This window comes from Streptomyces sp. NPDC003300 (assembly GCF_040610915.1).
Taxonomy (GTDB): Bacteria; Actinomycetota; Actinomycetes; order Streptomycetales; family Streptomycetaceae; genus Actinacidiphila.
In genome coordinates this window covers 1-56,748 of record NZ_JBEXNE010000014.1, presented here as the reverse complement: position 1 = coordinate 56,748, position 56,748 = coordinate 1, and the positions used below count along the sequence as shown (strand labels likewise).

Sequence of the window (56,748 nt, the reverse complement as noted above, 5' to 3'; positions counted from 1 at the left end):
GAAATTTGCCGACGCCTGCGTGACGTACGACACAACCGGAGGGCAGAGGTGCCACCGGTACGGGTGCGGTGCGGCTCCGGGACGGCTGCGCCTACGCTGGCCGGATGGCGAAGAAGCTCGTGATCAAGGTGACGGCGGGCGCCGACGCGCCCGAGCGGTGCTCGCAGGCGTTCACGGTGGCGGCGGTCGCGGTGGCCAGCGGAGTGGAGGTCTCGCTCTGGCTGACCGGTGAGTCCGCGTGGTTCGCGCTGCCCGGCCGCGCGGCGGAGTTCGAGCTGCCGCACGCGGCGCCGCTGCCGGATCTGATCGACGCGGTGCTCGCCGCCGGGCAGGTCACCTTGTGCTCGCAGTGCGCGGCCCGCCGTGACATCAAGGAACAGGACGTCATCGCGGGCGTACGGATCGCGGGCGCGCAGCTCTTCGTCAGCGAGATCATGCCGGACGGCGTGCAGGCGCTGGTCTACTGAAGGCGCGGGCGCTACGGCGGACCGCCGCGGTCCAGCTCGTCCCACCACCGGTCGGACTCCGGGTCGCCGGACGAACCGTAGCTCTGGCGCTCGGACCGCGCCGGGGTCATCCTCCGGTGCTCCTCCATCGAGGTCGCGCCCGGCGGGGGCGGGTCATCGCGCTCTTTCCCGGTCGGCTTGCGCTCCTCGGGCCGCAGCGGCTCCTCGTCCCACCACCGGTCCTCAGGGCCCTTCCGGTTCGCCACGATCGCCGCGACCGGCGGGATCACCATCGCCACCAGGCACATCGCGATGGCCGCCGGCACCGACCAGATGCGGACAACCGACCACGCCATGACGAACAGCACCACGCAGGTGCCCATCATGGCGAAATACCAGTGACGGCGACGCGCGTTCACCCTTCAACGGTACGTCCGCCACGCCGGATCAGCACCCGCCGCGCACCCCCGCCGGACGGAGTCCGGCACAGCAGAGCGGCGGCTTTGGGCGGGAACAGCGAAGGGCCGCGCCCCCTTGCGCGGGGTGCGGCCCTTCACGGCGGGGTCAGACCGCGATGGCGACCTCGGACGGGGCGCCCTGCTGGGCGACGACGGTGCGGTCGACGGTGGCGCCGGGGACGAGGGCGCGGAGCGTCCAGGTACCGGGGGCCGCGAAGAAACGGAACTGCCCGGTCGCGGAGACCGGCACCTCGGCGGTGAACTCGCCGCCGCCGTCGAGCAGCCGGACGTAACCGGTGACCGGCTCGCCGTCGCGGGTCACCGACCCCTGGATGATCGTCTCTTTCGCCACGTCAACTCCTGCCAGATCGGGCCCACCGGCCTTGGCTCCACACATAACGTTCAGTCCTCCGGGGTCAGTTGGAGCCGAGCTCGATCGGAACGCCGACCAGCGAGCCGTATTCGGTCCACGAGCCGTCGTAGTTCTTGACGTTGGCCTGGCCGAGCAGCTCGTGCAGCACGAACCAGGTGAGCGCGGAGCGCTCGCCGATGCGGCAGTACGCGATGGTGTCCTTGGCCAGATCGACCTGCTCCTCGGCGTACAGCGCCGTCAGCTCGTCGTCCGACTTGAAGGTGCCGTCGTCGTTGGCGTTCTTCGACCACGGGATGTTGCGGGCGCTCGGCACGTGGCCGGGGCGCTGCGACTGCTCCTGCGGGAGGTGCGCCGGGGCGAGCAGCTTGCCGGAGAACTCGTCGGGCGAGCGGACGTCGACCAGGTTCAGCGAACCGATCGCGGCCACGACGTCGTCGCGGTAGGCGCGGATCGAGGTGTCCTGCTCCTTGGCCTTGTACGTGGTCGCGGGGCGCTCGGGCACGTCAACGGCCAGGTCGCGGGAGTCCAGCTCCCACTTCTTGCGGCCGCCGTCGAGCAGCTTCACGGAGTCGTGGCCGTACAGCTTGAAGTACCAGTAGGCGTAGGAGGCGAACCAGTTGTTGTTGCCGCCGTAGAGCACCACGGTGTCGTCGTTGGCGATGCCCTTGGCGGACAGCAGCGCCTCGAAGCCGGCCTGGTCCACGAAGTCGCGGCGGACCGGGTCCTGGAGGTCGGTCTTCCAGTCGATGCGGACGGCGTTCTTGATGTGGTTCTTGTCGTAGGCCGAGGTGTCCTCGTCGACCTCGACAATGACCACCTTGGGGTCGTCGATGTGGGCCTCGACCCAGTCGGCGTCCACCAGGACGTCACTGCGGCTCATCTTGTTTCTCCTCCGGGGCAGTACGGATGTGCGGTGCGCGACGGGCGCGCGGGGCTTGCGAGGGATACGCGATGCGCGTGATGCGCGGGGATTCGCCTGGCAGGCAGGGGAGGCAGGCTGCGCCGGGGGCCGTTACGGCCGGCATCGGCACGGAGGAACCGCCACCCCTAGGGCATGCGACAGAGCATGGCGGCGACGCGGCACAGGTCGACTGCCCGCCGCTTCGTGAGATCCGCCTGTCGCTTCATGGTCCCGATCGTAGGGATATCAACCCGTAGGTGTCACCGTCGTGTCATATACCGAGACAAGATTGTCCGCATGGCGGAATCACCATGTCACGCAACCCGTGTCTCGGCCCGTCCGGCGGCCTGCCGACGGCGTACGAGCGGCTTAATACCCCATGCCGGACCGTTCCGAACCACCCGATCGGGCGATACGGTCACCCCGCCCACCTGCGGAGGACTGCGGTACGGACACCGCCGTCTCAGTTGGCGAGAACGACGTTCTTGCCGCCCGCCGCCACCGACAGCCCGTCCGGCGTGCTGGTCACGGACGTCAGCGCGATCCCGGAGGGCAGGTGGGTGAGCTGCCGGGTGAAGTCGATCTGCTGCCGCACCTGGTCCTCCAGGCCCAGCTCGGTGAACGCCTTCGGCAGCTCCGCCGCCTGGAGGCCGATCTCGTCGGCGCCGCGCACCGTCACCTCGCTGAGCACGCTCAGCCTCGCGCCCATGAACTCGCCGGTGATCTTGACCAGCGCGCCGCCGTCCTTGCTCTTGGCGTCGCCCGCCGACGAGACCGTGATCCCGGTGGGCGCGGCCTTCGTCAGGTCCTCGTAGGTGAGGAAGGCGATGCCGTCGGCGGTGTCCGCGACCGCCCGCCGGTAGCTGTCGGAGAGCCGTACGCCGTGCAGGTCGGCGTGGAAGGAGTCGATCCGCAGGGTCTGCTCGCCGTTGCCCGCCGCGATGTCCTTCGCGGAGATCTTGACCTCGTCCAGCTTGCCGCCGGCGGCCTGGGTGAGGAACGGGAAGCCCTCGATGGACACCTTGGGCTTGGTGGTCAGGCCCTCGGTGAGCGCGGCGCGGTCGGCGGCCTTGTTCTGCGCCACCGACACCGTGATCCGGTCGGCCGCGACGAAGAGGCCGCCGAGGATCACCAGGACGATCAGAACTGTCCGCGCCACTCGCATGTGCTGTCGCTCCCCGCTCGTTCCCCGCTGATCTCCCCTCAGCCCTGACGGCGGGGCAGACCCGACGGTTCCCCGCGCGGCCAACCGTTACCGCGGCTCAATCCGCCCTTCACACGGTGCGCACGTGACCTGTGCGCCGCCTGTGCGAACAATTCACCGCCCACGGGGACGGACCACCGCCCGGGCAGACGGATCACCGCCCGCGCGGACGGATCACCGCGCGGGCGGATCGAGCCGGTGGTCGCCGTCAGCCCGTGAGGACGCGGCCGAGGATGTAGACGGCCGGGGCCGCGGCGGTCAGCGGCAGCGCCACACCCGCGGTGAAGTGCACGAAGCGGGACGGGAAGTCGTAGCTGGCGACCCGCAGGCCGATCAGCGCGCAGACACCGCAGGCCGCGGCGAGCAGGACGGCGTCCCCGCCGCTCATCCCGGTGGCCGGTCCGGTGGCGAAGCCGGTGGCCGCGGCGGCCAGCAGCGCCACGACGACGGAGGCCGCGCCCGGCAGCGGGAGGGCGCGGACGAGGGCCGCCAGGGCCACCGCGACGGCGCCGACCACGACCGGATCGGACCCGGCGTCGGAGGCCGCGGTGGCGAGGTAGCCCGCCGCGACGACCGTGAGCAGCGTGGACGCGGAGGTCGCCGTCAGCGAGGACATGCGTTCGTCGGCCGAGCCGTGGTGCCGCAGTTGCAGGACGAGCACGAGGAGCAGCCATACGCCGAGGGTGCCGATCAGCACCGCGGGGCCGTGGTCGTCACCGGCGATCAGCAGGCCGATGTCGGCGGTCACGCCGGACAGGAACGCCAGCGCGATGCCCTGCCGGGCGGGCCACATGCCGTTGAGCCGGAACCATCCGGCCGCCGTCACCGCCTGGAGCACCACCAGCAGCACCGCGAGGCCCGGCTTGCCGAGCGCCGCGCCGCCCGCCATCAGCAGGCCGAGCGCCGCCGTCAGCGCCGCGGGCTCCAGCCCGGGGGCGATGATCGGTGAGCCGGTCCTGACCGGTGCCTGCGGCTGCCCCTGGGCCTGGGACTGGCCCTGGCCCTGGCCCTGGCCCTGGCCCTGGCCCTGGCCCTGGTCGCCGTGTCTGCCCGGCGTCTGCTGCGGCAGGCTCTCGACCACCGGCAGCACGGCGGTCTGCTCGACCCCGCCCGCCTGCGGGTGCGGGTGCGCCGCCCCCTGGGCCCAGTCCGCGCCTCCCGCGTGCCCGCCCCACGCGTCCCCGGGCGTCGGCGGCGCGTACGGCGCCCCCGGCTCCGAGTACGGCGGCATGGGCCCGGCCAGCGGCTCCGGCACGTACGTCCGGCCCCCGTCCGGGTGGTCCCCGTACTCGCGCGCGCCATACCCCTCGTCGTGGCCGCCGACCGGATAGACCCCGGCCCCCTGACCGGCGTGCCGGCCGCCGCCGTCCTGACCGTCACCGGCGTACGCGCCACCGGGCGCCGCGTACCCCTGACCCGCGTATCCCTGACCCGCGTATCCCTGACCCGCGGGCCCGCCGGGTGCCTGGCCGCCGTACGAACCGCCGCCGGTTCCGCCGTACCCGGCGTCCTGGCCCGCGCCGTGGCCGCCGCCCGGATACGCGGCCCCGCCGTTGTCCCCGGGCGCTCCGTACCCCGCGGCCGGGTAGCCCTCGGACGCCTGGCCGCCGTACGGGCCACCGTGGGTGCCGTACCCGGAGTCGTGTCCCTCGGGTGCGTAAGAACCGGGTCCGTAGGAACCGGGGGCCTGGGGGCCGGGCGCGTAGGAACCGGGGCCGTGGCCCTCGGCCGGGTACGTGCCGGGGAGCTGACCGCCGTAGCCGGGGTCGTAGCCACCGCCGGTACTCGCGTCACCCGGGGCTCGGTGCCTGGCGTGGTTCGGGTCGGACGGGGAGCGGCCGTCGTGGTCGCCCTGGGCGGTGTCCGGGTCCGCGGGCCGGCGGCCGGATTCGTCGCCGGGCTGGAAGCCGTGCCATTCGTTGGTCATGTCATCCTCCCGCGAACGGTGGGAGGACCTCCACCGTGCCGCCGTCGGCCAGTTTGACCGAAGTGTGGTCCCGGGTGCCGACGGGGTTGCCGTCGACGAGGTAGGAGCTGCGCAGCAGGACGCGGGCGAACTCCGGGCGCTGGGCGTGCCGTTCGCGTGCGGCGGCCAGGGCGTCGGCGAGGGTCGCCGCGCGGTACGGCTCCTCCGCCGTGCCCGCGGCGGCCTTGGCTGCGGCCCAGTAGCGGATCGTGCCCGCCGCCGGGCGCGCGGCCGTGTCGGGTGCGGCCATCGCGGCTCCGTCCTTCGTTCTGTCCTGTGCTCGCCGTACGTGTCTCTCGCCGTACGTGTCTCTCGCCGTGCGTGTCTCTCGCCGTGCGTGTCTGACGTGTGGTGCGGCGTCCATCATGGCCCGTCCACGTCACCTCGCGGGAACGCGGCCCGTCAGCCAGTCGCCGATCCGGCGCAGCAGCGCGTCGTCCGCGGCGTTCTCCGCGTGGCCGAAACCGGGTTCGATCCACAGCTCCGCCCGGTCCCGCCCGGCCGCGTCGGCCAGCGAGAGCGGGTGGTCCAGCGGGAAGTAGCCGTCCCGGTCGCCGTGCACGATGAGCAGCGGGATGTCCGGGGCGATCAGCGGGACGGCCTCGACCGGGGAGAGCGGCACCGGGTCCCAGTCCGCCGCGCGGATGCGGGTCTTCAGGCCGAGCCGCGAGACCAGGCGGCCCGCCGGGCGCGTGATCGCCCAGTGCACGCGGCGCATGGGCGCGGTGCCGCGGTAGTACCAGCGGGCGGGCGAGCTGACGGAGACGACCGCGTCCACACGCGCCGGTGAATGCGCCGTCGTGCGCCCGTCACGCGCCGGGCGCACGACCCCCCGCCCGTCCACCCGCGCGTTCCGTCGTACGTCGCCACGTACGCCGTCCCCGCCTGCGTCGTTGCCGCGTACGTCATGGGGCCCCGCCGCCGAGCACACCGCCGCGTGCACCGTCTGTCCCGCCGCGTGCCGCAGGACCACGGAGCCGCCCATGGAGAAGCCGACGGTGGCCACCCGCCGGTAGCCGAGGCGGCGGGCCCAGGAGACGGCCGCGTCGAGGTCGAGCACTTCGAGATCGCCGACCGTGGACAGGCCGCCGGACCGCCCGTGGCCGCGGAAGGAGAAGGTCACGACACCGGCCGAACCGCCGAGGACACGGGCCGCCCTGCGCACCGCGGGCCGCTCCAGCGCACCGGTGAATCCATGGGCCACGACGATCGCCAATTCGCGCTCTTCGGCCATGGATTCGCGCACTTCGGCCGCCGATTCACCCCTCGAATCGGCGGCCGATTCACGGGTCGTTTCGACGCGCCGGACATCACCTGTCCGGTCCGCCGTATCGACCGCCGATTCCGTGTCCGCGGGCCGGTGTTCCGCCTCGATCCGTACGCCGTCGGCCGTCAGGAGCGTTCTCCGCCCAGCGGCATTACCGTCGCCGGAAGTGATCGGTGCTACACGGAAACGCTGGTCATCGGTCTCGGCAGGGCTGTCCATGTGGGCTATTCTTCCGTGCAAGAGGACCTGGGCAATGTCGCCCCCGGGTCCTTTCGTGCTTTCCGGCACGAGGTACGTCCTCGCAGGGACCGAGGAGGGTTCGGAAATGAGCAAGCGCACCGCGTGCGGAAACCGCGCACAGCCACGAGCACACCGACGAAACGTCCGGACGACCGACGGGAGCTGCCGGTGAGTTCTCTCCTGCTTCTGACCAATGCCCTCCAGCCCTCCACCGAAGTGCTGCCCGCGCTCGGGCTGCTGCTGCACAGCGTCCGCGTGGCGCCCGCCGAGGGCCCGGCCCTGGTGGACACCCCGGGCGCCGACGTGATCCTGATCGACGGCCGCCGCGATCTGCCGCAGGTGCGCAGCCTGTGTCAGCTCCTGCGCTCGACCGGGCCCGGCTGCCCGCTGATGCTGGTCGTCACCGAGGGCGGACTCGCCGCGGTGACCGCGGACTGGGGGATCGACGACGTGCTGCTGGACACCGCGGGTCCCGCCGAGGTGGAGGCCCGGCTGCGGCTGGCCATGGGCCGCCAGCAGATCACCACGGACGACAGCCCGATGGAGATCCGCAACGGCGACCTGTCGGTCGACGAGGCCACGTACAGCGCGAAGCTCAAGGGCCGGGTCCTGGACCTGACCTTCAAGGAGTTCGAGCTGCTGAAGTACCTGGCGCAGCACCCGGGCCGGGTCTTCACCCGCGCCCAGCTCCTCCAGGAGGTGTGGGGCTACGACTACTTCGGCGGCACCCGCACGGTGGACGTGCACGTACGGCGGCTGCGCGCCAAGCTCGGCGTGGAGCACGAGTCGCTGATCGGCACCGTCCGCAATGTCGGCTACCGCTTCGTGACCCCGGAGAAGGTCGAGCGGGCCGCCGAGGAGGCCGCCAGGAGCGAGGCCGCGCAGGGCCGCGGGCCGCAGCGTTCCGACGAGCCCGCGGACGTCCCCGTCGAGCGGCTGAAATCCGCCGAACAGACCGTATGACGAGCCATGTGACGACTGGATAGACACGCGTAGACTGCGCGACGTGCCCAAGGTGACGCGTGACGACGTGGCAAGGCTGGCGGGGACGTCCACCGCGGTCGTCAGCTACGTCATCAACAACGGACCCCGGCCGGTAGCCCCGGCCACCCGCGAGCGCGTGCTCGCGGCCATCAAGCAGCTCGGCTACCGCCCGGACCGTGTGGCCCAGGCGATGGCGAGCCGCCGTACCGACCTCATCGGCCTGATCGTGCCCGACGCGCGCCAGCCGTTCTTCGCGGAGATGGCGCACGCGGTGGAACAGGCCGCGTCGGACCGCGGGAAGATGGTGCTGGTCGGGAACTCCGACTACCTCGACGAACGCGAGGTGCACTACCTGCGGGCCTTCCTCGGCATGCGGGTCTCCGGGCTGATCCTGATCAGCCAGGGCCCCAGCGAGAACGCGGCGACCGAGATCGACGCCTGGGACGCGCGTGTGGTGCTGCTGCACGAGCGGCCCGAGGCGATCGACGACATCGCCGTGGTCACCGACGACATCGGCGGCGCGCAGCTCGCCACCCGCCACCTGCTGGAGCACGGGCACGCGTACGTGGCCTGCCTCGGCGGCATGGAGAAGACGCCGGTGATCGGCGACCCCGTCACCGACCACGTGGTCGGCTGGCAGCGGGCCATGCAGGAGGCGGGGCGGTCCACGGAGGGCCGCCTTTTCCAGGCCCCGTACAACCGGTACGACGCCTACGAGGTCGCGCTGGGCCTGCTGGCCGGGCCCGACCGGCCGCCGGCCATCTTCTGCGCCACCGACGACCAGGCGATCGGCGTGCTGCGCGCCGCGCGTGAGCTGCGGATCGACGTGCCGGAACAGCTCGCGGTCGCCGGGTTCGACGACGTGAAGGAGGCCGCGCTCGCCGATCCGCCGCTGACCACGGTCGCCTCCGACCGGCAGGCGATGGCCAGGGCGGCGGTGGACGCGGTGCTCGACGACTCGCTGCGAGTACCGGGCGCCCGGCGCGAGCGGCTGCGGCAGTTCCCCTCCCGGCTCGTGGTGCGGGGGTCGTGCGGCTGCCACGGGTAGCCGCGGGAGCCGGGGCGCACGGCCGCCGCGCGTAGCCGTACGGGCGGCGGTGTACGGGCGGTCGCGGGCGGGCCGCGGTGTACGGGCGGTCGCGGGCGGTCGGGACCGGGTGTTCCCGATCTTGTTTATATGGGGCATACCCACTTCTGCCGGGCTTCTCAGCGAGTGCTCAGGAAGCTCTCATCTTCCGGGCACAGAGTCATTGTCATGACCGAGAGCAGCCGCACCGGCGGCGAACACCAGAACCCGGACGAACCGCAGCTTCCGCTCTACTTCGGCGATGAGGCCCCCCAGGTCTCCGAGCCGGAGGCCCCGCAGTACCGCCAGGCCCCCGACTACGACGCCCCCTCCGCGACCGGCTTCCCGCCGCCGCCCCCGTACGACCCCGCCACGCCCGCCGTCGCCGGGGCGTCGCCCGCTCCCCGCCGCAAGGCCCGCAAGCCCGTCGCGCTGTTCGCCGCCGTCGCGCTCGCGGCCGGTGTGATCGGCGGCGGCGCGGGAGCCCTGATCGGCAACGCGACGCACGACAACGGCACGACGACGACGGCCAGTTCGGCGGTCAACGCGAGCGTCGTGAACGGCAGCGTCAGCAGCGTGGCCAAGGCGGTCAGCCCCAGCGTCGTCGAGATCAACGCGACGTCCGGCGCGGGCAAGTCCACCGGCGCCGGTGTCATCATCACCAGCGGCGGCGAGATCATCACCAACAACCACGTGGTCGCCGGATCGACCTCGGTGTCCGTGACGTACAGCAACGGCAAGACGGCCACCGCGACGGTGGTCGGCACCGACTCCGCCAAGGACCTCGCGCTGATCAAGGTGCGGGGTGCCAGCGGACTGCCCGCGGCCACGCTCGGCGACTCCTCGAACATCGCCGTCGGCGACTCGGTGGTGGCCATCGGCTCCCCCGAGGGCCTGACCGGCACCGTCACCAGCGGCATCGTGTCCTCGCTCAACCGCGACGTGACCGTGTCCACCGACGAGAACCAGGGCCAAGGCCAGGGCGGCCAGGGCAACGGCCAGTGGCCGTTCTCCTTCGGCGGCAACCAGTACAACGGCGACACCGGCAACTCCACCACCACGTACAAGGCGATCCAGACCGACGCCTCGCTCAACCCCGGCAACTCCGGCGGCGCCCTGATCAACATGAGCGGCCAGATCATCGGCATCAACTCCGCGATGTACTCGGACGCGTCGTCCTCGGGCAGCAGCTCCGGCAGCGTCGGCCTCGGCTTCGCGATCCCGATCAACACCGTGAAGTCCGACCTCGCGAGCCTGCGCGCGGGCGGCACCAGCGGCAGCGGCAGCGGCACGACCGACAACAACGGCAGCAGCAGCGGGAGCGGCAACGGCAACGGGAGCAGCAGCGGCGGTAACAGCAGCGGCGGCTTCGGCGGCTTCTGAGCCGACGGGACCGCGGGCACGCGGAACCGCTGAGGGGCCGCCCTCGCCTCTCCGCCCCTCCGCCTCACCGACCCTCCGCCTCACCGACCCTCCGCCTACCCAACCGTCCGTCCCCCCGCCCCTCCGGAAAGAACGGCACCACCCCGAACCACCCTGGGAGAACGCCATGAGCAGCAGCACCCTCACCGTCAGCGCCAACCGGCTGCGCCGCGCCCTCAGTGCCGCCGTCTCCTGGAGTCCGCACAACGCGGCCGTCGCCACCGGGCCCGCCGATCTCGACCTGCCGCTCGCCCACATCGCCGCCGGCGCGGCCCGCGACGCGGCGGCGGACCGGGCCGTCCGGCGGGAGTCGGCACCGCGCCCCGCCGAGGTCTCCGCCTCCGCGAAACCCGTGAGCCGCGCGCACCGCGGGACCGCACGACGCGGGACGCGCGCCGTGCGACGCTGAGAGAGTTCCGGCACCATTCCGATGTCCATCAGTGAGGTACCCGACACCATGAGCCCCGGCGACAGCGGCGAGGCCCCCGCCCGCATCCTGATCGTGGACGACGAGCCCGCCGTACGGGAGGCCCTGCGCCGCAGCCTCGCCTTCGAGGGGTACGACACCGCCCTGGCCGCGGACGGGCTCGCCGCCCTCGACCAGGCGGAGGCGTACCGCCCCGACGCGATCGTGCTCGACGTCCTCATGCCGCGCATGGACGGCCTCACCACGGCGCGCCGCCTGCGCGCCACCGGAGTGACCACCCCGATCCTCATGCTCACCGCGCGGGACACCGTCGGCGACCGCGTCACCGGCCTCGACGCGGGCGCCGACGACTACCTCGTCAAGCCCTTCGAGCTGGACGAGCTGCTGGCCCGGCTCAGAGCCCTGCTGCGGCGCAGTTCCTACGCCACCGTCGGCCACGAAGGCGACGGTGGCGGCCACGCGCTCACCTTCGCCGATCTGCGGATGGACACCACCACCCGCGAGGTCACCAGGGGCGGGCGCCCGGTCGAGCTGACCCGGACCGAGTACACCCTGCTGGAGCTCTTCCTCACCCACCCGCGCCAGGTCCTCACCCGCGAGCAGATCCTCAAGTCCGTCTGGGGCTTCGACTTCGAGCCCTCGTCCAACTCCCTCGACGTCTACGTCATGTACCTGCGGCGCAAGACCGAGGCGGGCGGCATGCGACGGCTCGTCCACACGGTACGAGGAGTGGGGTACGTCCTGCGCGCCCCGGACGGCGGCCACGCGTGAAGCGGCTCCCCCTGAGGTCCCGGCTCACCATCCTCACCGCGGCGGCGGTGGCCGTGGCGGTGGCGGTGGTGTCGCTGGTCTGCTGGCTGCTGGTGCGCGACCAGCTCATGAGCGAGCTGGACAAGTCGCTGCGCCAGCCGGACATCGTGCCGGTGCAGCAGATCTCGCGCACGCTCAACACCCAGGGCTGCCAGTCGAGCGTTCCGGCGATGAACAGCACGCAGGGCGCCAACGGCGGCTCCGTCGGCTTCATCACCACCAACACCCTGGCCCAGGTGGTGCTCTCCGACGGCACGCCCTGCTGGGTGCAGGGCCGTACGACCATCCCCGTCGGCCCCGCTGACCACGCGGTCGCGGACGGCCAGCGGCGCGACGCCCTCCACACGGTGACCGCGCCCAACGGCCAGAAGCTGCGCGTCTACACCTCACAGGCACGGATCAATCTCCAGCCGGCGGCGATTTCCGTGGCCCGGCCACTGAGCGATGTCGACCGCCCGCTGACCACCCTGGCCTGGGTCCTGCTGGCCGTCGCCGGGATCGGCGTGGTCGGCGCGGCGAGCGCGGGGCTGTGGATCGCGCGGACGGGGCTGCGGCCGGTGGACCGGCTGACCGAGACCGTCGAGCACATCGCCCGCACCGAGGATCTGAACGTCAACATCCCGGTGGAGGGCGAGGACGAGATCGCCCGGCTCAGCGCGTCGTTCAACGCGATGACGGCCGCGCTGGCGTCGTCGCGCGACCGGCAGCAGCAGCTCATCGCGGACGCGGGGCACGAACTGCGCACGCCGCTCACGTCGTTGCGGACCAACATCGAGCTGTTGGAGCGCAGTGAGGCCACCGGCCGGGCGATCCCGCCGGAGGACCGGAAGGCGCTGATGGCGTCGGTGAAGGCGCAGATGACCGAACTGGCCTCGCTGATCGGCGACTTGCAGGAGCTGTCCCGGCCGGACGCCGTACCGACCCTTGAGGTGGTGGCGCTGCACGAGAGCGCGGAGACGGCGCTGGAACGGGCGCGGCTGCGCGGGCCCGACCTGAAGATCAGCGCGGAGCTGGCGCCCTGGTATGTGCGGGCGGAGCCCGCCGCGTTGGAGCGGGCGATCGTCAATCTGCTGGACAACGCGGTGAAGTTCAGCCCGCCCGGCGGCGGGATCGAGGTGCGGCTGGCCGACGGGCAGCTCACCGTACGCGATCACGGGCCGGGCATCCCGGAGGACGAACTGCCGCATGTCTTCGAGCGGTTCTGGCGGTCGCCGTCGGCGCGGTCGCTGCCGGGCAGCGGGCTCGGGCTGTCGATCGTGGCGCGCACGGTGCAGCAGTCGGGCGGCGAGGTCGCGCTGACCCGGGCGCCGGGGGGCGGCACGCTCGCCGCCCTCCGGCTGCCGGGAGCGCCGACCGCGCCGCCCGAGGGGCCCGCCGTGTCGTCCGGCGGCTCCACCGTATTCGCCGGTTTCGACGAATGACCTTTCTCTGAGCCCTACTTGATGACGGTGACCCGGTCGGCGGCGGGCGGGGCGAGGGGCGCCGCGGCCGTGGAGTGGGCGGTCAGGTAGGTGGCGAAGGCGGCCAGGTCGTCGCCGCCGATCAGCAGGGACGTGCCCTGGGCGAGGACGGGGAAGCCGTCGCCGCCGCCGGTCAGGAAGTTGTTCATCGCGACGCGGTAGCTGGCGGCCGGGTCGATCGGGGCGCCGTTGAGCTTGACGGAGTCGGCGACGACGCGCGCCGCGCCGGACTTGGTCAGGTCGAGCGTGTAGGTGAGCCCGGCCGAGATCTGGAGGATCTTCGTCGCCGCCTCGTTCGGCCCGCTGACCTGCTGCTGGAGCGCGGTCACGAGCTGCGCGCCGGTCAGCGTCTCCAGGTTCACGGTGTTGCTGAACGGCTGTACGGCGAAGCCCTCGGCGTAGGTGACGACGCCGTCGCCCTCGCTGCCGGAGGCCGCGTAGACCAGGTCGGTGCGGATGCCGCCGGGGTTCATGAACGCGATCTGCGTGGTCGGGTCGAGGGTCTTGGCGTATTCGAGCTGCGCGTCGGCGATGAGGTCGCCCAGCGGCGTCTCGTTGGTGCCGGTGCGGGCGATGTCGCCGCTGATCCAGCCGACGGTGCGGTTGGCGATCGGGGCGGCCAGCGCGTTCCAGCGGGTGATCAGCGAGGTCATGTCGGCGGCCTTGGGCTGGACGCGGTCCACGACGTGGTTGCTGCCCTTGACCGAGGTGCGCACGATGTCGCCGGTGCGCTTGTCGACCTTCATGTCCAGCTCGGTGTAGAGCCGCCCGAAGGACGAGGCGCTGGTGACCAGCCGGGGCTTGCCCGCCGGGTCGGGGATGGTGCAGACGTACGCGTTGTGGGTGTGACCGGTGACCAGCGCGTCGACGTCCGGCGAGATCTTCTTCGCGATGTCCACGATCGGGCCGGAGATGCCGGTGCCGGGACCGCCGCTGTCGCAGTCGTAGTTGTAGCTGCCGGAGACCGGGAAGCCGCCCTCGTGGATCAGCGCGACGACCGACTTGACGCCCCGCTTGCGCAGTTCGGCCGTGTACTTGTTGACCGTCTCGGCCTCGTCGAGGAACTTCAGGCCCTTCACACCGGACGCGGTGACGATGTTCGGGGTGCCCTTGAGCGTGACGCCGATGAAGCCGACGCGGACGCCCTTGACGTTCTTGATCGTGTACGGGGCGAGCAGCGGGCGGCCGGTCTTCTCGTTGACGACGTTCGCCGACAGGATCGGGTAGTCGGCGCCCTTGAACTTCTTGCCCTTCTCGTAACAGCCCTCGACCGGGTGGCAGCCGCCGTTCTGGAGACGGAGCAGTTCGTCCTTGCCCTCGTCGAACTCGTGGTTGCCGACGCCGGTGACGTCGAGGCCGATCTTGTTCATCGCCTCGACGGTGGGCTCGTCGTGGAAGAGGCCGGACAGCAGCGGGCTCGCGCCGACCAGGTCACCGGCGGCGACGGTCAGCGAACGGTCGTGGCCCTTGCGGGCGTTGCGCAGGCTGGTCGCCAGGTACTCGACGCCACCGGCGTCGATGGTCTTGACGGTGCCGTCGGCCTGCTGCTCGGTGACGCGGCCGGAGGAGCCGGCCGGGGGCTCCAGATTGCCGTGGAAGTCGTTGATCGTCAGCAACTGGAGGTCGACCGTGTTGCCGGACTGCCCGTGGCCCGGCTTTCCGGGGTGGCCGGGCCGGTCGTGGCCGCCACCGTGCTGGGCGGGCCCGGCCGCGACAAGCGCGCCGACGGCCACGAGCCCGACGGCCGCGACGGAGATTCTGCGCGTCAGAGACATGGATCCCCTCGGATCAAGGACTGGCGTCGGCTGGGGTCAGCCGCCGCCAGCTGAAGTCAACAACTGGTCAAATACGGGTCACGCGGAGGGCAGCATAGAGTCAACGCGCGTAGCGCGGCAGGGGGGCGGGGGTTAAGACCCGGTTACCGCCCGGTGGGCCGGGATCGTCCGGGTGAGGTCCGGTGGCGCGATGTCGCCCTAGCGAGTCTCACGATGCGAAACGAACTGTCTCAAACTGCGGAGCAGCCGCCATAGTTGGATGCACCACCCACTCACCGAGGAGGTGCTTCCGACGTGCGTCGTTGGATCATGCTGGCGCTGGGAACGGCCGCGCAGACCGCGGCCTGCGCCTTCGTGTACGGGGTCCCGTATCTGGCCGACGAGCTGCGCGGCCAGCAGGGGCTGAGCCTCACGCGGGTCGGTTTCCTGGTGGCGTGCCCGACCGCGGGGCTGGTGCTCGCGCTCTACCTGTGGGGCGCGGCGGCCGACCGGTGGGGCGAGCGGGTGGTGATCGCGCTCGGCCTCGGCATCGCGGCCGGCGCCCTCGGCGGGGCCGCCTGGGCCGCGCACGGCATGGTCGCGCTCGGCGCGCTGCTGGTGCTGGCGGGCGCGTCCGGCGCCTCGGTCTACTCGGCCAGCGGACGCCTGGTGATGGGCTGGTTCTCCGCCGAGGAGCGCGGGCTGGCCATGGGCATCCGGCAGACCTCCACCCCGCTCGGCATGGGCGTGGCCGCCCTCGCCATGCCGCCGCTGGCCGCCGCGCACGGGCTGCGCGGCGCCTTCGGCTTCCTCGCCGCGATCTGCGCCGTCATCGCCGTGCTGATCGCGGTCTTCGCCGCCGACCCGGCGCGCGCCGAGGCCGCCGCGGCGGGCCCCGCGCCGAACCCGTACCGCGGCTCGCGGCTGCTGCCCCGCATCCACGGGTCGGCCGCGCTGCTGGTGATCCCGCAGTTCACCGCGGGGGCCTTCGCGCTGGTGCTGCTGGTCGACGTACGCGGCTGGTCGCCGGTGCACGCCGGGCAGCTCATCGCCGTCGCCCAAGGTCTGGGCGCGGTGTCCCGCATCCTGGTCGGCCGCTGGTCGGACCGGGTCGGCGACCGGCTGCGGCCGATGCGGCAGCTCGCCGTCCTGACCGCCGCCGTGGTGGCCGCCACCGCCGTGAGCACCGCCTTCCCCTCCCCGCTGACCCCCGTGCTGCTGGTCGCCGCCATCGCGATCACCTCAAGCACCAACGGCCTGTCCTTCACCTCCACCGCCGAGCACGCGGGCCCCGCCTGGTCGGGACGCGCCCTCGGGGTCCACAACACCGGCCAGAATCTGACCGCCGCCGTCGTCCCGCCGGTCATGGCCGCCGTCATCTCGGCCACCGCCTACTGGCCCGGCTTCGCCCTCGCCGCCGCCACGACCTGCGTCTCCGCCGTCCTCATCCCGATCCCCCGCCGCGCCGCCCCCGCCGACGCCGAGGGCGCCCGCCGTACGGTCTCGGCCTGACCGACGCTTTCGGCTCCGCGGGCACCCGCCGCCGCCGATGCCGGGGGCACCCGCCGTACGATCTCCGCATGACCGACGCGCGGATCGAGGCCCTGACAGAACTGCCCGCTGACACCGCCGAAGCGGTGCTCGGCCTGATCGGGGCGGCGACCGCCGCGGACGGGCAGCCCGCCGTCTCCGAGAGCGGACGGCTCCATGTGCGCGGCGGCGCGCGCGAGGGCGTACGGCACCTGCTGCTGTGGACGCCTGGACAGGACGGGGCCGGGGGGGCCGACGGGGCCGGGGCCGACCTCACCGGATACGCGCAGATCGACGGCTCGGACCCGGTCGAGGCGCCCTCCGCCGAACTCGTCGTCCACCCCGCGCGGCGCTCCCGCGGCCACGGCCGCACCCTGGCCGCGGCCCTTCTGGACGCCACCGGCAGGCGCGTACGCGTCTGGGCCCACGGCGGGCACCCCGCCGCCCGGCACCTCGCCGTCCAGCTCGGCCTCAAGCTCTTCCGCGAGCTGCGGCAGATGCGGCGGCCCCTGACCCCGGACGCCGCCGACCTCCCCGAGCCGCGGCTGCCCGACGGCATCACCGTCCGCACCTTCGTCCCCGGGCGCGACGACGCGGCGTGGCTCGCCGTCAACGCCGCCGCCTTCGCCCACCACCCCGAGCAGGGCTCCCTCACCCAGCGCGACCTCTCCGACCGCCTCGCCGAGCCCTGGTTCGACCCCGCCGGCTTCTTCCTCGCCTTCCGCGGCGAGGACCTCGTCGGCTTCCACTGGACCAAAGTCCACCCCGAAGGGCTCGGCGAGGTCTACGTCGTCGGCGTCCTCCCCGCCGAGCAGGGTTCCGGCCTCGGCCGCGCCCTCACCGCCGTCGGGCTCCGCCACCTCGCCCGTGACCGCCGCCTTCCCACCGCCCTGCTCTACGTCGACGCCGACAATCCCGCCGCCCTCTCCGTCTACGAACGCCTCGGCTTCACCACCCACGAGGTCGACCTCATGTACCGCACCGAAACCTAAGCCGCCCCCCCCCGCAGGGCCTGCCCTTCCGGGGGCGCGCCCCCAGTGCCTCCACCCCGCGCACGGCCTGCCTTCAGGGCGCGCCCCCCGTGCCTCCGCCTTGCGCAGGGCGTGTTTTTCAGGGGCGCGGGGAACTGCGCGACCAGCCCCCACCGGGCTGTCAGCCCGAAAACAACCGCATCTGCCCCGCTGGGGCCGGTTTCTCACCCGCGCCACCGCTCGGGCTGAGCGCGCAGTTCCCCGCGCCCCTAACTACACGGCGTGCCGCCTCGGCAGAAGAACCGCCCCGGGGCCGCGCCCCTGGAAAGATCGGCGCCCGGCAGAAGAACCGCCCCAGGGCGCGCCCCTGAAAAGATCGGCCCACCCCCCCCGGCAGGGGACCCGCGGGGCCGCGCCCGTGGAAAGGGGCTCACCTGCGCGAGGTGGAGGTGGAGGGGGCGGACCGGAGGGTTCGGACGGGGCGCGGGCCGAGATTCGAAGGCACCCCCGCTGGAAGCGTCCCGCTTGCCTGACGGCAACGCTCTCGTTACCGGCGATTCAACCTCGCTTGCGAGCATCGCAGGATGCAGCCCGCTGCCCCCGCACCCCCTCCCCCGCCCGACCTGCCGAAACCCTCGGGTACACGGGACAATGGACCGACGGCCCACGGTCGCCCCGAGCCGGCCGCAGGCCGCCCCGTGCCGGACCAGGAGGAGGGCTCGCATCCCATGGCCCAGACGAATCACCCCAGTTTTCCCGCCCAGCCCCAGCAGTCGTTGGCGTCCGGGACGTTCCGCCCCCGCGTCGTACCGAATCCGGACCCGGGATCGTCGAGCCTGGGCGAGGCGAGCGAGGAATTCGGTGAGGAATTGCCGCAGGGCCGCTTCCTGGACCGCGAACGCAGCTGGCTGGCGTTCAACGAGCGGGTGCTCGAGCTGGCCGAGGACCCGGCGACCCCGCTCCTCGAACGGGCTAACTTCCTGGCGATATTCGCCAGCAACCTGGACGAGTTCTTCATGGTCAGGGTCGCGGGCCTGAAGCGGCGTATCGCGACCGGTGTCGCGACCCGCTCGGCGTCCGGCGCCCAGCCGCGCGAGGTGCTGGACCTGATCCTGACCAGGTCGCGGGAGCTGATGGCCAGGCATGCGGCCTGCTTCCAGAACGACGTGGCGCCGCAGCTCGCGGACGAGGGCATCCACGTCATCCGCTGGCACGAGCTGACCGAGAAGGAGCAGGCGCGGCTGTTCACGCTGTTCCGGCAGCAGATCTTCCCGGTGCTGACCCCGCTGGCCGTCGACCCGGCGCACCCGTTCCCGTACATCTCGGGTCTGTCGCTGAATCTGGCGGTGGTGGTACGGAATCCGGTCTCGGGCAACGAGCACTTCGCGCGGGTGAAGGTGCCGCCGATCCTGTCGCGCTTCCTGGAGGCGGGCCCGCAGCGGTACGTGCCGCTGGAGGACGTGATCGCCGCGCACCTGGAGGAGCTGTTCCCCGGCATGGAGGTGCTCGACCACCACATGTTCCGGGTCACGCGCAACGAGGACCTGGAAGTGGAGGAGGACGACGGCGAGAATCTGCTCCAGGCGCTGGAGAAGGAACTCATGCGCCGCCGCTTCGGCCCGCCGGTCCGCCTGGAGGTCGAGGAGTCCATCGCCCCGCGCGTGCTCGACCTGCTGGTGCACGAGCTGAAGATGAAGCACAACGAGGTGTATCCGCTGCCGGGTCCGCTGGACCTGACCGGGCTGTTCGCCATCGCGGGCCTGGACCGCCCCGAGCTGAAATACCAGAAGTTCGTGGCGGGCACCCACCGCGACCTGGCGGAGGTCGAGTCCGCGTCGGCGCCCGACATCTTCGCGGCGCTGCGCCGCCGGGACGTGCTGCTGCACCACCCGTACGACTCCTTCTCCACCTCCGTGCAGGCGTTCCTCGACCAGGCCGCCGCCGACCCCGACGTCCTGGCGATCAAGCAGACGCTGTACCGGACGTCGGGCGACTCGCCGATCGTGGACGCGCTGATCGACGCGGCCGAGGCGGGCAAGCAGGTGCTGGTGCTGGTCGAGCTGAAGGCGCGCTTCGACGAGCAGGCCAACATCAAGTGGGCGCGCAAGCTGGAGGAGGCGGGCTGCCATGTCGTGTACGGCCTGGTCGGCCTCAAGACGCACTGCAAGCTGTCGCTGGTGGTCCGCCAGGAGGACGACACCCTGCGCCGCTACAGCCACGTCGGCACCGGCAACTACCACCCGAAGACGGCCCGGCTGTACGAGGACCTCGGTCTGCTGACGGCCGACCCGCAGGTGGGCGCGGATCTGTCGCACCTGTTCAACCGGCTGTCCGGCTACTCGCGCCGCGAGGTCTACAACCGGCTGCTGGTCGCGCCGCGCAGTCTGCGCGACGGCCTGATCTCCCGGATCATGGAGGAGATCGCGCACCAGCGCGCCGGGCGTCCGGCGTATGTCCGGCTGAAGGTGAACTCGATCGTCGACGAGCAGATCATCGACGCGCTCTACCGCGCCTCGCAGGCCGGGGTCCCGGTGGACATCTGGGTGCGCGGGATCTGCGCGGTACGGCCGGGCGTCGCCGGTCTGTCCGAGAACATCAAGGTCCGCAGCGTGCTCGGACGCTTCCTCGAACACTCGCGGGTGTTCGCGTTCGGCAACGGCGGCGAGACCGAAGTCTGGTTCGGCAGCGCCGACATGATGCACCGTAACCTCGACCGCCGCATCGAGGCGCTGGTCAGGGTCGCCGACCCGACCCACCGCGCCACCCTCAACCGCCTGCTGGAGGACGGGATGTCGGACACGACCTCCTCCTGGCACCTGGCGGCGGACGGTAATTGGACCCGGCACAGCACCGACCCGGACGGGAAGCCGCTGCGCAATGTCCAGGAGATGCTCATCGACGCCCGGAGGCGCCGGCGTGGCCCAGCAGCAGCTACCTGACAGCCCCCCGCTGACCCCCGCGGGGAGCGGCGACCCGGGCCCACCGGCCGCCGCCCCCGCACCGGGCGGCACGACGGGGACACGTACGACGCAAGCGCGTACACCGCAGTCGCGGACGGCCGCGGCGCCCACGGCCGACGCGGGCCCGGCGCCCGCGGGCCCGCCCGGCGGTACGGCGGGCGGCACCCTCGCGCGCTATCTGCACGACCAGGCCACCGCCTTCCTGCGGGCCCTGAGCCTGCGGGGCGAGCACGAGGGCGACGCCGACGAACTGCTGCGGGCCAGCGCCCGGCGGATCGGCGGGGTCCTGCACATCTACGCGCCGCTGACCGACCCGGTGTGGGCCGAGTCGCTCCGCGCCGAACTGGGCTGGCTGGCCACCACCTTGGCCCGCGAGCCGCAGTACACCGCCCGGCTGGCGCGGCTGCTGGAGGCGCTGCGGCGGCTGTCGGCCGCCGCGGACCCGGACCCGGACGCCGGCGGCAAGGCCCCCGCGGACACCGGCGACGTCCAGGGGCCGCCCGCGCCCGCGGTCCCGCCGCCCCCGGCCGGGAGCGGTCCGCTGGCGCTGGGCGCCGCGCGCGCCGGGGCGCTCCTGGAGCGGCAGCTCACCCTGGCCCGTACCCGGGCGCACTCGGCGACGCTCCAGGCGATGGGCTCCTCGCGTTTCCACGCGCTCGCGGACAACATCGCCGTCCTGGCCTCCGAGGTGCCGCTGACCGCGGCGGCCGAGGGACCGGCCGCGACCGTACTGCCGCCGCTCGCCGCGCAGGCCGACCGGCGGCTGGCCGACGCGGCGGGCGCGCTGCCGCTGCTGCGCGCGGCGCACCCGTACAACGCGGAGGCCGTCCAGGCGGCGCTCGGCACCGAGCTGACGGCCGACCTCCAGGACTCCCCCTGGCACCAGGTGCGGGTGCTGCTGCGGCTGAGCCGTTACGCGGCCGAGGTCTGCCGGGGCATCGACCCGGACGGCGAGGCGGCGGCGCAGCGGCTGGCCGAGGCGGCCGTGCTGCTGGCCAGGCACCGCAAGGCGGCCGAGTGCGCGGCGGCCGTCGCGGCGGCGGCCCGCACCCCGCGCATAGCTCCGGCGACCGCGTACGCGCTGGGCGTGCTCCACGCCGACCAGCGGCACGAGGTGGAAGCCGCGCGCTTCGCCTTCTCGCGGCTGTGGCAGCCGGGCTCCGGCGCCTCTCGGCCCGGTCCGCCCGGTCCCGCAGCGAGTGCCGCGCCGGGGTCCGCACCGGGACCCGTACCGGGCCCTGGGCCGAATTCCGTACCGGGGGCGCGCACGGAATGAAACGCGCGGGCGACAAGAGCGGAACGACCGTACGGGCGGCGGGCGTCGTGCTGTGGCGCGTCTCGCCGTACCACGGCGGGATCGAACTGGCGCTGGTGCACCGGCCGCGTTACGACGACTGGAGCCTGCCGAAGGGCAAGCTGAAGCGCGGCGAGGAGTTCCCTGCCGCCGCGCTGCGCGAGACCCGTGAGGAGACCGGCCTGGGCTGCTCACTCGGCGCCCCGCTGCCGACGTCGCGCTATCTGGTGGACGGCCGCCCCAAGGAGGTCCGCTACTGGGCGGCCGAGGCGTGGGAGGGCTCCTTCGTCCCCAACGACGAGGTGGACCGGATGATCTGGCTGCCGCCCTCCGCTGCCCGCCGCAGGCTCACCCACGACCGCGACCGGCCCCTCGTGGACGCGCTGCTGCACGCGCTGGCGGGCTGACGGCGGTCGGCGGAGCGGTCCCACAGCGGGCTCACCGGGCCGCCCGTACCGGCTCGCGGGGCCCGAGCGGGGGCACGAGCGGACGCCCGAGCGGGTGGACGGCCGGTGAACCGGCGTACCACCGCGTGCCGATCGGCCCGCCCGGCGGCCGTAACCGGCCCGTGTCACCCCCGTGACCTGCCCGTGTTCCTTTGTGACACAACGACAGCCCCGGATACCACTTCGTCACCACGGCGCGCGTAACGCGCGTAGCGGCACCACCCTGATAGACGAGGTTCACCTGGCGTTCACTCCCTTCCGTCGGTCGCTTCACTTCATCTGCCTAATTTCGGGCTTACCGGTGAGCATCACGCGACGCCGGGTGGATGCAGAACCCATAACCCTCTGCTTCGCCGTCCACCGGCGGGCTTTTGGAAGGAACACACGAAGGTGAAGCTTCAGCGTAAGAACGGGCTGCGGGCCCTGACCGTCGGCGCGGTCGCGATTACCGGCGCGCTGGTCCTGAGCGCCTGTGGTTCGGACAACAACAACGACTCCACGTCCACGCCCAGCGGCAGCGCCTCGGCCAGCTCGTCCGACAGCAGCGCCAACGCGAGCGGCATCGCCTGTGAGAAGGGCCAGATCCTGGCCTCCGGCTCCAGTGCCCAGCAGAACGCGATCGAGTCGTGGGTCAAGGACTACCAGCAGGCCTGCTCGGGCGCGACGATCAACTACAAGACCTCGTCCTCCGGTGAGGGCATCGTCGACTTCAACCAGGGCACGGACGCCTTCGCGGGCTCCGACTCCCCGCTGAAGCCCGAAGAGGTCACCGCCTCGAAGAAGGTCTGCACCAACGGCCAGGGCATCAGCATCCCGATGGTCGGCGGCCCGATCGCCGTCGGTTACAACCTCTCCGGTGTGAGCAACCTGGTTCTGGACGCGCCCACCCTGGCGAAGATCTTCAACTCGAAGATCACCAACTGGAACGACGAAGCGATCAAGAAGCTCAACCCGGGTGTCACCCTGCCGAGCTCCAAGATCCAGACCGTGCACCGCCAGGACGAGTCCGGCACCACGGACAACCTGACCAAGTACCTGAAGGGCGCCGCTCCGGCCGACTGGCCGTACGAGCACGCGAAGGCGTGGATGGGCAAGGGCGGCCAGGCCGCCGCGAAGTCCGCCGGTGTCGCCGCGCTGGTCAAGCAGACCGAGGGCTCCATCGGTTACTTCGAGCTGTCCTACGCGACCGCCAGCACCATCCCGACGGTGAAGATCAACACCGGTGCCTCCGCGCCGGTCGAGGCCACCTCGCAGAACGCGTCGGCCGGTATCGCCTCCGCCAAGGTCGTCGGCACCGGTTCCGACCTGTCCCTGGACCTGGGCGCCGCGTACACCACCAAGGCGGACAACGCCTACCCGATCGTCCTGGTGACGTACGAGATCGCCTGCGACAAGGGCAACAAGGCCGACACCCTGCCGCTCACCAAGTCCTTCCTGACCTACATCGCCAGCGACGCCGGTCAGGCGAAGCTCTCGGCGGCCGGCTACGCCCCGCTGCCGACCGAGATCGCCACGAAGGTCCGCTCCACCATCACCGCCCTGTCCTAGTCGAGTCGGCGGGCCCCGCGGTCCTGGCGACCGCGGGGCCCGCCGTACATCCGGTGCACCGCCGCCGGGGGACCGAACGTCCCCCACCCAGACCGGAGAAATCCCTATGACCACCACCGCCCCTCCCCCTACCGCGCCACCGGTGGAGACGAAGACCGTCACCCGGCCCGGCGACCGGATCTTCGCGGGACTCTCCCGCGGGTCCGGCATCTTCCTCCTCGTCGTGATGGCGGCCATCGCCATCTTCCTGACGGTCCGCTCGGTGAGCGCGATCTCCAAGGACCACGGCAACTTCCTGACCACCTTCGAGTGGAACGCCAGCCTCAACCCGCCGGTGTTCGGCATCGCCGTACTGGCCTACGGCACGGTCGTCAGCTCGGTCATCGCGATGGTCATCGCGGTCCCGATCGCCGTCGGCATCGCCCTGTTCGTCACGCACTACGCACCGCGCCGCCTGGGCGGTCCGATCGCCTACGTGATCGACCTGCTCGCCGCGGTGCCCAGCATCATCTACGGCCTGTGGGGCGCGCTCTTCCTGGTGCCGCACCTCAAGGGCCTCAACCTCTGGCTGGACAAGTACTTCGGCTGGACCGTCATCTTCGAGAAGCAGGACCCGAACTCGGCCGCCCGGTCGCTGTTCACCGTCGGCATCCTGCTGGCGATCATGATCCTGCCGATCATCACCAACGTCAGCCGCGAAGTGATCCGCCAGGTGCCCAAGATGCACGAGGAGGCGGCGCTCGCGCTCGGCGCGACCCGCTGGGAAGTCATCCGCCTGTCGGTGCTGCCCTTCGCGCGCTCCGGCATCATCAGCGCCTCGATGCTGGGCCTGGGCCGCGCGCTCGGCGAGACCATGGCGGTGGCCACCGTGCTGTCCGCCTCGCCGCAACTGTCCGCGCACATCCTGGACCCGCTCGGCGGCACCTTCTCGCAGAACATCGTCGCCAAGTTCGGTGAGGCCGACGAGTTCGGCCGCGACGCGCTGATCGCCTCCGGCCTGGTGCTCTTCTTCATCACCCTGCTGGTCAACGGCGCGGCCCGACTGATCATCGCCCGCCGCAAGGAGTACTCGGGGGCCAACGCATGAGCGACCTGATCGTGGACGACAAGCCGCCGGCCCCGGCGGAGGCTCCCGCCACGCCGCCGCTGGCCTCCCGTCAGCTCCCCAAGTGGGCTCCGCTGGCCATCGCGGCCGGAGCCGTCGTCGTCGCCGGAGCGATCGGCGCGGGCTTCGGGCTCGACAGCAAGATCCAGTGGGGCCTGATCGCGCTGCTCCTCTTCGTCGCCGGTTCGTACGTCATCACCGCGCAGGTCGAGGGGCGCCGCCAGGCCAAGGACCGGGTGGCCACCAGCCTCGTCTGGTCCAGCTTCATCCTGGCCGTCATCCCGCTCTACTCGCTGGTCGAGACGACGATCAGCAAGGGCGTCAAGGTCCTCGACGTCAACTTCCTGACGCACTCGATGAACAACGTGCTGACCATCCAGCCCGGCGGCGGCGTCTACCACGCCATCATCGGCACCCTGGAGCAGGTCGGCATCGCCGCGGTCATCGCCGCGCCGCTGGGCATACTCACCGCGATCTACCTGGTCGAGTACGGCAAGGGCGCGCTCGCGAAGTGGGTCACCTTCTTCGTCGACGTCATGACCGGCATCCCGTCGATCGTGGCCGGTCTGTTCATCCTCTCGATGTGGTTCGTGCTGATCGGCAAGGCCCCCGCGACCGGTTTCGCCGGCTCGCTGGCCCTGGCCATCCTGATGATGCCGATCGTCGTCCGCTCCACCGAGGAAATGCTCAAGCTCATCCCGAACGAGCTGCGCGAGGCCTCCCTCGCCCTGGGCGTCCCGAAGTGGCGCACCATCGTCAAGGTCGTCATCCCCACCGCGATCGGCGGCATCACCACCGGCGTCATGCTCGCCATCGCCCGCATCGCGGGCGAGAGCGCGCCGATCGCCCTGCTGGTGTTCGGCAGCAACCTGATCAACACGGACCCCTTCAAGGACCCGCAGTCGTCGCTGCCGTTCTTCATCTACCAGCAGTACGGCAACGGCAACGAGCCGAGCTACGACCGCGCGTGGGCCGCGGCTCTGGTGCTCATCGCCTTCGTGATGATCCTCAACCTGGTGGCCCGCGGCATCGCCCGCTGGAAGGCCCCGAAGCATCGATGAGCGGCTCCGCCGCGTGGCAGGTCGCTGACGCGGCCGACATCAGACGACCTTGAGAAGAGAAGTGATCCCCATGGCCAAGCGAATCGACGTCAGCGGCCTCACCGCGTACTACAGCGCCTTCAAGGCCATCGAGGACATCTCGATGACCGTGGAGCCCCGCACCGTGACCGCCTTCATCGGCCCGTCCGGCTGCGGCAAGTCCACCTTCCTGCGCACCCTGAACCGCATGCACGAGGTCACCCCCGGCGGCCGCGTCGAGGGCAAGGTGCTGCTGGACGACGAGAACCTGTACGGGACGGGCGTCGACCCGGTGACCGTACGCCGCACGGTCGGCATGGTCTTCCAGCGGCCGAACCCGTTCCCCACCATGTCGATCTACGACAACGTGGCGGCCGGTCTCAAGCTCAACGGTGTCCGCAAGAAGGGCGAGCTGGACACCATCGTCGAGAAGTCCCTCAAGGGCGCCAACCTCTGGAACGAGGTCAAGGACCGGCTCAACAAGCCCGGCTCCGGCCTGTCCGGCGGCCAGCAGCAGCGGCTGTGCATCGCCCGCGCCATCGCGGTCGAGCCGCAGGTGCTGCTGATGGACGAGCCGTGCTCGGCGCTCGACCCGATCTCCACCCTGGCCATCGAGGACCTGATCGGTGAGCTGAAGACCCGCTTCACGATCGTGATCGTCACGCACAACATGCAGCAGGCCGCCCGTGTCTCCGACCGCACCGCGTTCTTCAACCTGGCCGCGGTCGGCCAGCCCGGCAAGCTCATAGAGATCGACGACACCGAGCGCATCTTCTCCAACCCGTCGGTCCAGGCCACCGAGGACTACATCTCGGGCCGCTTCGGGTGACAGGACCGCCGCGCGGTGCTGCATGGCGGTGCCACCGCAAGGCGCAGGCCCCGCTTCCCGGTGACGGGAAGCGGGGCCGAACCCATGTCAGGGGGCGTCGCCTTGATGCGCGCGACGGGTCAGCCGAAGATCAGCCGCACCAGGTAGAAGCCGATGGCGGCCACGAGACCGGCGGCGGGCATCGTGATGAACCATCCGGCCACGATGTTCTTGGCCACCCCCCAGCGCACCGCCTTGACCCGCTTGGTCGCGCCGACGCCCATGATCGCGGAGGTGATGACGTGGGTCGTGGAGACCGGCGCCTGGAAGATGTACGAGGTCGCGTAGAGGATGCCCGCGGACGTCGTCTCGGCGGCGAAGCCCTGCGGCGGGTCGAGGTCGATGATGCGACGCCCCAGCGTCCGCATGATCCGCCAGCCGCCCGCGTACGTACCGAGCGACATCATCGCGGCGCACACGAACTTGACCCAGATCGGGATGCCGTACCCGTTGCTCGGGTCGTGGATGACCAGGGCGAGGACGACCACGCCCATCGTCTTCTGCGCGTCCTGGAGACCGTGGCCGAGCGCCATCGCCGCCGCCGAGACGGTCTGCGCGATACGGAAGCCGCGCTTGGCCTTGTGCGGATTGGCGCGGCGGAAGAACCAGAGGATCGCCAGCATCACGAGATAGCCGACGACCAGGCCGACCACGGGCGAGACGAACATCGGGACGATGACCTTGTCGACCACGCCCGACCAGTGCACGGTGACGCCGCCGGCCAGCGCGGCGCCGACCAGACCGCCGAACAGCGCGTGGCTGGAACTCGACGGCAGACCGAAGTACCAGGTGACCAGATTCCAGATGATCGCACCGGCGAGCGCGGCGAAGAGGATGCCCATGCCGTTGCGGCCGGTGGGGGTCTCGATCAGCCCCTTGCTGACGGTCTTGGCGACGCCGCTGCCCAGGAACGCGCCCGCGAGGTTCATCACGGCGGCCATGGCCAGCGCGGCCTTGGGGGTCAGCGCGCGGGTCGACACCGAGGTGGCGATGGCGTTCGCCGAGTCGTGGAACCCGTTGGTGTACGTGAAGAAGAGCGCGACCCCGATGGTCGCGACCAGAGCGAAGGTGTCCACGTAGGTCAGGACTCCTTGACCGCGATGGTCTCCACCGTGTTCGCCACGTGCTCGAAAGCGTCCGCGGCCTCTTCCAGTACGTCCACGATCTGCTTGAGCTTGAGCACCTCTATGGCGTCGTACTTGCCGTTGAACAGGTGCGCGAGCAGCTTGCGGTGGATCTGGTCGGCCTGGTTCTCCAGCCGGTTGACCTCGATCCAGTACTCGGTGAGGTTGGACATGGTGCGCAGGTTCGGCATGGCTCCCGCGGTCAGCTCGGCCGCCCGTGCCAGCACCTCGACCTGCTGCTCCACGCCCTTCGGCAGCTCCTCGACCTTGTAGAGGACGACCAGGTCAACGGCCTCCTCCATGTAGTCCATGATGTCGTCGAGCGACCCGGCGAGGGTGTAGATGTCCTCGCGGTCGAAGGGGGTGATGAAGGAGGAGTTGAGCTGGTGGAAGATCGCGTGGGTCGCGTCGTCCCCCGCGTGCTCCGCCGCCCGCATTCTCTCGGCGATCTCGGTCCGGGTAGCCGAATCGGCCCCGAGCAGTTCCATGAGGAGCTTCGAACCGGTGACGATGTTGTCCGCGGACGCGGCGAACATGTCGTAGAAGCTCGTCTCCCTGGGGGTCAGACGAAAGCGCACGTGAGGTCCTCGGTGTGCATCGGATTCGGTCTCGTTGATGCTAGGCGCATCATCCGGCCACGGCTAATGGGCGTCACCCAGTGTCGCCCATCCAGAAGTGTCCCCCTCACCGGGGATGCGTCGCACAAGGTGTCGATTCGGTACGATATACCCGGCAGGGGTATAACGGGACAGGAAGGGCGGGGTTGACGATGACGACGGAGGCCAGGGAACCGGCCGGGGTTGAGGCGGAGATCACGCCGGAACAGTCACCTCGGGACGCGGGGGCGGACACGGCTTCCGGCCCATCTTCGCGCCCCCAGGGGCCGCATGGATACAGCCATGACAAGGAGTCCCACCTCAAGCGGCTGCGCCGGATCGAGGGGCAGATCCGCGGCTTGCAGCGGATGGTCGAGGAGGACGTCTACTGCATCGACATCCTCACCCAGGTGTCGGCGAGCACGAAGGGCCTCCAGTCCTTCGCCCTCCAGCTCCTGGAGGAGCACCTGCGGCACTGCGTGGCCGCGGCGGCGGTCGGCGGCGGGCCGGAGATCGACGAGAAGGTGGCGGAGGCGACGGCGGCCATAGCGCGGCTGCTGCGGACGTAGGCGGGGGCGGCTCTTCCGGGGGGTTCGGGGGTTCCAGGGGGTTCCAGGGGTTCCGGGAGCGGCTTTCCCGGTCGTTCCGGGGGGCGTACGGGCGGCGCGCCCCGGTGTCAGCCGGTTGCGCGGTCGGAGAGCGGGGCGCGCACCAGGAGCGCGGGCATCGACTCGCGGTCGCACGCGACCCCCAGTACCTCGTCGATCCGGGCGAAGCTCAGCCGCTCCTCGTCGGCGGTGGACGCGGCGATCATCAGCTCACCGCAGAGTTCGATCTCCGCGAGGGCCACCGGATCGTCCTGGACGACCAGCATTCCGGGCGACGGCGCCATACGCGCACCACCTCCTCGTCCACGAGTGCCTGGCTCTTGGCTGTCTGCCACTGCCTCAAGCCAGGGTAGGGACCGGCACCCGGTCCGCGCATGGCACGGATGGACCATTTCGACAACGCCCTTTCCGGTGAGGGCCGTTACCGCGAAGACCCCTTACCCCTGCTGGGAAGAAACGATCTTGCCCGTCCAGATGTCGGCAGCTCGGGGCATGGTGACGGGGACGGCGCGGCCGAAATCGTCGAAGCGAGTGGTAGAGACCACGGTGACGTCGGGCGCGGCGGCGGTCGTCGTACGGCCGCCGGCGCCGGTCGTCGTACGGGGGGTGTCGGGGCCGCCCTTGCCGTTCTCGCCGGTCTGCTTGTCGTTCTGTCCGGCCTGCTTGTCGTCCTTCTTGTCGATCTTCTTGTCCTTCTGGTCGTCCGAGCTGAAGGTGAACCGCTGGCTCACCTGGCGCAGCCGCCCCGCCTCGTCCAGCCACGCGTCGAAGGGCACCCGGGTGACCGTGAATCCCTTGGCCGCCGCCTGCAAGGGCCCGCGTACGCCGGGCGCGGCGGCCTTCGCCGCGCGCCCGATGTCGGCGGTCCCCCGGTAGTGCCACACCTTCGTACCGCGCAGGGTCTCGACGCCGACCAGCTCGACGTCCTGGGCGCCGCGCAGCAGTTCGGCGGCGGCCAGCGGCTCGGTGGCGCCGCCGGTCACCAGATTGCCGTCCGGCAGCCGGTCGGTGTCGACGCGTACCCACTTCCCCTCGGGCACGCCCTCGCCGCGGTCCTTCATATAGAGGGCGCCCGGCGTGAGCAGTTCGATGATCGGCTTGTGCTCCTCGGCGCCCGCCGCGTCCCTGGGCAGCAGCAGCCGCAGTTCGCCCTGCCGCTTCACGTAGTCGAAACCGCCGGTGCCGGTGATGGTCAGCCAGGTGCCGCCGCTGGCCATACGCATCGAGGTGTCCACGTGCGAGCTGCCCGCCCGTACGAGGACGTCCGCGGCGCCGCGTACCGCCTGCGCCGGGTCGTGCCCCTTGGCGTCTTTGCCGCTCTCGGCCGCCGCGCCCTGCCCGACGCAGCCGGTGAGCAGGGCGGCCCCGCAGGCGCAGCCGAGCGCCGCGGCCATGGCGGCCTTCGTACGTCCTCGGCGCCGCCGTACTGCCGTCGCGCGCCGTACCGTCGCTACCCCCGGGGCCATCGCCGCCACCATCCCTGAACCATTCCTGGAGCATTCCTGGACCGGCCTCGACCGGCCGGGGCCTTATGGCGTCTAACGACTGTCGGAAGTGCCCCGTCACGCCCGCTACGGTGGTCTCGTGCTCAACTTGCGTGCCGAGCAGGATTCCGCCAGGGCCTCCGTCACAGCTTCAGCCGGAACTCCATCGGGAACTCCGGCCGACGCTCCGGACGGTGGCCACCGGACGTCGATCGTCGAGCGCGGCTCCTTCGCCGTCGCCCGCTGCTCGTGTGGCTGGAAGGGTCCGGCCCGGCGGGCCAGGGACCGCGCGAGACGCGATGCGGAGGAGCACATCTCCGGCTGACGCGCGCCGCGTTCCCGCCCTTCGCGCCGGTCGCGCCCGGCTGTCCTGCGCTCACCCGGCCGTACCGTTCCCGCCCCGCCGTACTGTGCTCACCCCGCCGTACCGTTCCCGCCCCGCTGTAGTCTTCTCGCCCCGCGCCTCGCGCTCCGCAACCGGGCTCATGATTCGCACGTCTACGGATAGGCGAAGGCGGTGGGGCAAGTGAGTCGTGTGGAGCCTGCGGTCCTGACGGACCCGGAGGACCGAAGTGACCGGGGTGACCGTATGGACAAGGGCGACCGGGTCGAGCGCAGGACCGCGCTCAAGGCGGGCGGGGCCGTACTGGCCGCCGCCTGGCTGACCGGCTGCGGACCCGACAGCGGCGACGACGCCAAGGGCGGTACGTCCGCGCCCCCGTCGTCCTCCGGCGGTTCCGCCACGCCGACCGCGGCCACCACCGCGCCCCCTGTCAAACCCGACTGGCCGGCCCTCGCCACGTCCCTGGACGGCGGCCTCGTACGCCCGGACGACAGCGCGTACGCCGCCGACCGGATCCTGTACAACACCCGCTTCGACGGCCTGCGTCCGGCGGGCATCGCGTACGTCACCGGCACCTCCGACATCCGCGCCTGCCTGGACTTCGCCCGCCGCACCGCCACCCCGCTGGCCATCCGCAGCGGCGGCCACTCCTACGCGGGCTGGTCGAGCGGCGACGGCCGCCTGGTCATCGACGTCTCCCGGCTCAACTCGATCCGCCTCGACGGCACCACCGCCACGGTCGGCGCGGGCGCCAAGCTCATCGACGTCTACTCCGCGCTCGGCAAGCGGGGCCGGACGATCCCGGCCGGGTCCTGCCCGACCGTCGGCGTCTCAGGACTCGCGCTCGGCGGCGGCCACGGCGTCATGAGCCGCTCCATGGGCCTGACCTGCGACAGCCTCGTCGGCGCCACCATCGTGACCGCCGACGGCCGGGTCCTCGACTGCTCCACCGACTCCCAGCCCGAGCTGTTCTGGGCGCTGCGCGGCGCGGGCAACGGCCAGTTCGGCGTCGTCACGTCACTGCGCTTCGCCACCCACCCGATGCCCGACGGCGTCGTCACCGGCTACCTCACCTGGCCGTGGAGCCGGGCCGCCGCCGTGATCCGCGCCTGGCAGCGCTGGGGCCCCGACCAGCCGGACCACATCTGGTCCGCCCTGCACCTCGACTGCGACGCCGGCGGCTCCCCCACCGTGGCCGTCCCGATGCTCTCCACCGGCTCCCGCGACGACCTCGCCGCCGCCACCGACCGGCTCGCCGCCGGCATCGGCGCCGACGCCAGCACCGTCTCGCTGCGCCCGCACAGCTACCTCGACGCGACCTTCTCGTACGCGGGCTGCGCCGGTCTGTCCGCCGCCCAGTGCCGTCTGACCCCCGCCGGGCACCTGCACCGCGAGACCTACACCGCGCGCTCCGACTTCTACGACAAGGACCTGCCGGACGCGGGCATCTCCACGCTGCTCTCGGCCGTCGAGCGGCTCTCCGCCCAGTCCGGCGACGGCGCCGGCAGCATCGCCCTCACCGCCCTCGGCGGCGCGGTCAACCGCCCGTCCCCCACGGACACCGCCTTCTGCCACCGCACCTCACGCGTCCTCACCCAATACCTGGCCTCGGACGCCCTCTCCACCACCGGCTGGCTCGACACCACCCACAAGGCCATGTCCCCCTACGCCTCGGGCGCCGCGTACCAGAACTACGCCGACCCCACCCTCCCCACCTGGCGCACCGCCTACTACGGCCCCAACGCCCCCCGCCTCACCACCCTCAAATCCCACCTCGACCCCCACCGCCTCTTCACCTTCCCCCAGGCCCTCTAGCCCCCCGGGGGAAACCCGAGAAAAGGTGAAGCGACCCACCGCGATTCAGCGGTTGACAGCCTGAATCTCCTGCACGGTGACGTCCTGCTGGAACTCGGAGAATCCCGCGTCCATCGGCGTACCGTTGGGCTGCGAATTCGCGGTCGGTGTCCACCACACGCGCCACGTCATGTCCGCCGTGAACGGATACGTCCCCGCGCTCGCCTTCAGGTACGTGACGTTGCATCCGGCCCCCGCCGAGTTCAACGCCGCCGCCCCGCCGAGGTCGTACTCACAACTCCCCGGCCGCGCGTACTGCGTCCCCGCCTGCACCCTCAGGCTCTGCGGCACCGCCGTCACCGTCGCCGCGAGCACCTGCCCATTCGGCTCCGTGAGCTGCGCCGTCACCGACACCTGCGCGTTCGCCCGCTGGAACTTCACATACGTCGGCAGATTGACCTTCTGATTCTCCGGCGCCGGACTGAGGTCAACACCCTTGGACGGCAGCTTCATCTGCCCGTACGCGGCGTCGGCCAACATCTTCGGGGTGATCTGTCCGGCCGGCGGGTCGGCGGGCGGCCGCCAGAAGTACCCGTCGTCATAGGGGCAGAAGCCATGGTTCGGCTGGTTCAACTGTACTTCGTCCCAGGTAAGGACCCACCAATTACCGTCCTTGCCCTCGTTGTACTTGTACCCGTCCATTTCGTTGTTCTGATCGTTGTAGAAGTTGTAGGTCGTGCCCGACCCGTCGTGACCGGCCTTGTAGAACCGCGCCATGATCTCCGCCTTCATCTGCGCCGGAGTCATGGCCGTGTACCAGCACACCGGCGGCGAGAAGTTGGCATTGGACGACCTCACCGGCTGCGGATTGTCCCCGTCCCCCGTCCCGCGGTGGACGTAGTCCACATGCGCGGTATAGGTGGTCCCGTCCCCGGTGGTAGTGCTGTTACCGGTCGGCCCGTTCGCGTCGACATCGTCACCGGCGGAGGCCGAAGTGACCCCGGCCGTCAGGAAAGAGAGGCACATCAGTGTAGTGACGAGTCCACGACTGACTCGGTTACTCACGCGACCTGGCACTGCTTTGCCCCCTTGAGCCACTGGTGGTCGAAGACCGTCCACTCACCCGACGACGACTTCGTCATGAGCAGCGTCCATTGACGGAAGTCGGTCGCCGACGGGGTCGTCATCTTCGCCTGGCCAGTCGTCGAATCCTTCGAGTACGCCTTCCGCTGGTCCTCGCAGTACGCGACGGAGAGATTGCCGCCACCGTTCGCCAGCGTCTTCACCACGGGGTTGTAGTAGTGGTATGTCCCCGTGATCCCGCCCTTGCCCTTGATCTGCGCCAAGAGCGAGTCAGCGAAGGCCGCTCCGCGGTCACCCGTCCAGAACCGGCTGAAGTTCGGCGTCACCTTCGAGTGCGCCTTCACCTCGATCTCGAGCACCGCCTGCGCCGCGTACGTGGCATCCGTCAGCACGGCCTTCTTCGTCGGGTCGCTGTCGTCAAACCCCTTGAAGTCCACCTTGACGTCGGACGGCAAATCGAACTTCGGAGCGTTCGGCCCCGCCGCCTGCGTAGGCGAAGCCGTCGTCGCCGTAGGCGCCGCCGTCGTCACCGTCTCAGACGGCTGAATCTTGTCCGAGCTGTCCGACCCACCCCCACCGCAAGCGGTCAGCAGCAGGCCCGCCGACGCTGCGAGGGCGACGGCGATGGGCAGGGATGAGCGGGTCACGATGAGATCCCCCGTGAGTCGTCCAGTTACCGAGTCAGTTGCGCGTAGCCCTTGACATTACCGGCGCGCGTCGTGGGGCTGTAGGGCCCTCCCGTGATCGGTACCGGTTCGCAGCACACTTCACACACCCTTCACTCCCGGAATCGCGCCCACCCCAGGGGCCCCACTTGTCACGTCGATCACCGTACGTATAGCGTCGATCACTCGAACACCAGAGCTTCGGGCGGGGCGGGGAGGGTGGGTTCGATGGGGGACGCGCGGGCGGGGAAGTTCCCGCTGCTCGGGTTCGACCCGACGCCGGGGGACGTGGACAGGACGCGCGCCCTGGCGCGCCAACTGGGCGATCTGCACGGAGAGTTGACGGCGACCGTCACCGAGCTGGACCGGCTCGACTGCGGCTACTGGAAGGGCGAGGCCGCCACGGCCTTCGTCTCCCACATCGACAGCGACGTCGCGCCCCTGATCAAGAAGGCGCACGACTCCTTCGGCCGCGCCTCCAGCGCCCTGTCCCACTGGGCTGACCAACTCCACGGCTTCCAGGCCGAGGCCGACGCCCTCGAAAAGGAAGCCGCCACCAAACAGGGCTCCCTCGACCACGCGAAGTCCACCGCCGACCCACCCCACCCCCCAGGCGACCGGCCCACCTTCGCCACCCCCGCCCAACTCGGCAAGGACGCCAAAGCCCAACAAGCCGTCACCGACGCCACCAACGCCCTCGACGGCGTACGCCACCGCGCCGAAGAACTCCACCACCGCTTCACCACCGCCGCCACATCCATCAGCCACGACCTCGACAAGGCCGGCGACATCGCCCCGGACAAACCGGGCCTGTTCAGCCGCCTGGCGCACGGCGTCGAGGACGCCTGGAACGACACCGTCCAGTGGGTCAAGGACCACGCCGATCTCATCAAACTCATCGGCGACCTGCTCAGCGACCTCAGCGGCATCCTCGGAATGCTGGCGATCCTGACGCTGCCCTTCGAGCCCATCGGCGCGATCTTCGCCGGGCTGGCGGTGGCCACGAGCGCCTTGGCGCTGGCCACGCACTTGATCGCCAAATTGGCGGGCGCGGACGTGAGTTGGCTGAGTGTCGGCTTCGACGCGCTCGGCTCCGTTCCGGGACTCACCGCGTTCACCAAGGGCGCGTCGACGGCCGTGAAGGGGGTGACAGCCGCGGAACGGGCAGTTCAGCTCGGCAGGGCCTACAAGGTGGGTTCGGCGATCACGAAGGGCGCCACGGAGGGGATCAACTGGGTGGGGAAGGCGGACGAAGTCGTCTCCGGGGGCGTCAAGTTCAAGAACATCGCCCTGTGGGGGAAGAAGAGCGTGGAGGGGATCAGCGCGACCGGGATGAAGGGGCGCCTGGCCATGGTGGCGGAGAACAACATCGCCAAGGGCCAGCTCATCGGTACGAAGGGATGGAACCTCATCGCCAAGGAGAGCCGACTCGCCGTCGATCCGTTGACGGGCCTCGGCCGCAACATCGACGCCGGGCTCAAGCTCGCGCCGAAGGTGTGGTCCATACCGCAGCACATCGGCGAGGCTGTACACCTGGGGGACCGCTTTCATCAGTCCGCGAGCGATCACTGAGGTTGGGCACAGGGAATGACATGGCAGCCGGCGCCCGGTGAGGTGCTCCAGATCCGATGGCCGATCGAATTCGCGACGGGTGTGTCCCGCCTCGTGGAGGGGCGACGGTCGTTTCGCGGCACGGACAGGCGCGACATCGAAGCGGAGTTGCAGGCCGACGAGGCCTGGCCGGCGCGGCCGGAGTTCGCGGTGCTCGACGCCTCGGAGCAGCGCGAGCAGAGCGCGGTGAACGGAATGCTGCGGTGGGTTCCCGCGGTGGTCGGAGCGATCGTCAATCTGGGCGGGCCGTCAGGGGTGGGCGGTGGGCGCGAGCCGCGGGGGCCGCGCGAATCGCAGGACCCGGAGAACGAGGTCGAGGACTTCCCCGTCATGTGGGCCGAGCGTGGCGCGCTCGCACGGAACGTGCCATGGGAGCTGGACCCCGGCCGGGTGCCGCGCCGCGCGGGCGTGGCCCTCCTCGCCACGGACCTCGCGGTCACCGACCGGAGCGTGTACGTCGTCGGTTACGGGCCGAAGAGCCCGGACGAGGCCGAAGTCCTCTGGTCGACGCCGCGTTCCACGATCACGCACGCCGAGGTCATGTCGTACTCGGGCGCCCATCCCGATCTGCGTCTCACGTTCACCGACGGTTCGTGGATACGGCTGAACGCGAAGGCCACGAGCCAGGCCAAGCTCCTGGTGAACGCCGTCAACGGCGCCTCGCGTGTCATCACCGAGGCCGATCTCACCGACGGCCAGCGCGCACAGGTGTCCGAGACGGCCAAGCGCTTCAAGGTCGACGCCGGCCTTCCCCGGGTCTTCACCCGGCTGCCGAGCGGTCTCGTCCAGGCGGAGCTGTGGCGTTCTTCACACCGGACGGGGCAGTCCGTCTCGGTGTGCATGACCGACGACGGCTCCCCGGCCGCTCCTCACCCCGATGACATGTGACGACGTGCCATAGCCGCGTGAGGGAGCGTCAGGCGGCGAGGTCCTTGTCGTGGGCGCTTTGGTGGGGGTAGTGCTGGCCGCGGCGCGGGGGTGCGGGGGTGGTGGTGGCGAGGCGGTGGCGGGAGTGGATGAGGGAGGCCGCGCGGGAGTGGGAGACCGCGGTGGTGAGTGAGGTGAGGAGGGCCAGGGCGAGGGGGGCGAGGAGGAGGGCCGTGGCGGCGCCGAGGGCGAAGCCGCCGATGACGTCCGTGGGGTAATGGACACCCATGTAGACGCGGCAGAAGCCCTCGCCGAGGGCGAGCAGTATGGCGACGGTGCCGACCTTGCGGCTGACCATGAAGAGGGCGACGGCCATGGCGGCGGTCAGCGTGGCGTGGTCGCTCACGAAGGAGTAGTCGGTCTTGCCGTGGACCAGGACGTCGATGCCGTCGTGATCCACGAAAGGTCTTGGCCGCTGGACCAGGGCGCGGATCGGGATGTTGAGCAGCAGGGCGACGCCGGCGGCGAGGCCGGACCACAGCACACCGGCGACGGCGGCCGGGGCATCCGGGACCGGGGCGCGGCGGGCGACGCGCCACCAGCACAGGGCGGCCAGCAGTACGGTGAGGCCGATCAGCCCGTACTCGCCGATGAACTCCACGGCCCGGTCGACACCGCGCGGGGCGTGCTTCGCCAGGTCGTTGATGTCGCGGAGCAGGCTGATGTCGGGGTTCACGCTGTCATTGGCGACCGCTGCCATGGGTGGTGCCCCTTACCTAGCAACTCACTGACTGTGCCTGTACGGCTCGGCTCGTCTGCAACCCCCGTCGCTTGCGTCCCGCGCCATTCTCCCCCGTACAACGACCGACACGCTACGTAGCGTTCCGGTCTTCGCCAGAAGATCACCATGCCGTTATCCAAGGGTGACCGGAGAGGACGATCTGGCCCATTTGCGGCCCGGCGCACAGGCCAGAGCCTTACGCAGAGCTGACACGAAAGCCGCGTCGGGCGGCGTGGACTTACAGAGCCGTCGGCAGCGCCGCCGCACCGTCACGCGTGACGCGGGTCGCCCCGATGTAGTCCGCCGAGCCGATCGGGTCGAAGCGGATCTTGGCCCCGGTGTGCGGCGCGTCGATCATGTAGCCGCCGCCGACGTAGATCCCGACGTGGTGGATGGTGCGCGGGTCGGTCAGGTCGGTGGCGAAGAAGACGAGGTCGCCGGGGAGGAGTTCGGCCCGCGACGGGTGCGCCCCGGCGTTCCACTGGTCGTTGGCCACGCGCGGCAGTTCGATCCCCACCGAGTGATACGCGGCCTGCGTCAGCCCGGAGCAGTCGAACCGCCCGCCCTGCGCCGCCGTACCCTCACCGCCCCACAGATAGTCGGTACCCAGCCGCTGCTGCGCGTAGTAGATCGCCCCGGCCGCCTGCTGCGACGGCGCGACCCGGCCGACCGGCGCGGCGAAGCTCTTCGACAGGCTGGTGATGATCTTCACGTAGTTCTGGGTCTCCGCGTACGGCGGGACACCGCCCGCCGTTATCACCGCGTACGCGCCCGCGTTGTACGACGCCAGCATGTTCGCCGTCCGGTCGCCCGGCACGTTCTTCACGTACGACGCCAACTCGCAGTCGTACGAGGCGGCCGACGGGATCGCGTCCTCCGGGTCCCAGACGTCCGCCTTGCCGTCACCGTTGGCGTCGATGCCGTGGGTGGCCCAGGTGCCCGGAATGAACTGCGCGATGCCCTGCGCGGCGGCCGGACTCTGCGCCCGCGGGTTCCATCCGCTCTCCTGGTAGAGCTGCGCCGCCAGCAGCGCCGGGTTGAGCGCGGGGCAGAGATTGCCCCACTTCTGGACGAGCGACTGATATATGGCCGGAACCGATCCCTTGGCGAGCGTCACCGTCCCGCCGCCGCCACCGCCCGCGAGCCCGGCCGCGGCCGAGTACGTGCCCACCACGAGCAGCGCGAGGAACGAAAAGCACAGGCCACAGCCGATAATGACGGGGAGCCAGATCTTCCGCGCCACAGGGCGACCCTTCCTCTCGGTTCCCGAACACGCACTCGTACGGTCTCGTACGTTCCTATCGTTGCCCTACGGTGACGCTCGTGATACACAGAGTAGTCGTCTACGTCCTATCGAACACCGGTCCGCGCACTATTTTGACGGCTACGGGCCGGATCACACGGACGATCCGCCGAGAAAGTCGTTGAGTCGACATGCAACAGCGTCATCCTCGGCCAAGATAGACCCTGGACCCTTGCGCCCCGGCGAGGGAGCCAACTGATCGAGCGGGGTGGTGAGTTACATGTTCGTGGCAGCCGCTAAGGGCGACATCAACACCATCATCGGTGGCATCGCACCGGACTGGGGACCCTTCGGGTCCCTCGGCAATGAAGCACGCGTGATGATCGAAGTGGTCATGGCGGTGGCGATCCTGCTGTGCCTGGCCATCGCGATCTGGGGCGCGGCGAAACAGAGGATCGGCGCGACCGCGCTGCGCGACACCTTCAGCGCGGAGCAGGGCAAGGGATTGATCATCGCCGGGCTGACCGGCGTGTTCATCATCGGATCACTCGGCACGCTGTTCACCATCGTGTACGGGATGGCCGTCTAGACCCGAGACCCGCTGGAAACAGCCGCCCGTCCCACTTCGTATCCGCTTCTCCGTCGACGTCCCTGGAGCCCGTCCCAGGCTCCACCTTCCCACCTGAGGCTGCGTGCTGATGCCCACTCAACCAAGCAGCGGTGCCGTCCGTGCCACACGCCGCTCCGGCGTGCCCGCGGCGCGGGCGCCCCAGGGGGCGAAGGCACGATGAGCCTCGGCCAGGACGGACCCCCGACCAGGACCCGGATGCCGGAGGGCCACGGCGGCCACGGAGGCGGTGCCCGCCGCCCCCAGCCCCGGCGCGCCCTGGTCACCGTCGTCAGCATCATCGCCCTCCTCGTCGCGGCCCTGGCCTTCGCCAACCGCGGCTCCCACCCGTCCTCCTCCGGCTCCGCCAACAACGGCACGGCAGCCGGTTCCGGCGCCACCGCCGGCTCCAGCGGCGGTGGCGGGGGCGGTGGCAAGACCGGCACGGACGCCCCGACCGCCCCCTCCAGCCAGAAGCCGGTCACCGGCAAGAGCGGCGGCATCCCCTCCGGCTTCGCCCACAGCGGGGAGGGGGCGCAGTCGGCGGCGGCGAACTACGCCGTGGCGATGGGCGGGGTCGAGATGTTCACCGCCGACTCCCGTCAGCACATCGTGGACACCATCTACACGCCGACCGCCGCCGCCAAGCTCAAGGGCCCGCTGGACCAGGCCTACTCGGCGGACTTCCTCGCCAAGCTGGGCCTGGACGCGAGCGGCAAGGCGCCACAAGGCAAGACCTTCATCTCCCGCACCGTCCCCGTGGGCACCAAGACCGAGTCGTACACCGCGGACACCGCGCGGGTGTCGGTCTGGTACATGGCCCTGATCGGCATGGCGGGCACCGGCTCCACCGACCCGGTCCGCACCGACTGGATGACCTGGACCTTCACGCTCACGTGGTCCGGCAACGACTGGAAGATCGCATCCGATGCGCAGACGTCGGGTCCGGCCCCCGTACCTGGTGATGTGCCCGCCGCGAGTGCCCCGGACATCACCAAGGCGGTCGAGGAGTACGGAGGGTTCACCTATGCCCGCTAACCGAGGTCTGCGCGTTACCGCGCGCATGGCCGTCCTGACCGGTCTGCCAGCGGGCCTGGTCCTGTTGGCCGGCCGGGCCATGGCCGCGCCGCCGGCGCCCAGCACGACCGCTCCGACCCCCAGCAGGGACTCGTGCACCCTGCTGATCGGCCCGGCCAAGTCGTACTGCGAGAACGGCGCGCCCTCCACCTCCACCAAGGGCGGGACCGACTCCAGCACCACGCTCGACCCGCTCACGTCCCTCGGGCGGGGCTGCGCCGACGCCGCCGCGTGGACGATCGACAAGCTGTCCCAGGCGGTGACGAAGACGACGCAGGTCGACTTCACGAACACCGCGTTTCTGCGGCAGTACGCGGTGGTGTTCGCGGCGTCGACGATTCTGACGCTGGTGCTGTGGCTGCTGGCGGTGGCGAAGCGGGCGGTGCGCGGGGTGCCGTTGACGGAGGCGCTGACGGAGGCCGTCGGGTTTCTGTGGCTGACGGTGCTGGCGTCGGCGTTCACACCGCTCGTGCTGTACACGGTGGTGACGGCGACGGACGCGGTCACGGAGGTGATCTCGTCGGGGACGTCGTCGAACACGGATGTGTTCTTCGGGTCGTTCTCGGGGGCGCTAACGAAGGGCAAGGACATCGGCGGCGGCCCGATCATGCTGATCGTGGTGTCGATGGTGTCGATCCTGGCGGCCGGTGTGCTCTGGCTCGAACTGGTGATCAGGGCGGCCCTGCTGTACGTGGGGGCGCTGCTGGGCACCGCGGTGTACGCGGGTCTGGTGGACAAGAACATGTGGGGCCACGTGCGCCGCTGGGCCGGGATCATGATCGCGGTGATCCTGGTAAAGCCGGTGATCGTGATCGTGCTGGGTCTGGCCGGCGCGCTGTCGTCGTCCAAGGACGGACCTGACGCGTTCTCAGCGGTGGTGTCCGGCCTGTCGATCATCCTGCTGGCGATCTTCGCGAGCGCGATGATCTACCGATTCGTGCCCGGCTTCGGCGACGACGTGGTGAATCTGCGGAACAACCGCAAGGCCAGCGGCCAGAGCCAGGCCGCCGCGGTGATCTCGTCGCCCGCGGCGCTGGTGCGGCAGGGCATCAACACGCACAGCGCGCGCGGCGGCCCGCAGGAGCAGGCGCAGGGCGGCGGCTCGCAGCCGTCGAACCCGGTGGCGGGCGGGGTGGCCGCGCACAGCAGCCGTACCGGCAATCCGGGACCGTCCGGCGGGAGCGGCGGCTCCGGCGGTGGCTCACGTACTGGTGGCAACGGCTTCGGGGGCGGAAACTTCGGCTCGAACTTCGGCAGAGGCTCGGGCTCAGGATCGAACAACGGCAATTCGCAGGGAGGTGATCGCCGGTGACGACCCAGCCCTTCACCCAGCCGCGCCGTACGTATCTGATCGGCAAGGCCCGGCCCAACGCGATCGTGGGCAAGAACCGGGAGACCGGCGAGATCGCGCTGATCGTGGCCGGAGCGGGCCTCGGCATGCTGTGCGGCCTGCTGGTCCCGGTGCTGCTTCTGCGCATCGTCGGCCTGGTCGGCTGGCCGATGCTGGCCCTGGCCGCGGTGTACATGCCGTACCGGCGGCGCACGTTCTACCGCTGGTTCGAGATCAACCGCACCTTCCGCCGTACGCTGCGGGTCTCTCCCACCTACCGGTCGGGGATCGAGGAGGCCGGGATCGGGCTCGACGGGCGCGAGGTCGAGGTCGGGCCGCCGCCGGGGATCGGGCGGATCAGTTGGCTGGCGGCGCCATTCGGGCCCGACGAGATCGCGGTGCTGCTGCACGTCGACCGGCGTACGGTGACGGCCGCCATCGAGATCGAGGGACCCGGCGTCGGGCTGCGCGACAGCGAGGACCAGGAAGCCCTGGTCGAGCGGTTCGGCACCCTGCTGAAGCATGTGGCCAACGGCGACGGCTTCGTGACCCGGCTTCAGATGCTCGCCCGCACCCTGCCCGCCGACCCTGACGCCCACGCCAAGGACGTCGCCCAGCGCGGCGACCCGGCGGCAGAGAACTGGCTCAAGGACTCCTACGACCAGCTCCAGTCCATGGTGTCGACCTCCTCCGAGCAGCACCGCGCGTATCTGGTGGCGTGCATGCACTTCACGCGCGAACTGGCCGCCGAGGGCAACGCGATGGCACGCGCCACCTCGGGCCGCGGCGTGAAGGTCGACAAGGACGCGGGACTCGCCGCGGTGATGGCCCGTGAGCTCAACGACATCTGCGCCCGTCTCGCCGAAGCCGACATCCGCGTCAGGCAGCCGCTGGGCCAGGCCAGGCTGTCGTCACTGGTGCACTCGATGTACGACCCGGACCACCCCATCGACCACATCCAGGCGATGACCCGCCGCAACGCCTGGCCGGCCGAGCTGGACGCGACCGAGCCGACGTACTTGCAGGCCAAGACCCGTGAGTCGTCGACCCGCGCGCCCTGGAACCACTCCACCGCGTGGGTCAAGGAGTGGCCCATGACGCCGGTCGGGGTGAACTTCCTGGCGCCGCTGCTGGTGCACACCCCCGATGTGATCCGTACGGTCGCGGTCACCATGGACCTCGAACCCACCGATGTGGCCATCGAGCGGATGCTGACCGAGAAGACCAACGACGACGCCGACGCCAGCCGCGCCGCGAAGATGAACCGGGTCGTGGACCCGCGCGACGTCGCCCACCACGGGCGGATCGACCAGCGCGGCGAGGACCTGGCGAGCGGCGCCGCCGGCGTCAACCTCGTCGGCTACATCACGGTGTCCTCGCGCTCCCCGGAAGCGCTGGCGCGCGACAAGCGCACCATTCGCGCTTCCGCCGGTAAGTCGTATTTGAAGCTTGAGTGGTGCGATCGTGAGCACCACCGGGCATTCGTTAATACGTTGCCGTTCGCGACCGGCATCCGCCGCTAGTCCGCCCGTACGAGGAGGCCACCGCCATGCCCATGCTGGACCCTCTTGCGGCGCTCACGGACGCCTTCACGAGCTTCCTGTTCGGCCGGGTCGAGTCGACGCGGCTGCCGGTGCGCACCTCCACCGGCCAGGCCCAGGCGGTGTACCTGCCCACCGCCGCCCCCGGCCTCGGCGACTCCGGCGTCATCATCGGCCGCGAGGTGTACTCGGGCAAGGGCTACATCTACGACCCCTTCCAGCTCTACGGTCAGCAACTGCCCGCCCCGCACTGGCTGGTCCTCGGCGAGTCCGGCAACGGCAAGTCGGCGCTGGAGAAGACCTACGTGCTGCGCCAGCTCCGCTTCCGCGACCGGCAGGTCGTGGTGCTCGACGCGCAGGGCGAGGACGGCGTCGGCGAGTGGAACCTCATCGCGAAGTCGCTGGGATTAACTCCCATCCGGCTGGACCCTATGGCCGCGCTGGACGGCGGCATCAAGCTCAATCCCCTGGACCCGGCGATCACCCTCACCGGTCAGCTCGCGCTGCTCCGGACGATCATCGAGGTCGCGATGGGCCGTGGTCTCGACGAGCGGTCCGGCTTCGCGCTGAAGGTCGCGCACGCGTATGTGATCGAGACGATCACCGACCGGCAGCCGATCCTCACCGACATCGTGGAACGGCTGCGGCACCCGCTGGAGGAGTCGGCGGAGGCCATGAACGTCGACCTGGACGACGTCCGCGCCTGGGGCCTGGACGTGGCCCTGGTGCTCGACCGGCTGGTCGACGGTGACCTGCGGGGCATGTTCGACGGGCCCACGACCGTCGGCATCGACCTGGACGCGCCGCTGATCGTCTTCGACCTCTCCCACATCGACCGCAACTCGATCGCGATGCCGATCCTGATGGCGATCGTCGGTGTGTGGCTGGAGCACACCTGGATCAGGCCCGACCGGAAGAAACGCATCTTCCTGGTCGAGGAGGCCTGGCACATCATCAACTCGCCCTTCGTGGCCCAGCTCTTCCAGCGGCTGCTGAAGTTCGGCCGCCGGTTGGGCCTGTCCTTCGTCGCCGTCGTCCACCACCTCTCGGACGTCGTCGACGGGGCCGCGGCGAAGGAAGCCGCCGCCATCTTGAAGATGGCCTCCACCCGCACCATCTACGCCCAGAAGGCCGACGAGGCGCGCGCCACCGGGCGGGTGCTCGGCCTGCCGCGCTGGGCGGTGGAGATCATCCCGACGCTCACCCCCGGCATCGCCGTCTGGGACGTCAACGGCAATGTGCAGGTCGTCAAGCACCTGATCACCGAGGCGGAACGGCCCCTGGTCTTCACCGACCGCGCGATGACCGAGACCTCCCTGGAGCACGAAGCGGAGGTCGAGGCCGAAGCGGCGTCGGAGGCGGAGGCCGAGGCCCGTGCCGAGGCACACGCCGCCGCCGAGGTGGCGCTGGCCAAGCAGTTGGCCGACGACGCGGTGGCATGAGAGGTGGGGTGACATGGCCGGGAGGAAACGCGAGTCCTCTGGGGGCCTGCCGGACGGCCTGATCGTCGGCGTCCTCGGCTTCCTGCTGGGCGTGACGCTGCTGGTGTGGACGGCCACCGGCATCGCGGGGGTCCTCTCGCACGGCGGCTGGCCCGCCGAGGTGCACTTCACCCGCACCCCCCAGGCCATGCGGCACCTGATCGCGGAACCGCACGACGTCGCCGCGGCCTGGCCCGACTCGCCTCCCGGCCAACTGCCCGGCTCCGGGCTGTTCTGGGGCATCTTCATCAGCCAGTTCATGGTGCTGTTCGTCCTGACCGTCTTCGTGCTGAACGCGGTGGCCCGTACCCGCGCCCGCCTCAGGGCACCCCGCCAGGCCCCGCCCGCCCCGGCCCCTGAGGCGTCGCCCGCGCCGGTGGAGCGCGCCCCGCTGCCCTCGCCGCGCCGCCGCCGCGGCCAGCCGGTCGGGTCCAACGCCGCGGGCGACGACGGCCTGGACGCCTGGTTCCGCTCCGTGCCGGGCGCGGCGGGCCCGCGCGAGGACGCGCCCACCACGGCCTTCGAGCCGATCCCCGCCACGGCCACCGAAGCGACCGGGCCCACCGCCGCCGGAGCCACCGGCACCATGGCCGCGGCCCCGATCCCGCACCCCGTCGCCGACCCACTGCCCGGCGGTGAAGTCACCCGCACCTGTGCCCTGTTCGCCAGCCCGCGCGGCGACAAGTCCAAGCGCATCGTGCAGCCCGCCGTCCTGGCCGCCGCGGGACCCGCCGTGGTCACCACCGCGGACCCGGACACCTATCAGCAGACCGTCGGCAACCGCAGCAAGCTCGGTCCCGTCCACGTCTACGATCCGGCGCACCTCCTCGATGTGCCCGGGCGGCTGCGGTGGGCGCCGCACGGCGGCTGCGAGCGACCGGAGACCGCTGGGATACGCGCGGGCGCACTGCTGGCGCCACTGCGGCCCGCACGCGCCGACGAGGCCATCGTCCACGACACCGCCGTGACACTGCTGCGCTGCTGGCTGCACGCGGCGGCCTTGGACGGCGGGCCATTCCGCCAGGTGCAGCGCTGGGCGGCGAGCGGTTCAGCGGCCGGTGAGGCGGTGCGGATCCTGCGTACCGACACCGAGGCCGCCTCCGGCTGGAGCGGCGAACTGGAGTCGGTGCTGCACGCCCACCCCGAACGCCGGGACGCGGCGCAGGCGTTGATCCGCCAGACCCTCGAACCGCTGAACGCGGTACACATCCGCGACGCCTGCAATCCACCGCGCTCAGGTGGCCTCGACATGGAGTCATTCGTCGCGGAAAGGGGCACACTTTACGTAGTGGGTGAGCGCATCGAGGATCCGCGGACCCACTTGGGTGCGATGCCCCTGCTCACCGCACTCGTCTCCAGCGTGGTCGAGCACGGCCGGCGCATGGCCGCAACGTCATCCGCCGGTCGGCTCGACCCACCACTGACCTTCATCCTGGACGACGTCGCCGCGCTGGCCCCGCTCCCGGGCCTGTCGGACCTGCTGAGCACCGGTCACCACTCCGGTCTGCCCACCCTCGCCGTCCTGCGCTCCCCCGAACAGGCGCTCGCGCGCTGGCACGCGCCGCTGTGGCAGCACGCCGACATGCGCCTGGCCCTGGGCGATGAGACGGCCGACACGCTCCCGCCGTCGATCCCGGACGCGGTCCGCATCCGCTGATTCCGCGCGCGGGCGCCCGGCCGCACGCCCGCGCCCACGCGCCCGCCCGCGTGTGCGCACACGCGGGCGAGAACGCACGGGAGAGATGCCCCCGGCGGGAACGCGGGCGCGGCGCCCGCCCGCCCGGCCGGTTCGCGCCCCTGCTTCCTCTGCTCCCTGTTGAGTTGTCAATGTCCGCTTGTCACTGATCATCAGTATCCGCTCCACACCGTCCTCGTGGGGCAACTGATTTCCAGCCTGTGGATAACTCATTCGCCGAAAGTCGCCCTGTGGAAAACTCCGCGAGCGAATCCGCCGACCCTGTTACCGTTCGAGAGTCGACCGCGGGACTCCGTCGCGACTTCCGGAACCTGCCTCTGAAGCAATGATTCGCAGCTCGCGTCCTCATTCCCCGGTCGACGCCGAACACCTCGAACACACCAGCACTCGACGCCCCAACACATCTACGCGAGAACAGGAGTCACCTCATGCAGCCAGAAGGACTGATCGCCGCCGAGGACGTCCTCCTGTTCGCCAATGCCGCGACCACCTCCACCGCCCAACGCGAATTCCACTCCGACGCCGACACCCAGCACCTCTCGCTCGACTTCCTGCACGCGTACATGCTGGGCAACTACCGCGATCTGTACGCCGCCGCGCTCGCCCTCGACATCAACGACCACAACGCAGCGCTGATCATCCGCCGACTGCTGGAGAGCGCCACCGAAGCGACCCCCGAACAGCGCCGCACCGAAGGCCGGCTGATCGCCCGACGGCTGACCGCACTGCCCCCGCAGCGGGTCTACACCCTCTTCGCCGCGCTGCGCCGGGCCAAGGTCAACAACCGCCGCACCCGCGCGATCATGCGGGACTGGCTGGCCACCCGCCCCGACCCGGCGTTCGACGCCGTCAAGTACCGGACCGGGGTGAAGACGGCGCTGCGGCACGCCCACCTGCCCGCACGAGAAGCCGAGTTGGGCGACTTCCTGTTCGCCCCGCGCCGCCGCACGCGCTACGGGACGCCGCTGCTGGAGACCTGGCGACGCGCGCACTACGAGCAGGCGGCGGTCTACGAGCTGCCGTTCACCGTCGCGGAGGGCTTCGCGGCCCGGCACGGCATCGCACGCGCGGCATTCCTGGAGCGGATCGCGCCCCGGATGACCCGGCTCGAACGGCTCCGTTTCCAGGACTCGGCGCGCCGCCACGGCGCGACCGCCGTCCGGACCGACCTGACGCGGATGCCGCTGACCCGGCTTGCCTCGTACGTCCTCGGGCTGTCCCTGGACGAACGAGTCGGGCGGCGGACGGAGTTGACAGCGGCGCTGCGGGCCGCCGCGCGCCGGGCCGCGCGCGGCGAGCGCGGCTGGGGCCGGGTCGCGGCAGTCCTGGACGACAGCTTCTCCTCCTACGGCTCCGGCCAGAAGCGGCGCCGCCCGCTCGCGGTGGCGCTCGCAGCCCACCACCTGTTGGAGGCACTCGCCGACTCGTACACAGCCCTGTGGACATCGGGACGGAGCGATCCGCTGCTGGCGTTCCCGCACGGGGCGACCCCGCTCGGCGAGCGGATTCTGGACGCACTGGAGACCGGCCCGGACCGGCTGCTGATCATCTCCGACGGCTGGGACAACGCACCGCCGGGGCTGGCCGCCGAGGTGCTGCGCGTATGGCGGACGCGGCTCGACCCGGACGGGCGGGTCACCGTCGTACACCTCAACCCCGTGTACGACGCGGACGACTTCGACGTGCGCCGCCTGGCCCCGACCGTACCCACCGCGGGCATCCGCGACGCCGAGGACCTGCCGTCGCTGGTCGGCCTGGCGCGGTTCGCCAGCGGCCGCACCGGCCTGCCCGAGCTGCGCGCCCACCTGGACAGCCGTATCACCGCGTTCCTGACCGCACCCGAGGAGGCCCGATGACCGCCACCGGCACCCTCCGCCTCGACCTGGCCGGACTCACCACGCGCCCCTCGCAGGTCTGGGGCGGCATCCGCCTCGTCCCGCTGGTCCGCGCCGAACCGCTGCCGGGCCTGCGGCTGCACGCCGAGCTGTACGGGGACGGCATCGGTGTGGTGACGGTTGGGCCGCGCACCACCTACACCTCGTACATCCCGCACGGCTTCGTCGCCGACTGGGGCGCGGACAGCGGTCATGCGGGCGCCGCGGCGGCGTACGGGACACAGTTGCGCGGCGACCGGGACGCCGAGCCCGTGACCGCGATGCCGCTGCGCATCCACCGCCGGATGGCACGCCGAGAGGCCAAGCACCGACTGCGGTTCCTGCCGCTGCACCTCGCGCTCGACGGTTATCTGGCGCTGCACTTCGGCGGCCCGACCATCGCGTGGGAGGAGTGGTCGCAGCGGGCGCTGAGGCAGGGCCTGTCGCCTCGGGTGGAGGAGGCGTACATCGGCGTGACCGTGCGCGGGCTCGGTGACGCGCTGAAGGTGTTCGAGATACACCCGGGCCAGTGCGGGGTGCTGCTCTACGCGGCCGACGCCCTCGCCGCGGCCTTCGTCGTACCGCACCCGGAGGACTACCGGGCGCTGCACGCCACGCTCGTCCAGGACCTGTACGGGGAACTCATCTACCAATACGCCCTGTTGAGCGCGGCCGTGCCGGACTTCGTACCGAGGATCGACGAGACGCAGGTGCGGACGACGGCGAATCTGCGAGCGGCGGTGGCCGCGGAACAGCGGGCGTGGGCGGAATTCCACGACGGGACGATGGCGGCGGGGCTGCTGAATACCGAGTACGCGACGCGGAAGGTGTACCGGGCGGGCGGGTTCACGCTGTCGCGATTCATACCGGCCTTTCGGCCCCGCGAGGAGAACCACATAGGTGAGGTCATCACCGCGGCGGACGGTCGGCTCGCGTATCTGAAGACCTTTCGTCTGTCCGAGACGCAGATTCGGCGCGGACACCTGTTGGAACGGCTGGCAGCGCACGACTGGCACCTGGGACGGACGGCGGAGGAATTCGGGCTGGACGAGAGGGAATTCGCTTCGCGCCTGCGGGTGGCGGGATTCGGTTCACTGCTCCGGCAAGGGTGAGGACGCCTCCACAGAGGGCCGCACCCGAGAAGAACTCGGGGACCGCCGACCGCGGGAGCGAACGCGAAGGACCGCGCTCCTAAAGCGCTGACTCCTCCGCCGTGAGCCGTCGCACGGACTCCCGCAGGACGATGTGTGTGCCCAGGAGATGGCGGGTCTGGGCGGTGCCGCGGGCGGAGCCGGGGAGGCCGGCGTCCTCTTCGGCGAGGGCCAGGCGGACGGCGGCGCGGCCGAGCTCGTAGGAAGGAATGTTGACGGTGGTCAGGGGAGGGTTGAGGTCTTGGGAGACATCGTCGTTGTTGTAGCCGACCACCGAGATGTCCTCGGGGGTGCGGAGCCCGCGCTCGCGCATGGCGGCCATAGCGCCCGCTGCGACCAGATCGTCACCGGCGAAGACCGCGGTGAAGTCGGGGTTGCCGTCGCACCGCGCGAGCAGGTCCCGCATGGAGTTGTAGCCGTTGGTGCGACCGAGGCCGATACCCGCGATCCGCTGGTGCTCCGGCCCGAGCCCGTGGTCGGCCAGCGCACGCTGGTAACCGCGCACGCGCGGCTCGGCCGTGCTGTGCCCCGGCATCGTGCCCAGGTAGAGGATCCGCCGGTGCCCGGCGGACAGCAGGTGGCTGACGGCGGCGTACGCACCGGCCTCGTTGTCGTACTCCACCGCGATGACCGGGGTGTCGGGGCTCGGCGCGGGGCGCCCGCACAGCACGAGCCGGGAGCCCGCGGCGGCGAGCCCGTGCGCGTACTCGGTCAGCCGCACGCGGTACGCCTCGTCCTCGACCGCGCCGCCGACCAGGATCACGATCTCGGCGCGCTGCTCACGCATCATCTGCACCAGCGCCAGCTCGCGCGCCTCGTCACCGCCGTGGCTGCACACCATGCACAGCCGGCCGCGCGCGGCGGCCTCCTGCTCGACGCCCTGGGCGACGGCGGCGAAGAAGTAGCTGTCGACCGACATCATGATCACCGCGACCGTCTTGGGCCCCGTCCCGGCCAGCGCCCGCGCCCGGCCGTCGATCACGTAGTCGAGGTCCTTGACCGCCCGCAGCACCTTGGCGCGCGCGGCGGCCGACGTCGGGTAGTTCCCGGCCAGCGCCCGCGAGACGGTGGCGACCGAGACACCCGCCCGGACGGCGACATCGCGGATGGTGACGCGTCGGCTCCCGCCGCCCGCACCCGCCGCGGTCCCCGCACCCATGGGGCTTCCCGCGCCCGGCCCGTTACCCGGCCCCGGCTCTGGTGCAGTCTCCGCCATCCCCGCCATCCGATTCCTCAGCGGCCCGCGGCTCCGGATCCGCGACGGCCAACACGCGACGCAAGGACCGACCCACGGCCCGGCGCCAGGCTCAGCGCAGGGCCGGGTCCCACGCCCGACACATCGTTCGACGCGGCGCCCGGCGCCCCCCGCGCTGCCGCCCAGCGTAGTAGTGCGGGGCCGGGCGGCAGGCACAGGGCGTCAGTGGTTGGCCGCGTAATCCGCCGCGTACTCGTCGGCGATCTTGTTCAGGCCGTCGCCGCGCATCTTCTTCACCGCCTCGTCCCACGCGCTCAGCGGCTTGCGCCCGGCCACGATCGCGCCGATCGTGTCGAGCCGGTACTGCCCGATGGTGGCTCCCGACCGGGTGAAAGTCTCCGACTGGAGGCCGAACCGCGGATTGCGTACGAGCATCGGCGCGATCTTCACCTGCCAGGCGTGGCTGCGCTTGACGTCGTCCGGCCGCCCCGGCAGGTAGAGCACCTGCGGCGCGTCGGACAGGTACTTGATCGGAAGATTGACGGTGCTCTCCACCAGACCGAGGTCCGTCGGTATCGGCGAGCCCTCCGCGTCACGCGTGAAGTGCGTACCCTCGATGCCGAAGTGCGTCAGCTCGTACTCCTTGGTGCCGAACGGCGCCGCCAAGTAGTCGAGCACCCGCAGGATCAGCTTGATCCGCTCGGGCGCGGCCTTCTTCAGCACCGTGTAGCCGAAGATCCCACGCGCCCGCTCCATGCCGGGCTTGCCGCCGCCCGACGGCGTGTACGGCACCGCGCCGTCCAGGACGAAGGCGTCCTTGATGCTCGGGATGCTCGTGGTCAGCGCCCCGAAGCCGTCACCCATCGACGCGACCGTGCCGTTGTAGAAGAGCGTCTTGCAGTCGACGGTGGAGGTGCTGAGCGCGTTCGGCAGGTACGTTCCCGCCTGCCGCAGCTTCAGCATGAACTCCAGGCCCGCCTTGTACTCGTCCGTGCCGTACGCGTCGACGAAGTGCCCGCCGTCGAGCTTCCACTCCTGCGGCGCGCCGAACGCCATCGTGTGCACCGCGAAGCCGAAGCCGGTCTGCTGCGCCGCGCCCAGCGCGTACTTCTTGCCGTGCGTCGCCTCCTTGGCGACGGCCATGAAGTCGTCCGACGTCCAGCCGTCCTTCATGCCGGCCGCGCTGAAGATGTCGTTGTTGATCCACAGCGTGGTGCCGGGCGCGGACCGCTGCACCGGAATGCCGAGGATCCGCCCGCTGATCCGGCCCATGTCCTCCCACGCGTAGGTGGGGATGTTCGCCAGATTCGGGTAGTCCTTGACCGCGTCGCCCGCCAGGTACTCGCTCAGGTCCGCGCACTTGGCCTGCACGAATTGCGCCTCGCGGGGCAGTACGTGACCGCCGCCGAGGTTGATGACGTCCGGCAGGTCGTTGCCCGCCATCAAGGTGGCCATCTTGTTGTCGTAGTCGGAGTCCGGCACGACCGTGAACTCGATGTTCACCCCCAGCGCCTTGTTGACCGCCGCCCAGAACTTGTTCTCCGACGCGGGCTTCGGCGGCGTCCCGTACGAGATCGTCATCACCTTGATCGTCTCGCCGTTGCCCGGCTTGTCGGCGACCGCGCTGACCAGGTTCTTGGGATACGTCAGATAACCCGGCTGCACCCCGTCCGCCGTCCCCGGCAGATCGGGCGCGGGCCCGCTGACCGGCTTGTACGTCGGCCAGGGTGCGAGCTTCTTGCCCGCGTTGCTCACATCGTGGCCGCCGGACGAGGAGGACGAGCAGGCGGCGAGAACAGATGGGGCGGCCAGAGCGGCGCCACTTGCGGCGATCGAGCGCAGCAGCGTACGCCGCGAGAACGACGAGGTGCTCACGGTCAGTCCTTTCAGGGGTACGGGTGCGATGCGGGTGCGGTGATACGGGTACGGCGGCACGGTCCGCGGCCACGCGGCCGCTCGGCCGCTCGGCCCGCGTACGGCTCAGCTCTTGATGGCGCCGGTCAGCACGCCCTTGGTGAAGTACTTCTGGAGGAAGGGGTAGACGACGAGGATCGGCACGGTCGCCACCACCAGCACAGCCATCTGGATCGTCTGGGGCGACGAGACCATCCCCGCCTCGCTGGCCCCGGAGTCCGCGAGCTGCGCGCCCCCGATGACATACGTGCGCAGCACCTGTTGGAGCGGCCAGTGGTCGGAGTTGAGGTAGATCGACGCGTAGAACCAGGCGTTCCAGTACGAGACCGCGTAGAAGAGCCCGACGACCGCGAGGGCCGCCTTGGACAGCGGGAGGACGATCCTGCGCAGGATCAGCCACTCGCCCGCGCCGTCCAGCCGGGCCGCCTCGTACAGCTCCTCGGGGATCGACTGGAAGAAGCCCCGCAGTACGACGAGGTTGAACACATTGATCAGGACGGGCGCGATCAACGACTCGTAGCTGTCGAGCATGTTCAGGCCCTTGACCAGCAGGAAGCCGGGGATCATGCCGGGCGGGAAGAGGAAGGTGAACAGGATCAGCAGCAGGATCGGCTTGCCGCCGAAGACCTGGGGACGGCTGAGCGCGTACGCCAGGCCGATCGTGCAGGCGAGGCTGAGGGCCGTGCCGATGATCGTCACACCGGCGCTCACCCACAGCGCGTGGGTGACGATGCTGCCGTCGAAGATCTCCCGGTAGGCGCGCAGAGTGGGGTGTTCCGGCCACAGCACCCAGCCGCCGTTGGCGACCACGTCCTTGTTGGACGCGAAGCTGGTCGACACGATGATCAGGAACGGGACGGTGACCAGCAGGACGACGGCGACCAGGGCCAGCGCCTTGGCCGCCTGGGTGACGGGCTTCGGCTTCTCCATCCACGAAGGACGGACGGGACGGACCGGGCGACTCGAACGACGCGGGCGGACCGAACGGAACGGGCCGGTACGAGGCGTGCGACCGGCGGACTGAACGGCGCTCATCGGTAGACCCCCTGCTCGCCCAGCCGGTGCGCGACCTTGTTGGCGGTGAAGACGAGTACGGCGCCCACGACGCCCTTGAAGAGACCGGCCGCGGCGGCATAGCCGAAGTCGCCGCCGATGATGCCCTTGTAGTAGACGAAGGTGTCGATGATCTCGGCCGCCTCAGGCCCGACCGCGGGCCGTTGGAGCAGCATCTGCTCGAAGCCGACCGACAGGATGTCGCCGAGCCTCATGATCAGCAGAAGAACGATGATCGGCCGCAGCGACGGCAGGGTGACGTGCCAGAACCGCCGCCACGGACCCGCGCCGTCGATCGCCGCGGCCTCGTACTGCTGCTCGTCGACCTGCGACAGCGCGGCGAGGAAGATGATCGTGCCCCAGCCGCAGTCCTTCCAGATCACCTGGGCCACGACCAGCGGCTTGAACGCGTCGGGGTTGCCGATGATGTTCACGGTGTGCAGGTGGGCGTCGCCGAGCACGCTGTTGAGCAGCCCGGTCTCGCCGAGCACCTGCTGGAAGAGGGCCACCACGATGACCCACGACAGGAAGTGCGGCAGATACGCCACGCTCTGCACGAACCGCCGCACGCTGTCGCGGGTCAGGCTGTGCAGCAGCATCGCCAGCGCGATCGGCACGGGGAAGAAGAAGACGAGCTGGAGCAGCGCTATCCACAGGGTGTTGACGACCGCGGCCCAGAAGTCCGGGTCGCCGAACATCCGCTGGAAGTTCGCGAAGCCCACCCACTGGCTGGCCCAGAGCCCGTCGAAGGGCACGTAGTCCTTGAACGCGATGACGTTCCCGACCATCGCGCCGTAGTGGAAGAGCAGGAAGTACGCCACGCCGGGCGCCATCAGCAGGACGAGGGCGGCATCCCGGCGCAGCCGCTTGCGGCGCGAGCCGGGCTCGGGCTTCACACGGTTCGCCCCGCCCCTACGGGCCAGGCGTTTCGCGCGTCTCACGCGTCGTTCGGACGCGCCCACCGCATCGGCGCGGCTGGTGGCGTCCTGTTCGGCAATCGCCATCGCGTCCTCCTCGACGCTTAAGGTGGGACGGAACCTAAACCGGTTACTACGACAGGTCAACCCCTCGCGCAGCCCAAGACGTTGACCTCTGATGGCGTCGGCCCTAATCTCAGAGCCAGAGAAAGAAACCGATTACACCGATGTGCGCGGACAGCGGCCCGCACGCACGGTGCCGCACACGCATGACGACGAACATGAACACAAGCAGGACCACGAACACGAGCACGTCACCGTGCACAGACCCACGCAGACCTGCGGACACGTGAGGGGCAGACATGGCGGAGCGTCCGAATCTGGTGCTGGCGATGCGTCCGGACATCCTCGACCTGGTACTTCCGGCCCCCCTGCGCACCCGGCTCGACGCCCTCGCGGCCGTCCACCCCGCCCTCGTCACCGACACCACGACGCCCGCCGCGCGGGCGGCGCTCGCCGACGCCGACGTGCTGCTCACCGGCTGGGGCGCGCCCGCAGTCGACTCCGCCGTCCTGGCATTCGCGCCCCGGCTCGGCGCCGTCATCCACGCCGCCGGCACCGTCAAAGGCCACGTCGGGCCCGAGGTCTGGCAGCGCGGCATCGCCGTCTCGTCGGCGGCCGACGCCAACGCCGGTCCCGTCGTGGACTTCACCATGGCCACGGTCGTCCTCGCCGCCCGCCGCGCGCTCGGCACCGCCGCCGAGTACACCGACGGCCAACTCCTCGGCTACCGCGACCGGCGCGGCGCGGACGGCGCCGTCGTCGGCGTCATCGGCGCCTCCCGCATCGGCCGCGGCGTGATCGCCCGGCTCCTCGCCGCCCCCTCCGACTTCCGCGTCCTGCTCGCCGACCCGTACGTCTCCGCCGCCCAGGCCACCGCTCTCGGCGTCGAACTCGTGGACCTCGACGAACTGTGCGCGTCCTCCGACATCGTGACCGTGCACGCACCCGATTTGCCCGAGACCCACCACCTGCTCGACGCCCGCCGCCTGGCCCTGATGCGCGACGGCGCCTCCGTCATCAACACCGCGCGCGGCCGACTGGTCGACACCGCGGCCCTCACCCGCGAATGCGCCGCAGGCCGCCTCGACGCCTACCTCGACGTCACCGACCCCGAACCACTCCCCCGCGGCCACCGGCTGCACAGCCTCCGCAACGTCCTGCTCACCCCGCACATCGCGGGCTGCCAGGGCACGGAGGTCCAACGGCTCGGTGCCTACGCCGTCGACGAGGTCGAGCGCTGGACACGCGGCGAGGCCCTCCTGGGGGCCGTGCTGGCGGACGACTTGGCGCGCATCGCGTAAGGCGGCGCGCAACGCGTACGGCGGCGTGCAGCGGTACGGCGGTACGGTGCCGGATTCGTCGTCGTCCGGCGGCGCGGCCTAGCGGTCCCTGAAGAGCACCATCTCGTACTCCGTCTCGGACGGGTTCAGCGGATACTTCATCGTCTCGCCGGTGCGGATGAAGCCGAAGCGCTGGTAGAAGGACTCGGCACGGCCGTTGTCCTGGTGGACCCACAGGTACACGCGGTCGGTACGGTCCCAGGCCCAGGCGATGGCGGCGGCGAACAGGCGCTCGGCCAGACCGGTTCCGCGGGTCTCGGGGACCAGATAGACCGCGTTGACGGAGAAGTAGTCGGGGCGCTCAACGACGACGGTGAGCATGCCGACCCAGGCGCCGCCCTGGTGTCCGTCGGTCTCGTCGGGTTTGCGGACCGCGTCACGGTCGATGGCGACGAACTGCTGGGATCCGGCACCGGACGCCCGTCGCTGCCAGACCGTGTCGCTCAGCGCGGCCTCCTCTTCGAAGGTCCGCGCGAAGGCCATGCTGCTGACCGGGTCCTGGAGCGCTGCCAACCGCAGTGCCCGGATCCGCTGCCACTCCGCCGGTGCCACCGGCCGTATCTCGTACCGCATCATCCGACGGTACAACGCAAAAAAGCTCGGGTCCTCCGAATTAAATTCGGAGGACCCGAGCTGAAAGATTGTTCGGCGGTGTCCTACTCTCCCACAGGGTCCCCCCTGCAGTACCATCGGCGCTGAAAGGCTTAGCTTCCGGGTTCGGAATGTAACCG

The 56,748-nt window shown here is 70.9% G+C and carries 51 protein-coding genes and 1 rRNA gene; 29 read left to right on the top strand and 23 right to left on the bottom strand.

Going from position 1 to position 56,748, the window contains the following annotated elements:
* The first annotated feature begins 104 nt into the window (after positions 1 to 104).
* The gene (locus ABZX65_RS21025; protein WP_355341920.1) at positions 105 to 467 is read left to right on the top strand and encodes a DsrE family protein; all 363 of its coding nucleotides are present in this window, start codon (positions 105 to 107) and stop codon (positions 465 to 467) included.
* Positions 468 to 478: 11 nt separating this feature from the next.
* Here the strand turns inward: ABZX65_RS21025 and ABZX65_RS21020 are convergent, their stop codons facing one another.
* The 8 genes from ABZX65_RS21020 to ABZX65_RS20985 all read right to left on the bottom strand — a co-directional run bounded on the left by ABZX65_RS21020 (position 479) and on the right by ABZX65_RS20985 (position 6,582).
* Positions 479 to 865, bottom strand: coding sequence for a DUF3099 domain-containing protein (locus tag ABZX65_RS21020; RefSeq protein ID WP_355341917.1), 387 nt, complete (start codon positions 863 to 865; stop codon positions 479 to 481).
* 145 nt (positions 866 to 1,010) lie between these two features.
* Positions 1,011 to 1,301: a DUF1416 domain-containing protein gene (locus ABZX65_RS21015; protein WP_355341914.1), complete on the bottom strand. Its 291-nt coding sequence runs from the start codon at positions 1,299 to 1,301 to the stop codon at positions 1,011 to 1,013.
* Positions 1,302 to 1,320: 19 nt separating this feature from the next.
* Positions 1,321 to 2,157, bottom strand: a complete 837-nt coding sequence (locus tag ABZX65_RS21010) for a sulfurtransferase (RefSeq protein ID WP_355341911.1) — start codon at positions 2,155 to 2,157, stop codon at positions 1,321 to 1,323.
* Between the two features lie 167 nt (positions 2,158 to 2,324).
* Complete coding sequence (locus ABZX65_RS21005; protein WP_355342331.1) at positions 2,325 to 2,405, bottom strand: putative leader peptide; 81 nt, start codon at positions 2,403 to 2,405, stop codon at positions 2,325 to 2,327.
* A gap of 236 nt (positions 2,406 to 2,641) precedes the next feature.
* Complete coding sequence (locus ABZX65_RS21000) at positions 2,642 to 3,343, bottom strand: DUF2993 domain-containing protein (protein WP_355341908.1); 702 nt, start codon at positions 3,341 to 3,343, stop codon at positions 2,642 to 2,644.
* A gap of 247 nt (positions 3,344 to 3,590) precedes the next feature.
* Complete coding sequence (locus tag ABZX65_RS20995) at positions 3,591 to 5,309, bottom strand: hypothetical protein (RefSeq protein ID WP_355341905.1); 1,719 nt, start codon at positions 5,307 to 5,309, stop codon at positions 3,591 to 3,593.
* A gap of 1 nt (position 5,310) precedes the next feature.
* The gene (locus ABZX65_RS20990; RefSeq protein WP_355341902.1) at positions 5,311 to 5,598 is read right to left on the bottom strand and encodes a MoaD/ThiS family protein; all 288 of its coding nucleotides are present in this window, start codon (positions 5,596 to 5,598) and stop codon (positions 5,311 to 5,313) included.
* A 129-nt stretch (positions 5,599 to 5,727) separates the two neighbouring features.
* Complete coding sequence (locus ABZX65_RS20985) at positions 5,728 to 6,582, bottom strand: alpha/beta fold hydrolase (RefSeq protein WP_355341899.1); 855 nt, start codon at positions 6,580 to 6,582, stop codon at positions 5,728 to 5,730.
* Positions 6,583 to 7,023: 441 nt separating this feature from the next.
* Here ABZX65_RS20985 and ABZX65_RS20980 point away from each other — a divergent pair, with 441 nt between their 5' ends.
* From ABZX65_RS20980 to ABZX65_RS20955, 6 genes are all read left to right on the top strand, one after another.
* Complete coding sequence (locus tag ABZX65_RS20980; RefSeq protein WP_355341896.1) at positions 7,024 to 7,818, top strand: response regulator transcription factor; 795 nt, start codon at positions 7,024 to 7,026, stop codon at positions 7,816 to 7,818.
* Between the two features lie 43 nt (positions 7,819 to 7,861).
* The gene (locus ABZX65_RS20975) at positions 7,862 to 8,887 is read left to right on the top strand and encodes a LacI family DNA-binding transcriptional regulator (RefSeq protein ID WP_355341893.1); all 1,026 of its coding nucleotides are present in this window, start codon (positions 7,862 to 7,864) and stop codon (positions 8,885 to 8,887) included.
* 207 nt (positions 8,888 to 9,094) lie between these two features.
* Positions 9,095 to 10,288 (top strand): trypsin-like peptidase domain-containing protein, encoded by a 1,194-nt coding sequence (locus tag ABZX65_RS20970; RefSeq protein ID WP_355341890.1) that lies wholly within the window; start codon positions 9,095 to 9,097, stop codon positions 10,286 to 10,288.
* Between the two features lie 166 nt (positions 10,289 to 10,454).
* On the top strand, positions 10,455 to 10,736 hold the full coding sequence (locus ABZX65_RS20965) for a hypothetical protein (protein WP_355341887.1): 282 nt from the start codon (positions 10,455 to 10,457) through the stop codon (positions 10,734 to 10,736).
* A gap of 48 nt (positions 10,737 to 10,784) precedes the next feature.
* The gene (locus ABZX65_RS20960; protein WP_355342328.1) at positions 10,785 to 11,525 is read left to right on the top strand and encodes a response regulator transcription factor; all 741 of its coding nucleotides are present in this window, start codon (positions 10,785 to 10,787) and stop codon (positions 11,523 to 11,525) included.
* Entirely contained in the window at positions 11,522 to 12,985 is a 1,464-nt protein-coding gene (locus ABZX65_RS20955; RefSeq protein ID WP_355341884.1) for a HAMP domain-containing sensor histidine kinase, read from the top strand. The genes ABZX65_RS20960 and ABZX65_RS20955 overlap by 4 nt, the downstream gene beginning before the upstream one ends.
* Before the next feature lie 14 nt (positions 12,986 to 12,999).
* Here the strand turns inward: ABZX65_RS20955 and ABZX65_RS20950 are convergent, their stop codons facing one another.
* Entirely contained in the window at positions 13,000 to 14,799 is a 1,800-nt protein-coding gene (locus ABZX65_RS20950) for a bifunctional metallophosphatase/5'-nucleotidase (RefSeq protein ID WP_355341881.1), read from the bottom strand.
* 294 nt (positions 14,800 to 15,093) lie between these two features.
* Between ABZX65_RS20950 and ABZX65_RS20945 the strand changes: the two genes are divergently transcribed.
* The 9 genes from ABZX65_RS20945 (at position 15,094) to pstB (ending at position 26,540) form a co-directional block, all read left to right on the top strand.
* Positions 15,094 to 16,290, top strand: coding sequence for an MFS transporter (locus ABZX65_RS20945; protein ID WP_355341878.1), 1,197 nt, complete (start codon positions 15,094 to 15,096; stop codon positions 16,288 to 16,290).
* Positions 16,291 to 16,358: 68 nt separating this feature from the next.
* Complete coding sequence (mshD, locus tag ABZX65_RS20940) at positions 16,359 to 17,300, top strand: mycothiol synthase (RefSeq protein ID WP_355341875.1); 942 nt, start codon at positions 16,359 to 16,361, stop codon at positions 17,298 to 17,300.
* Positions 17,301 to 18,007: 707 nt separating this feature from the next.
* The gene (locus tag ABZX65_RS20935; RefSeq protein ID WP_355341872.1) at positions 18,008 to 20,218 is read left to right on the top strand and encodes an RNA degradosome polyphosphate kinase; all 2,211 of its coding nucleotides are present in this window, start codon (positions 18,008 to 18,010) and stop codon (positions 20,216 to 20,218) included.
* On the top strand, positions 20,196 to 21,515 hold the full coding sequence (locus ABZX65_RS20930) for a CHAD domain-containing protein (RefSeq protein ID WP_355341869.1): 1,320 nt from the start codon (positions 20,196 to 20,198) through the stop codon (positions 21,513 to 21,515). The genes ABZX65_RS20935 and ABZX65_RS20930 overlap by 23 nt, the downstream gene beginning before the upstream one ends.
* Positions 21,512 to 21,940 (top strand): NUDIX hydrolase, encoded by a 429-nt coding sequence (locus tag ABZX65_RS20925; RefSeq protein WP_355341866.1) that lies wholly within the window; start codon positions 21,512 to 21,514, stop codon positions 21,938 to 21,940. The genes ABZX65_RS20930 and ABZX65_RS20925 overlap by 4 nt, the downstream gene beginning before the upstream one ends.
* Before the next feature lie 429 nt (positions 21,941 to 22,369).
* Positions 22,370 to 23,527, top strand: coding sequence for a phosphate ABC transporter substrate-binding protein PstS (gene pstS, locus ABZX65_RS20920; RefSeq protein ID WP_355341863.1), 1,158 nt, complete (start codon positions 22,370 to 22,372; stop codon positions 23,525 to 23,527).
* A 106-nt stretch (positions 23,528 to 23,633) separates the two neighbouring features.
* Positions 23,634 to 24,614 carry a phosphate ABC transporter permease subunit PstC gene (gene pstC, locus ABZX65_RS20915; protein ID WP_355341860.1) on the top strand — a complete coding sequence of 327 codons (981 nt, stop codon included), beginning with the start codon at positions 23,634 to 23,636 and terminating at the stop codon, positions 24,612 to 24,614.
* Positions 24,611 to 25,693: a phosphate ABC transporter permease PstA gene (gene pstA, locus ABZX65_RS20910; protein WP_355341857.1), complete on the top strand. Its 1,083-nt coding sequence runs from the start codon at positions 24,611 to 24,613 to the stop codon at positions 25,691 to 25,693. Before pstC ends, pstA begins: the two co-directional genes overlap by 4 nt.
* A 70-nt stretch (positions 25,694 to 25,763) precedes the next feature.
* Positions 25,764 to 26,540, top strand: a complete 777-nt coding sequence (gene pstB, locus ABZX65_RS20905; RefSeq protein ID WP_188285540.1) for a phosphate ABC transporter ATP-binding protein PstB — start codon at positions 25,764 to 25,766, stop codon at positions 26,538 to 26,540.
* A gap of 119 nt (positions 26,541 to 26,659) precedes the next feature.
* On the opposite strand, the gene ABZX65_RS20900 is transcribed toward pstB, so the two are convergent.
* Positions 26,660 to 27,655, bottom strand: a complete 996-nt coding sequence (locus tag ABZX65_RS20900) for an inorganic phosphate transporter (protein WP_355341853.1) — start codon at positions 27,653 to 27,655, stop codon at positions 26,660 to 26,662.
* A 5-nt stretch (positions 27,656 to 27,660) separates the two neighbouring features.
* Entirely contained in the window at positions 27,661 to 28,281 is a 621-nt protein-coding gene (locus ABZX65_RS20895) for a DUF47 family protein (protein ID WP_188285542.1), read from the bottom strand.
* A gap of 191 nt (positions 28,282 to 28,472) precedes the next feature.
* Here ABZX65_RS20895 and ABZX65_RS20890 point away from each other — a divergent pair, with 191 nt between their 5' ends.
* Positions 28,473 to 28,868 carry a metal-sensitive transcriptional regulator gene (locus tag ABZX65_RS20890; protein WP_355342325.1) on the top strand — a complete coding sequence of 132 codons (396 nt, stop codon included), beginning with the start codon at positions 28,473 to 28,475 and terminating at the stop codon, positions 28,866 to 28,868.
* A 107-nt stretch (positions 28,869 to 28,975) separates the two neighbouring features.
* Here the strand turns inward: ABZX65_RS20890 and ABZX65_RS20885 are convergent, their stop codons facing one another.
* Positions 28,976 to 29,191 (bottom strand): hypothetical protein, encoded by a 216-nt coding sequence (locus ABZX65_RS20885; RefSeq protein WP_355341850.1) that lies wholly within the window; start codon positions 29,189 to 29,191, stop codon positions 28,976 to 28,978.
* A 153-nt stretch (positions 29,192 to 29,344) separates the two neighbouring features.
* Complete coding sequence (locus ABZX65_RS20880; RefSeq protein ID WP_355341847.1) at positions 29,345 to 30,301, bottom strand: hypothetical protein; 957 nt, start codon at positions 30,299 to 30,301, stop codon at positions 29,345 to 29,347.
* 679 nt (positions 30,302 to 30,980) lie between these two features.
* On the opposite strand from ABZX65_RS20880, the gene ABZX65_RS20875 reads away from it, so the two are divergent.
* Entirely contained in the window at positions 30,981 to 32,549 is a 1,569-nt protein-coding gene (locus ABZX65_RS20875; protein ID WP_355341844.1) for an FAD-binding oxidoreductase, read from the top strand.
* Between the two features lie 45 nt (positions 32,550 to 32,594).
* Here ABZX65_RS20875 and ABZX65_RS20870 read toward each other — a convergent pair whose 3' ends face one another.
* The gene (locus ABZX65_RS20870; protein WP_355341842.1) at positions 32,595 to 33,605 is read right to left on the bottom strand and encodes a hypothetical protein; all 1,011 of its coding nucleotides are present in this window, start codon (positions 33,603 to 33,605) and stop codon (positions 32,595 to 32,597) included.
* Positions 33,590 to 34,258, bottom strand: coding sequence for a hypothetical protein (locus ABZX65_RS20865; RefSeq protein ID WP_355341839.1), 669 nt, complete (start codon positions 34,256 to 34,258; stop codon positions 33,590 to 33,592). The genes ABZX65_RS20870 and ABZX65_RS20865 overlap by 16 nt, the downstream gene beginning before the upstream one ends.
* Positions 34,259 to 34,504: 246 nt before the next feature.
* Here ABZX65_RS20865 and ABZX65_RS20860 point away from each other — a divergent pair, with 246 nt between their 5' ends.
* Both ABZX65_RS20860 and ABZX65_RS20855 read left to right on the top strand, forming a co-directional pair.
* Positions 34,505 to 35,848, top strand: coding sequence for a putative T7SS-secreted protein (locus ABZX65_RS20860; RefSeq protein ID WP_355341836.1), 1,344 nt, complete (start codon positions 34,505 to 34,507; stop codon positions 35,846 to 35,848).
* Between the two features lie 15 nt (positions 35,849 to 35,863).
* The gene (locus ABZX65_RS20855; RefSeq protein ID WP_355341833.1) at positions 35,864 to 36,775 is read left to right on the top strand and encodes a hypothetical protein; all 912 of its coding nucleotides are present in this window, start codon (positions 35,864 to 35,866) and stop codon (positions 36,773 to 36,775) included.
* Positions 36,776 to 36,803: 28 nt separating this feature from the next.
* Here ABZX65_RS20855 and ABZX65_RS20850 read toward each other — a convergent pair whose 3' ends face one another.
* Both ABZX65_RS20850 and ABZX65_RS20845 read right to left on the bottom strand, forming a co-directional pair.
* Entirely contained in the window at positions 36,804 to 37,514 is a 711-nt protein-coding gene (locus ABZX65_RS20850) for a phosphatase PAP2 family protein (RefSeq protein ID WP_355341830.1), read from the bottom strand.
* Between the two features lie 259 nt (positions 37,515 to 37,773).
* A complete protein-coding gene (locus ABZX65_RS20845) occupies positions 37,774 to 38,778 on the bottom strand; it encodes a bifunctional lytic transglycosylase/C40 family peptidase (RefSeq protein WP_355341827.1) in 1,005 nt (334 codons plus the stop codon).
* Between the two features lie 280 nt (positions 38,779 to 39,058).
* Here ABZX65_RS20845 and ABZX65_RS20840 point away from each other — a divergent pair, with 280 nt between their 5' ends.
* From ABZX65_RS20840 to ABZX65_RS20805, 8 genes are all read left to right on the top strand, one after another.
* Positions 39,059 to 39,367: a hypothetical protein gene (locus tag ABZX65_RS20840; protein ID WP_093717809.1), complete on the top strand. Its 309-nt coding sequence runs from the start codon at positions 39,059 to 39,061 to the stop codon at positions 39,365 to 39,367.
* A gap of 198 nt (positions 39,368 to 39,565) precedes the next feature.
* Complete coding sequence (locus ABZX65_RS20835; protein WP_355341823.1) at positions 39,566 to 40,423, top strand: hypothetical protein; 858 nt, start codon at positions 39,566 to 39,568, stop codon at positions 40,421 to 40,423.
* Complete coding sequence (locus ABZX65_RS20830) at positions 40,413 to 41,774, top strand: hypothetical protein (RefSeq protein WP_355341820.1); 1,362 nt, start codon at positions 40,413 to 40,415, stop codon at positions 41,772 to 41,774. Before ABZX65_RS20835 ends, ABZX65_RS20830 begins: the two co-directional genes overlap by 11 nt.
* Positions 41,771 to 43,315, top strand: coding sequence for an SCO6880 family protein (locus tag ABZX65_RS20825; RefSeq protein ID WP_188285554.1), 1,545 nt, complete (start codon positions 41,771 to 41,773; stop codon positions 43,313 to 43,315). Before ABZX65_RS20830 ends, ABZX65_RS20825 begins: the two co-directional genes overlap by 4 nt.
* 32 nt (positions 43,316 to 43,347) lie before the next feature.
* Complete coding sequence (locus ABZX65_RS20820; RefSeq protein ID WP_188285564.1) at positions 43,348 to 44,775, top strand: ATP-binding protein; 1,428 nt, start codon at positions 43,348 to 43,350, stop codon at positions 44,773 to 44,775.
* Positions 44,776 to 44,788: 13 nt separating this feature from the next.
* Positions 44,789 to 46,471 (top strand): type IV secretory system conjugative DNA transfer family protein, encoded by a 1,683-nt coding sequence (locus ABZX65_RS20815; protein ID WP_355341816.1) that lies wholly within the window; start codon positions 44,789 to 44,791, stop codon positions 46,469 to 46,471.
* A gap of 467 nt (positions 46,472 to 46,938) precedes the next feature.
* Positions 46,939 to 48,366 (top strand): hypothetical protein, encoded by a 1,428-nt coding sequence (locus ABZX65_RS20810; protein ID WP_355341813.1) that lies wholly within the window; start codon positions 46,939 to 46,941, stop codon positions 48,364 to 48,366.
* A complete protein-coding gene (locus ABZX65_RS20805; RefSeq protein WP_355341810.1) occupies positions 48,363 to 49,496 on the top strand; it encodes a hypothetical protein in 1,134 nt (377 codons plus the stop codon). Before ABZX65_RS20810 ends, ABZX65_RS20805 begins: the two co-directional genes overlap by 4 nt.
* A 79-nt stretch (positions 49,497 to 49,575) precedes the next feature.
* On the opposite strand, the gene ABZX65_RS20800 is transcribed toward ABZX65_RS20805, so the two are convergent.
* From ABZX65_RS20800 to ABZX65_RS20785, 4 genes are all read right to left on the bottom strand, one after another.
* The gene (locus tag ABZX65_RS20800) at positions 49,576 to 50,694 is read right to left on the bottom strand and encodes a LacI family DNA-binding transcriptional regulator (protein ID WP_355341807.1); all 1,119 of its coding nucleotides are present in this window, start codon (positions 50,692 to 50,694) and stop codon (positions 49,576 to 49,578) included.
* A gap of 258 nt (positions 50,695 to 50,952) precedes the next feature.
* Positions 50,953 to 52,605 carry an extracellular solute-binding protein gene (locus ABZX65_RS20795; protein WP_355341804.1) on the bottom strand — a complete coding sequence of 551 codons (1,653 nt, stop codon included), beginning with the start codon at positions 52,603 to 52,605 and terminating at the stop codon, positions 50,953 to 50,955.
* Positions 52,606 to 52,710: 105 nt separating this feature from the next.
* Positions 52,711 to 53,574 (bottom strand): carbohydrate ABC transporter permease, encoded by an 864-nt coding sequence (locus ABZX65_RS20790; RefSeq protein ID WP_355341801.1) that lies wholly within the window; start codon positions 53,572 to 53,574, stop codon positions 52,711 to 52,713.
* 101 nt (positions 53,575 to 53,675) lie between these two features.
* Positions 53,676 to 54,530: an ABC transporter permease subunit gene (locus ABZX65_RS20785; protein WP_188285565.1), complete on the bottom strand. Its 855-nt coding sequence runs from the start codon at positions 54,528 to 54,530 to the stop codon at positions 53,676 to 53,678.
* A 446-nt stretch (positions 54,531 to 54,976) separates the two neighbouring features.
* Between ABZX65_RS20785 and ABZX65_RS20780 the strand changes: the two genes are divergently transcribed.
* A complete protein-coding gene (locus ABZX65_RS20780) occupies positions 54,977 to 55,978 on the top strand; it encodes a hydroxyacid dehydrogenase (RefSeq protein ID WP_355341798.1) in 1,002 nt (333 codons plus the stop codon).
* A gap of 78 nt (positions 55,979 to 56,056) precedes the next feature.
* On the opposite strand, the gene ABZX65_RS20775 is transcribed toward ABZX65_RS20780, so the two are convergent.
* Both ABZX65_RS20775 and rrf read right to left on the bottom strand, forming a co-directional pair.
* A complete protein-coding gene (locus ABZX65_RS20775) occupies positions 56,057 to 56,590 on the bottom strand; it encodes a GNAT family N-acetyltransferase (protein WP_355341795.1) in 534 nt (177 codons plus the stop codon).
* 70 nt (positions 56,591 to 56,660) lie between these two features.
* Positions 56,661 to 56,748: ribosomal RNA gene (gene rrf, locus ABZX65_RS20770) — 5S ribosomal RNA — on the bottom strand; the annotation flags it as partial.

Excerpts from the sequence above, each read along its gene's own strand:
- ABZX65_RS21025 (WP_355341920.1), top strand. The coding sequence starts at position 105 with ATGGCGAAGAAGCTCGTGATCAAGGTGACGGCGGGCGCCGACGCGCCC.
- ABZX65_RS21015 (WP_355341914.1), bottom strand. The coding sequence starts at position 1,301 with ATGTGTGGAGCCAAGGCCGGTGGGCCCGATCTGGCAGGAGTTGACGTG.
- ABZX65_RS21010 (WP_355341911.1), bottom strand. The coding sequence starts at position 2,157 with ATGAGCCGCAGTGACGTCCTGGTGGACGCCGACTGGGTCGAGGCCCAC.
- ABZX65_RS21005 (WP_355342331.1), bottom strand. The coding sequence starts at position 2,405 with ATGAAGCGACAGGCGGATCTCACGAAGCGGCGGGCAGTCGACCTGTGC.
- ABZX65_RS21000 (WP_355341908.1), bottom strand. The coding sequence starts at position 3,343 with ATGCGAGTGGCGCGGACAGTTCTGATCGTCCTGGTGATCCTCGGCGGC.
- ABZX65_RS20995 (WP_355341905.1), bottom strand. The coding sequence starts at position 5,309 with ATGACCAACGAATGGCACGGCTTCCAGCCCGGCGACGAATCCGGCCGC.
- ABZX65_RS20990 (WP_355341902.1), bottom strand. The coding sequence starts at position 5,598 with ATGGCCGCACCCGACACGGCCGCGCGCCCGGCGGCGGGCACGATCCGC.
- ABZX65_RS20985 (WP_355341899.1), bottom strand. The coding sequence starts at position 6,582 with ATGGCCGAAGAGCGCGAATTGGCGATCGTCGTGGCCCATGGATTCACC.
- ABZX65_RS20970 (WP_355341890.1), top strand. The coding sequence starts at position 9,095 with ATGACCGAGAGCAGCCGCACCGGCGGCGAACACCAGAACCCGGACGAA.
- ABZX65_RS20965 (WP_355341887.1), top strand. The coding sequence starts at position 10,455 with ATGAGCAGCAGCACCCTCACCGTCAGCGCCAACCGGCTGCGCCGCGCC.
- ABZX65_RS20960 (WP_355342328.1), top strand. The coding sequence starts at position 10,785 with ATGAGCCCCGGCGACAGCGGCGAGGCCCCCGCCCGCATCCTGATCGTG.
- ABZX65_RS20950 (WP_355341881.1), bottom strand. The coding sequence starts at position 14,799 with ATGTCTCTGACGCGCAGAATCTCCGTCGCGGCCGTCGGGCTCGTGGCC.
- mshD (WP_355341875.1), top strand. The coding sequence starts at position 16,359 with ATGACCGACGCGCGGATCGAGGCCCTGACAGAACTGCCCGCTGACACC.
- ABZX65_RS20935 (WP_355341872.1), top strand. The coding sequence starts at position 18,008 with ATGGCCCAGACGAATCACCCCAGTTTTCCCGCCCAGCCCCAGCAGTCG.
- ABZX65_RS20925 (WP_355341866.1), top strand. The coding sequence starts at position 21,512 with ATGAAACGCGCGGGCGACAAGAGCGGAACGACCGTACGGGCGGCGGGC.
- pstC (WP_355341860.1), top strand. The coding sequence starts at position 23,634 with ATGACCACCACCGCCCCTCCCCCTACCGCGCCACCGGTGGAGACGAAG.
- pstA (WP_355341857.1), top strand. The coding sequence starts at position 24,611 with ATGAGCGACCTGATCGTGGACGACAAGCCGCCGGCCCCGGCGGAGGCT.
- pstB (WP_188285540.1), top strand. The coding sequence starts at position 25,764 with ATGGCCAAGCGAATCGACGTCAGCGGCCTCACCGCGTACTACAGCGCC.
- ABZX65_RS20890 (WP_355342325.1), top strand. The coding sequence starts at position 28,473 with ATGACGACGGAGGCCAGGGAACCGGCCGGGGTTGAGGCGGAGATCACG.
- ABZX65_RS20885 (WP_355341850.1), bottom strand. The coding sequence starts at position 29,191 with ATGGCGCCGTCGCCCGGAATGCTGGTCGTCCAGGACGATCCGGTGGCC.
- ABZX65_RS20880 (WP_355341847.1), bottom strand. The coding sequence starts at position 30,301 with ATGGCCGCGGCGCTCGGCTGCGCCTGCGGGGCCGCCCTGCTCACCGGC.
- ABZX65_RS20875 (WP_355341844.1), top strand. The coding sequence starts at position 30,981 with ATGGACAAGGGCGACCGGGTCGAGCGCAGGACCGCGCTCAAGGCGGGC.
- ABZX65_RS20860 (WP_355341836.1), top strand. The coding sequence starts at position 34,505 with ATGGGGGACGCGCGGGCGGGGAAGTTCCCGCTGCTCGGGTTCGACCCG.
- ABZX65_RS20855 (WP_355341833.1), top strand. The coding sequence starts at position 35,864 with ATGACATGGCAGCCGGCGCCCGGTGAGGTGCTCCAGATCCGATGGCCG.
- ABZX65_RS20850 (WP_355341830.1), bottom strand. The coding sequence starts at position 37,514 with ATGGCAGCGGTCGCCAATGACAGCGTGAACCCCGACATCAGCCTGCTC.
- ABZX65_RS20840 (WP_093717809.1), top strand. The coding sequence starts at position 39,059 with ATGTTCGTGGCAGCCGCTAAGGGCGACATCAACACCATCATCGGTGGC.
- ABZX65_RS20835 (WP_355341823.1), top strand. The coding sequence starts at position 39,566 with ATGAGCCTCGGCCAGGACGGACCCCCGACCAGGACCCGGATGCCGGAG.
- ABZX65_RS20830 (WP_355341820.1), top strand. The coding sequence starts at position 40,413 with ATGCCCGCTAACCGAGGTCTGCGCGTTACCGCGCGCATGGCCGTCCTG.
- ABZX65_RS20820 (WP_188285564.1), top strand. The coding sequence starts at position 43,348 with ATGCTGGACCCTCTTGCGGCGCTCACGGACGCCTTCACGAGCTTCCTG.
- ABZX65_RS20815 (WP_355341816.1), top strand. The coding sequence starts at position 44,789 with ATGGCCGGGAGGAAACGCGAGTCCTCTGGGGGCCTGCCGGACGGCCTG.
- ABZX65_RS20810 (WP_355341813.1), top strand. The coding sequence starts at position 46,939 with ATGCAGCCAGAAGGACTGATCGCCGCCGAGGACGTCCTCCTGTTCGCC.
- ABZX65_RS20805 (WP_355341810.1), top strand. The coding sequence starts at position 48,363 with ATGACCGCCACCGGCACCCTCCGCCTCGACCTGGCCGGACTCACCACG.
- ABZX65_RS20800 (WP_355341807.1), bottom strand. The coding sequence starts at position 50,694 with ATGGGTGCGGGGACCGCGGCGGGTGCGGGCGGCGGGAGCCGACGCGTC.
- ABZX65_RS20790 (WP_355341801.1), bottom strand. The coding sequence starts at position 53,574 with ATGGAGAAGCCGAAGCCCGTCACCCAGGCGGCCAAGGCGCTGGCCCTG.
- ABZX65_RS20785 (WP_188285565.1), bottom strand. The coding sequence starts at position 54,530 with ATGGCGCCCGGCGTGGCGTACTTCCTGCTCTTCCACTACGGCGCGATG.
- ABZX65_RS20780 (WP_355341798.1), top strand. The coding sequence starts at position 54,977 with ATGGCGGAGCGTCCGAATCTGGTGCTGGCGATGCGTCCGGACATCCTC.
- ABZX65_RS20775 (WP_355341795.1), bottom strand. The coding sequence starts at position 56,590 with ATGCGGTACGAGATACGGCCGGTGGCACCGGCGGAGTGGCAGCGGATC.